This window comes from Streptomyces diacarni (assembly GCF_003323715.1).
Taxonomy (GTDB): domain Bacteria; phylum Actinomycetota; class Actinomycetes; order Streptomycetales; family Streptomycetaceae; genus Streptomyces; species Streptomyces diacarni.
The window spans coordinates 1-57,671 of record NZ_QOIN01000058.1 but is presented as its reverse complement, the minus strand read 5'-3'; the positions used below and the strand labels follow the sequence as shown (position 1 = coordinate 57,671).

The 57,671-nt window shown below is 71.7% G+C and carries 43 protein-coding genes and 2 pseudogenes (1 of these 45 running past the window's edge); 25 read left to right on the top strand and 20 right to left on the bottom strand.

The annotated features are described in order from the left end of the window. From DTL70_RS28420 to DTL70_RS28410, 3 genes are all read right to left on the bottom strand, one after another. Window positions 1–789, bottom strand: the 5' portion of a protein-coding gene (locus DTL70_RS28420; protein WP_114024880.1) for a molybdopterin oxidoreductase family protein. It extends 1,581 nt beyond the left edge of the window; the window shows 789 of its 2,370 coding nt (coding positions 1–789); the start codon lies at window positions 787–789; its stop codon lies beyond the left edge, outside the window. 135 nt (window positions 790–924) lie between these two features. Further along, window positions 925–1,992: a tellurite resistance/C4-dicarboxylate transporter family protein gene (locus tag DTL70_RS28415; protein ID WP_114024879.1), complete on the bottom strand. Its 1,068-nt coding sequence runs from the start codon at window positions 1,990–1,992 to the stop codon at window positions 925–927. 411 nt (window positions 1,993–2,403) lie between these two features. Then, the gene (locus DTL70_RS28410) at window positions 2,404–3,525 is read right to left on the bottom strand and encodes an FAD-dependent oxidoreductase (protein WP_114024878.1); all 1,122 of its coding nucleotides are present in this window, start codon (window positions 3,523–3,525) and stop codon (window positions 2,404–2,406) included. A 54-nt stretch (window positions 3,526–3,579) separates the two neighbouring features. Between DTL70_RS28410 and DTL70_RS28405 the strand changes: the two genes are divergently transcribed. Next, window positions 3,580–4,272 carry a TetR/AcrR family transcriptional regulator C-terminal domain-containing protein gene (locus DTL70_RS28405; RefSeq protein WP_114024877.1) on the top strand — a complete coding sequence of 231 codons (693 nt, stop codon included), beginning with the start codon at window positions 3,580–3,582 and terminating at the stop codon, window positions 4,270–4,272. A 168-nt stretch (window positions 4,273–4,440) separates the two neighbouring features. Then, a pseudogene (locus tag DTL70_RS34515) lies at window positions 4,441–4,952 on the top strand (GNAT family N-acetyltransferase). Between the two features lie 104 nt (window positions 4,953–5,056). On the opposite strand, the gene DTL70_RS34845 reads toward DTL70_RS34515, so the two are convergent. Then, window positions 5,057–5,440 carry a GrpB family protein gene (locus tag DTL70_RS34845; RefSeq protein ID WP_114024876.1) on the bottom strand — a complete coding sequence of 128 codons (384 nt, stop codon included), beginning with the start codon at window positions 5,438–5,440 and terminating at the stop codon, window positions 5,057–5,059. Window positions 5,441–5,949: 509 nt separating this feature from the next. Here DTL70_RS34845 and DTL70_RS28390 point away from each other — a divergent pair. Beyond that, complete coding sequence (locus DTL70_RS28390; protein ID WP_114024875.1) at window positions 5,950–6,471, top strand: hypothetical protein; 522 nt, start codon at window positions 5,950–5,952, stop codon at window positions 6,469–6,471. A gap of 100 nt (window positions 6,472–6,571) precedes the next feature. On the opposite strand, the gene DTL70_RS28385 is transcribed toward DTL70_RS28390, so the two are convergent. Then, the gene (locus DTL70_RS28385; protein ID WP_114024874.1) at window positions 6,572–7,984 is read right to left on the bottom strand and encodes an MFS transporter; all 1,413 of its coding nucleotides are present in this window, start codon (window positions 7,982–7,984) and stop codon (window positions 6,572–6,574) included. A 467-nt stretch (window positions 7,985–8,451) separates the two neighbouring features. On the opposite strand from DTL70_RS28385, the gene DTL70_RS28380 reads away from it, so the two are divergent. Together DTL70_RS28380 and kdgD are read left to right on the top strand one after the other, a co-directional pair. Next, window positions 8,452–9,633, top strand: a complete 1,182-nt coding sequence (locus DTL70_RS28380; RefSeq protein WP_114024873.1) for an L-talarate/galactarate dehydratase — start codon at window positions 8,452–8,454, stop codon at window positions 9,631–9,633. Between the two features lie 137 nt (window positions 9,634–9,770). After that, the gene (gene kdgD / locus DTL70_RS28375) at window positions 9,771–10,697 is read left to right on the top strand and encodes a 5-dehydro-4-deoxyglucarate dehydratase (RefSeq protein WP_114024872.1); all 927 of its coding nucleotides are present in this window, start codon (window positions 9,771–9,773) and stop codon (window positions 10,695–10,697) included. 95 nt (window positions 10,698–10,792) lie between these two features. Here kdgD and DTL70_RS28370 read toward each other — a convergent pair whose 3' ends face one another. Further along, window positions 10,793–11,965 (bottom strand): epoxide hydrolase family protein, encoded by a 1,173-nt coding sequence (locus DTL70_RS28370; protein WP_114024871.1) that lies wholly within the window; start codon window positions 11,963–11,965, stop codon window positions 10,793–10,795. A gap of 104 nt (window positions 11,966–12,069) precedes the next feature. Between DTL70_RS28370 and DTL70_RS28365 the strand changes: the two genes are divergently transcribed. Further along, window positions 12,070–12,645: a CGNR zinc finger domain-containing protein gene (locus DTL70_RS28365; RefSeq protein WP_114024870.1), complete on the top strand. Its 576-nt coding sequence runs from the start codon at window positions 12,070–12,072 to the stop codon at window positions 12,643–12,645. 23 nt (window positions 12,646–12,668) lie between these two features. On the opposite strand, the gene DTL70_RS28360 is transcribed toward DTL70_RS28365, so the two are convergent. Continuing rightward, window positions 12,669–14,171, bottom strand: coding sequence for a sulfatase family protein (locus DTL70_RS28360; RefSeq protein ID WP_114024891.1), 1,503 nt, complete (start codon window positions 14,169–14,171; stop codon window positions 12,669–12,671). Between the two features lie 59 nt (window positions 14,172–14,230). Next, on the bottom strand, window positions 14,231–15,472 hold the full coding sequence (locus tag DTL70_RS28355; protein ID WP_181861121.1) for an ROK family transcriptional regulator: 1,242 nt from the start codon (window positions 15,470–15,472) through the stop codon (window positions 14,231–14,233). Between the two features lie 133 nt (window positions 15,473–15,605). Here DTL70_RS28355 and DTL70_RS28350 point away from each other — a divergent pair, with 133 nt between their 5' ends. The 3 genes from DTL70_RS28350 (at window position 15,606) to htpG (ending at window position 21,028) form a co-directional block, all read left to right on the top strand. Continuing rightward, the gene (locus tag DTL70_RS28350; protein ID WP_114024868.1) at window positions 15,606–16,988 is read left to right on the top strand and encodes a sugar porter family MFS transporter; all 1,383 of its coding nucleotides are present in this window, start codon (window positions 15,606–15,608) and stop codon (window positions 16,986–16,988) included. A 262-nt stretch (window positions 16,989–17,250) separates the two neighbouring features. Then, a complete protein-coding gene (locus DTL70_RS28345; protein WP_181861120.1) occupies window positions 17,251–18,837 on the top strand; it encodes an FG-GAP and VCBS repeat-containing protein in 1,587 nt (528 codons plus the stop codon). 175 nt (window positions 18,838–19,012) lie between these two features. Next, window positions 19,013–21,028, top strand: a complete 2,016-nt coding sequence (gene htpG, locus DTL70_RS28340; RefSeq protein ID WP_114024866.1) for a molecular chaperone HtpG — start codon at window positions 19,013–19,015, stop codon at window positions 21,026–21,028. An 89-nt stretch (window positions 21,029–21,117) separates the two neighbouring features. Here the strand turns inward: htpG and DTL70_RS28335 are convergent, their stop codons facing one another. After that, entirely contained in the window at window positions 21,118–21,489 is a 372-nt protein-coding gene (locus tag DTL70_RS28335; protein ID WP_114024865.1) for a hypothetical protein, read from the bottom strand. A gap of 280 nt (window positions 21,490–21,769) precedes the next feature. Here DTL70_RS28335 and DTL70_RS28330 point away from each other — a divergent pair, with 280 nt between their 5' ends. From DTL70_RS28330 to DTL70_RS28315, 4 genes are all read left to right on the top strand, one after another. Continuing rightward, window positions 21,770–32,596, top strand: a complete 10,827-nt coding sequence (locus DTL70_RS28330) for a non-ribosomal peptide synthetase (protein ID WP_114024864.1) — start codon at window positions 21,770–21,772, stop codon at window positions 32,594–32,596. Window positions 32,597–32,670: 74 nt separating this feature from the next. Continuing rightward, window positions 32,671–32,874 (top strand): MbtH family protein, encoded by a 204-nt coding sequence (locus tag DTL70_RS28325; protein WP_114024863.1) that lies wholly within the window; start codon window positions 32,671–32,673, stop codon window positions 32,872–32,874. Between the two features lie 113 nt (window positions 32,875–32,987). Next, window positions 32,988–34,145, top strand: coding sequence for an ATP-binding cassette domain-containing protein (locus DTL70_RS28320; RefSeq protein WP_114024890.1), 1,158 nt, complete (start codon window positions 32,988–32,990; stop codon window positions 34,143–34,145). Then, entirely contained in the window at window positions 34,133–34,963 is an 831-nt protein-coding gene (locus DTL70_RS28315; RefSeq protein WP_114024862.1) for an ABC transporter permease, read from the top strand. The genes DTL70_RS28320 and DTL70_RS28315 overlap by 13 nt, the downstream gene beginning before the upstream one ends. A gap of 57 nt (window positions 34,964–35,020) precedes the next feature. On the opposite strand, the gene DTL70_RS28310 is transcribed toward DTL70_RS28315, so the two are convergent. Both DTL70_RS28310 and DTL70_RS28305 read right to left on the bottom strand, forming a co-directional pair. Beyond that, window positions 35,021–36,343: an MFS transporter gene (locus DTL70_RS28310; protein ID WP_114024861.1), complete on the bottom strand. Its 1,323-nt coding sequence runs from the start codon at window positions 36,341–36,343 to the stop codon at window positions 35,021–35,023. Beyond that, entirely contained in the window at window positions 36,340–38,037 is a 1,698-nt protein-coding gene (locus tag DTL70_RS28305; RefSeq protein ID WP_114024860.1) for an amidohydrolase, read from the bottom strand. Before DTL70_RS28305 ends, DTL70_RS28310 begins: the two co-directional genes overlap by 4 nt. A 225-nt stretch (window positions 38,038–38,262) precedes the next feature. Here DTL70_RS28305 and DTL70_RS28300 point away from each other — a divergent pair, with 225 nt between their 5' ends. Continuing rightward, complete coding sequence (locus DTL70_RS28300; RefSeq protein ID WP_114024859.1) at window positions 38,263–39,168, top strand: Lrp/AsnC family transcriptional regulator; 906 nt, start codon at window positions 38,263–38,265, stop codon at window positions 39,166–39,168. Window positions 39,169–39,258: 90 nt separating this feature from the next. Here DTL70_RS28300 and DTL70_RS28295 read toward each other — a convergent pair whose 3' ends face one another. After that, window positions 39,259–39,816: a TetR/AcrR family transcriptional regulator gene (locus DTL70_RS28295; RefSeq protein ID WP_114024858.1), complete on the bottom strand. Its 558-nt coding sequence runs from the start codon at window positions 39,814–39,816 to the stop codon at window positions 39,259–39,261. A 310-nt stretch (window positions 39,817–40,126) separates the two neighbouring features. Between DTL70_RS28295 and DTL70_RS28290 the strand changes: the two genes are divergently transcribed. Further along, window positions 40,127–41,116 carry an ArsR/SmtB family transcription factor gene (locus DTL70_RS28290; RefSeq protein WP_114024857.1) on the top strand — a complete coding sequence of 330 codons (990 nt, stop codon included), beginning with the start codon at window positions 40,127–40,129 and terminating at the stop codon, window positions 41,114–41,116. 380 nt (window positions 41,117–41,496) lie between these two features. Here DTL70_RS28290 and DTL70_RS28285 read toward each other — a convergent pair whose 3' ends face one another. Beyond that, window positions 41,497–42,657 (bottom strand): YeiH family protein, encoded by a 1,161-nt coding sequence (locus DTL70_RS28285; protein ID WP_245979906.1) that lies wholly within the window; start codon window positions 42,655–42,657, stop codon window positions 41,497–41,499. Between the two features lie 95 nt (window positions 42,658–42,752). Here DTL70_RS28285 and DTL70_RS28280 point away from each other — a divergent pair, with 95 nt between their 5' ends. Then, the gene (locus DTL70_RS28280) at window positions 42,753–43,754 is read left to right on the top strand and encodes a LysR family transcriptional regulator (RefSeq protein WP_425470417.1); all 1,002 of its coding nucleotides are present in this window, start codon (window positions 42,753–42,755) and stop codon (window positions 43,752–43,754) included. A 147-nt stretch (window positions 43,755–43,901) separates the two neighbouring features. Here DTL70_RS28280 and DTL70_RS28275 read toward each other — a convergent pair whose 3' ends face one another. Continuing rightward, entirely contained in the window at window positions 43,902–44,966 is a 1,065-nt protein-coding gene (locus tag DTL70_RS28275; protein ID WP_114024854.1) for an aldo/keto reductase, read from the bottom strand. A 116-nt stretch (window positions 44,967–45,082) separates the two neighbouring features. Here DTL70_RS28275 and DTL70_RS28270 point away from each other — a divergent pair, with 116 nt between their 5' ends. Beyond that, a complete protein-coding gene (locus tag DTL70_RS28270; RefSeq protein WP_114024853.1) occupies window positions 45,083–45,916 on the top strand; it encodes a helix-turn-helix transcriptional regulator in 834 nt (277 codons plus the stop codon). A 265-nt stretch (window positions 45,917–46,181) separates the two neighbouring features. On the opposite strand, the gene DTL70_RS28265 is transcribed toward DTL70_RS28270, so the two are convergent. From DTL70_RS28265 to DTL70_RS28255, 3 genes are all read right to left on the bottom strand, one after another. After that, window positions 46,182–46,883 (bottom strand): peptidoglycan-binding domain-containing protein, encoded by a 702-nt coding sequence (locus DTL70_RS28265; RefSeq protein ID WP_114024852.1) that lies wholly within the window; start codon window positions 46,881–46,883, stop codon window positions 46,182–46,184. A 186-nt stretch (window positions 46,884–47,069) separates the two neighbouring features. Continuing rightward, window positions 47,070–48,068 carry an ArsR/SmtB family transcription factor gene (locus DTL70_RS28260; protein ID WP_114024851.1) on the bottom strand — a complete coding sequence of 333 codons (999 nt, stop codon included), beginning with the start codon at window positions 48,066–48,068 and terminating at the stop codon, window positions 47,070–47,072. Between the two features lie 126 nt (window positions 48,069–48,194). Beyond that, window positions 48,195–49,124 (bottom strand): LysR family transcriptional regulator, encoded by a 930-nt coding sequence (locus tag DTL70_RS28255; protein WP_114024889.1) that lies wholly within the window; start codon window positions 49,122–49,124, stop codon window positions 48,195–48,197. Window positions 49,125–49,213: 89 nt separating this feature from the next. Between DTL70_RS28255 and DTL70_RS28250 the strand changes: the two genes are divergently transcribed. Next, the gene (locus tag DTL70_RS28250) at window positions 49,214–50,134 is read left to right on the top strand and encodes a zinc-binding dehydrogenase (RefSeq protein WP_114024888.1); all 921 of its coding nucleotides are present in this window, start codon (window positions 49,214–49,216) and stop codon (window positions 50,132–50,134) included. 23 nt (window positions 50,135–50,157) lie between these two features. Beyond that, the gene (locus DTL70_RS28245; protein ID WP_114024887.1) at window positions 50,158–51,150 is read left to right on the top strand and encodes an alpha/beta hydrolase family protein; all 993 of its coding nucleotides are present in this window, start codon (window positions 50,158–50,160) and stop codon (window positions 51,148–51,150) included. 65 nt (window positions 51,151–51,215) lie between these two features. Here DTL70_RS28245 and DTL70_RS28240 read toward each other — a convergent pair whose 3' ends face one another. Then, on the bottom strand, window positions 51,216–52,271 hold the full coding sequence (locus tag DTL70_RS28240; protein ID WP_114024886.1) for a serine hydrolase domain-containing protein: 1,056 nt from the start codon (window positions 52,269–52,271) through the stop codon (window positions 51,216–51,218). A gap of 382 nt (window positions 52,272–52,653) precedes the next feature. On the opposite strand from DTL70_RS28240, the gene DTL70_RS28235 reads away from it, so the two are divergent. After that, window positions 52,654–53,313: a TetR/AcrR family transcriptional regulator gene (locus DTL70_RS28235; RefSeq protein ID WP_114024850.1), complete on the top strand. Its 660-nt coding sequence runs from the start codon at window positions 52,654–52,656 to the stop codon at window positions 53,311–53,313. Window positions 53,314–53,452: 139 nt separating this feature from the next. Here the strand turns inward: DTL70_RS28235 and DTL70_RS28230 are convergent, their stop codons facing one another. Beyond that, window positions 53,453–54,295: an oxidoreductase gene (locus tag DTL70_RS28230; RefSeq protein WP_114024849.1), complete on the bottom strand. Its 843-nt coding sequence runs from the start codon at window positions 54,293–54,295 to the stop codon at window positions 53,453–53,455. Between the two features lie 68 nt (window positions 54,296–54,363). Between DTL70_RS28230 and DTL70_RS28225 the strand changes: the two genes are divergently transcribed. From DTL70_RS28225 to DTL70_RS28205, 5 genes are all read left to right on the top strand, one after another. After that, window positions 54,364–55,029, top strand: coding sequence for a helix-turn-helix domain-containing protein (locus tag DTL70_RS28225; protein WP_114024848.1), 666 nt, complete (start codon window positions 54,364–54,366; stop codon window positions 55,027–55,029). 224 nt (window positions 55,030–55,253) lie between these two features. Then, on the top strand, window positions 55,254–55,517 hold the full coding sequence (locus DTL70_RS28220; protein ID WP_114024847.1) for a hypothetical protein: 264 nt from the start codon (window positions 55,254–55,256) through the stop codon (window positions 55,515–55,517). 33 nt (window positions 55,518–55,550) lie between these two features. Next, window positions 55,551–56,054 carry a metallophosphoesterase family protein gene (locus DTL70_RS28215; RefSeq protein WP_114024846.1) on the top strand — a complete coding sequence of 168 codons (504 nt, stop codon included), beginning with the start codon at window positions 55,551–55,553 and terminating at the stop codon, window positions 56,052–56,054. A gap of 182 nt (window positions 56,055–56,236) precedes the next feature. Next, window positions 56,237–57,037 (top strand): helix-turn-helix domain-containing protein, encoded by an 801-nt coding sequence (locus DTL70_RS28210; RefSeq protein ID WP_114024845.1) that lies wholly within the window; start codon window positions 56,237–56,239, stop codon window positions 57,035–57,037. A gap of 16 nt (window positions 57,038–57,053) precedes the next feature. Beyond that, window positions 57,054–57,488: a nuclear transport factor 2 family protein gene (locus DTL70_RS28205; RefSeq protein WP_114024844.1), complete on the top strand. Its 435-nt coding sequence runs from the start codon at window positions 57,054–57,056 to the stop codon at window positions 57,486–57,488. A gap of 85 nt (window positions 57,489–57,573) precedes the next feature. On the opposite strand, the pseudogene DTL70_RS34505 reads toward DTL70_RS28205, so the two are convergent. Beyond that, window positions 57,574–57,671: pseudogene (locus tag DTL70_RS34505) on the bottom strand (IS982 family transposase); the annotation flags it as partial.

Sequence of the window (57,671 nt, the reverse complement as noted above, 5' to 3'; positions counted from 1 at the left end):
AGCGTTCATCACCGCGAGGTTGGTGCCGTTGCGGACAGGCAGGTGCACCGTGGCACGTTCGGCCACCTTGGTGCGCCGCGGGTCCACACACACCAGCCGCGGTGGGTCACCCGCGTCGAGGCGGTCGAGCATGCGGGTCCACAGCACGGTCTGCGTCTCGGCGACGTTGTGCCCGAACAGGAACAGGGCGTCGCAGCTGTCGACGTCGGTGTAGGAACCGGGCTGGCCGTCGGAGCCGAAGGACTCCTGGAAAGCGGAGGCAGCGGTGGCGGTGCACAGGCGGGTGTTGCCGTCCATGTGCGGCGTGCCGATCCCGGCCTTCCCGATGACGCAGAGCGTGTAGTACTCCTCGAGCATCAACTGCCCTGAGGTGTAGAACGCGTGGCTGAGCGGGCCCTTGGTCTCCAGCAGGGACCGGGAGCGCCCCACCACCGCCGCCATGGCCGTTTCCCAGTCGGTCTCCACCAGCCGGCCGCCCTCGCGGATCAGCGGGGTGGTCAGCCGGTCGTACTGCTGGCCCTGCCACCCGTACAGTCCCTTCGGGCCGAGCCGTCCGTGGTTGACGCGGTCCTCGGCCCGTCCCCGCACACCGACCATCCGCCCGTCTCTGACGGCCACTTCGAGCCCGCATCCGTTGGAGCACAGCAGGCAGGCGCCCCGCACCCACTCCTGTACGTCGGCCTCGGCGACTCCGTCGACGAGGTACTGGTCCACTCGCCGGGGCCACGAGGCCCCTGAGGGGAAGGGGGCACGCGGCCCCCAGATGTCCGCGACACGCTCGCCGCTCATGTTCCACCGTCCCTTTCATCTCGCCGCTGCAGAAGGCCATCAACGTTCGTATCGCTGCTGCGGAGGGCCAGCGACGACTGCCCGCCTACCGCGCAGCGCCCCTTCGCAGCGCCTTTCGACGGCTCTGCCCGCACCTCACCGGACCTCGTGTGCCTCGTGCTGTGCGGGGGCAGCGCCTCCCTCCCCGGGGAACAGGAGTGCCCTGCCCATGGCGATGGCCACGGCAGCCCATGCGGCGAAGCCGATCCACACCTCCACGCGGGCGATGTCGACCATGAAGTCCATGCCCGTCACACGGCCGTAACTCGCACTCGCCGCGCCGTACATGCCGAGGGGGAAGACCATGCTCCACAGCGTGGGCTCGTACCCCACCCGCTCCCGCTCGACCAGGTGGCGCCGCACGCCGAACGACAGCAGGAACGGAATCCACCACGTGCCGAAGGCCCGCAGCAGGAACGCCAGCCCGGAGATCACCTGCCGGGTCTGTGCCATGACCGGGAGGGAGGCGGGCAAGGCGAGGAGGCCGGCCGCGGCGAGCACGCTGATGGCCGTGGCGCCCATGTAGACCCAGTAGGTCGGGCTCAGCGCGTGCGGGGTGACCTGGTCGTCGAGGAGGCGGACGGTGACGAGGCCGACCAACATCAGGTACAGCACCACCCCGATCCCCCAGAACGCAACGGCCAGCGGGGCGAAGGCCGCCGTCAGGTCGGGCTCTGCCGCGGCGATGGCGGCTGTCACGCCGGCCAGCGACTGCGTGCCGACCACCCACATGAACCAGCTGCCGTTCGTTCTCGGCAGCACCGGTCCCCGGCGGCGTCCGACCACCATGGCGCCCGGGATCGCGTAGGTGAGCACCAGCCAGACCGGAATACTCGCCGCGGCGAGAGCTGCGGTGGCCGGCAGGTGACCGTCGAGAGCCAGCCGACTGGCCAGCACATTGGGAGCCGCCACGAGAGAGAAATAGCCGAACGCCCGCCCGGGATCGCGGGAATCCGCCCGCACCCGCCCGGGAAAGGCGACCGCACGCCAGACATAAGCCGCCATGAGCAGAACGAAGGCGAGGGCGGCCACCGCCAGGAGGATGTCGGAGAGCACCTGCCAGTCGAAGGAGGCAAGCCCGGTGGAGACGATGCCGGTCGCCATCACCAAGGCGGCGTAGGCCGGGTGCAGGTCAGCGACTCCCTGGCGGAGGCGGGCCGTCATAGGGCGGCCGCCACCGACTCCGGCGCTCTCACCCCGGGTGTGGTCTCACCACGCGGCGGCCGACGCACTGTGCAGGTGCCGACGACGCGGATCCTCCGGACCTCCGCGACGGCCTGCGTCCTGCATACCCCCACAGTCAATGGTCGGTCTCCCTGCTGGTCGGAGCTGGTCGGAGCGTTGCCACGCGCTCGGTGGCCGGCGCGTGGCGGCAGGCACCACGCGGAGCCGGTTCGCTCCCGCATCACGACGCCCCACAGGCGGGCGTGGGTCGAGCGCCCCCTCTTGTCTACGTGTCCACGGCGTAGATCCCCAGCGCATCCGTTCGTGTCGTCACCCGCCCGGCCCCTCGCCCCGCCGAACGGCCTGCACGTGACGCCGTCGCGGTGACAGCCGTGCGCCTACGGGCGACGGTCAGGACGGCTGGACCTGGTCGAAGAGGGCGAGGGCTTCGGCGGGGTCCGGACCCACCAGGCGCTCCAGACCGGCCGTGGTGAACTGCGCCCACCTGCCGGCGCGCGCCCACATCTTGTCCTCGAAGACACGGACGACCTCGTCCATATCCGCCGGCCCTGCGGTGGCGAGGGACTCGGCGAGTTCGGCGCCTTCCAGCATCGCCAAGTTCGCGCCCGCTCCCAGCGGAGGCATCAGATGGGCGGCGTCGCCCAGCAGCGTCACTCCGGGGACATGCGTCCAGGTGTGGGCCACGGGCAGGACGTGGAGGGGACGGTGGACGAAGGCGGTGCCGTGGCGGAGGAGAGCGAGGGCGGGAGCGGTCCAGCCCTCGAACAGAGCCAGCAGGCGTGAGCGCACGGCCTCGGCGTCGGCCAGGTCCAGGTTCCTGTGCCAGTCCAGTGGCGCGCGGAACTGGGCGTAGACCTTGACGTGGCCGCCGCTGTTGCGCTGGGCGACGAGCGCGCGGTTCACGCCGTACACCGCCAGGGAACCGTGGCCGACCAATCGGGCGAGGTCGGGATGGCGGGTGTCGACGTCGTCCAGGGACGTCTCGACCAGGGTGACGCCCGTGTAGTGCGGTGTCACCGAGGAGACCGCCCGGCGGACCCGGGACCAGGCGCCGTCCGCGCCGACCACGAGATCGAACGTCTCCTGCCGCCCGTCCGCGAAATGAACCAGTACGCCGTCCCGGGCCCCCGGCACCACCTGCGTGACGCCCTGTCCCCACCGGACGTCGAGAGGGCCGAGCAGCAGATCGCGGAGTTGCCCGCGGTCGATCTCCGGATTGGCCGTGTCATCCGGATGGGGCTGCCAGTCGCGCAGTACGGTCCCGTCCGTGTCCAGGATGCGCATGGCCTGCCCCTCGGGACGAGCCAGCGCCCAAAACTCCGCCAGCAGTCCGGCCTTGTCCAGCGCGAGTTGGCCCAGCTCTTCCTGCAGGTCCAGTGTGCCGCCCGGAGGACGCGCGTCCGGGGCGGGATCGCGTTCGAGGACCGCGACGGGGTGGTCGTGACGGTGCAGGACGCGGGCGAGGCTCAGGCCGGCAGGGCCGCTTCCGACCACAGCGATACGGCGTCTCATGCCGATACACCGTATTTTCACGGGGCGATGCAGCGCAACAGTACGGTGTGACCCATGACTGTCTGGGACCGTCCGGAGCCGCCGGCCCGCCCCGTGCCGCTCGACCGGGAGCGGATCGTTGCCGCCGCCGTCGCGCTGGCCGACGAGGGCGGGCTGGAAGCGGTGTCCTTGCGCAAGGTCGCCGCTCGGCTGGGCGCAGGACCGATGCGGCTGTACGGCTACATCTCCACCAAGGAGGAGCTGCTCGACCTCTTGGTGGACGAGGTCCACGCCGAGATCCTCCCCGAGGAGCAGCCCGGTGACTGGCGGGAGGCGCTGCGCGTCCTCGCCCACCGCACCAGACAGGCCGCCCTCCGACACGAATGGCTGGCCGATCTGCTCGGCGGACGCCCGACCCTGGGCCCCAACGGCCTCGCCGTGACCGAGGCGACGCTGGCCGCCCTCGACGGCCTCGCCGGTCTCGACACCGTCATGCGCGCCGCGGAGACCTTCAGCGCCTACATCAACGGCGCGATCAGGCGCGAGATCACGCATGCGCGTGCCGAGCGCGCCACGGGCCTGTCCAAGCGCGACTGGCAGCGCGCCCACGGTCCGCATGTGACGAGGATGCTCGCCACGGGCCGCTTCCCGGCACTGGCCAAGGCCGTGTACGACGGCACGGACGTGGACGCCGAGACGTCCTTCGCGACGGGCCTGGACTGGGTCCTCGACTCCGTGGCGGCCAAACTCACGTGCCCACCGACGTAACGCGCGGCCCCTGCGGGGTGTGAGCGAAATCGGGGTCGGCGCCGTCGGGCCGCGCGGGTTGGCTCGCGCGGCCGCCTGATGGCTTCGGCCTGCCGTCGGGCGCCGCCCACGCCGCGCTTCGTCAGCGTCAGCGAAGCTTCCCGATTGACGCGCGGCACAATGAGTCTCATGCCAGACGTATCCGTTCGCCTCGCAGGTGATGCCGACCGTGCCGTCGTGGAGCGGCTTTGGCTGATGTTCAGCCACGACATGTCGGAGTTCGGCGGTCGGTTGCCCAACGCCGACGGAACCTTCCGCAGCGACCGGCTCCACAGGGCCTTCTCGGCATCCGACTGGGCGCCATATCTCCTCACGCGTGGTGAGAGTCCTGCCGGGTTCGCGTTCGTCCGCGGGGTGAGCGCCCCGACACGCGTGCTGAACAGCTTCTTCGTGGTGCGCGGCGCACGGCGGACAGGCATCGGGCTGCACGCTGTGCAGAAGATCGTGGCCAAGCACCCGGGCTCATGGGAAGTCGCGTTCCAGGAGGCCAACAGCTCCGCTGTGCGCTTCTGGCGGCGCGTCGCCAGGGAGATCGCCGACGACGCGTGGACAGAGGAACGCAGATCGGTACCAGGCCGGCCCGACACGTGCCTCCCGACCTCTGGATCTCCTTCAACACCCTTGCGCTGTCGGGCGGCTGAGCTGGAAGGCGGGGGAAGCCGCCGAGCACACTCGACGGCACCCGCAGGCGCCCGGCCGGGCCGGTGGTGCTCTGGCGGGTGTTGTCACCCCGAGTCCAACAAACTCACTGCTTCTCCCACACGGGCACCGGGGGCAGACCGAGTTGCGCGCGAGCACGGTCGGTGAGCTCCTGCACCAGCGCCGTCTTGGCTCGCGCGTACACAGCCGGTGGCGTACCAGCGTCGACGATCGCCCGCTTGAGGTTCGCGTACCGGGCCGCGTCCTCGGGGTGGGCGCGTAGTTGGTCCCGGAGGATGCGCTGATTGCGGGTGGGCCAACTCTCCAGGGTCACCACGTGCAGGATATGGCTGCGTACCTTCTCCCGTGCACGGACGTCCACCAGGGTGCGGCTCCGACTCGGAGTACCGCCGCGGGAGGGCTGCCTCACTGCGCCGGTTCTTCGGGTGCCGGGGACGGTACCGCACTCGTGCCGTGTTCCAGCGGCCATCGGTGGAGGGTCCCTGCGCGGGGGTCGGTGTTTCGGGCGCGGGAGAGCAACACGTACTCGGCACCGTCCTCGACGAAGCCCAGGGCACGCGACCGAGAGCCAAGCCGGGCGCCGACCGGTCGTCCCACCGTCCTGGGCGGCACCGCCGGACAGATCGCCGCCGACACCGCGCGCTTCGAGCAGTCCGGTGCCGCCGGAGTCGACCTCCTCGCCTACCGGGCCGGCGACATCGGCCCACTCGAACTCGTCGCCGCCGCCCGAACAACCGGAACGGGCCGACTGGTCGTGGCGGGAAGTATCGAACCCCAAGGGACGCTCGCGGCACGACAGACACCCGGCCAGGCGCTGCTTGCCGGGGAGGCAGCGGGTAGGTGGCTCCTCCTTGTGGGAATCCCCTCTCCGGCGGGAAGAAGGAAGAAGGCGGGGCCCGGGTTCCGTCGGGTGCTGGTACGGCTGTCGTCCGTTCGCAGCCGTCGCACTCCGCTTCCTTGCGCTCCACAGGGGGAACCATGCGTATCACGACCGTCCTCGCCTTACTCGTCGCCCTGCTCGGGGGTACGTTCATCGCCTCGTATGCCGCCGCTGCGACTGCCGTACGCGGCCCCGCGCACGCGTCCGACGCCACGGGAGGTCCCACCGGAGCGGGCGCTCTCGCTCCGGCCCGTACCTTCGCCGTCTCGGGGACGTCCGGGGCTTCGAGCGGCAGTGTGGGCAGCATGAGCAGCGCGGGCGGCCGCTACGTGACGAGCGGGATGAACGGCGTGAGCGGTACGAGTGGGATGGCCACCACGACCAGCGTGGGCGGTATGAACGGCATGGGCGGTACGAGCAGCGCGAGCAGTACGACTGGTGCTGCTGGCGGGGGCTCCCCCAGCGGCTCGGGAGGCGCACGCGGCTGGTCCGCCGGCTCATGGATCGCCTCTGCCGTGGTTGCCGGCATCGCGCTGCTGTTTCTTACCGGTCCCCGACTCGTCGCCCTGCTGGTGAGCGTCCTGCGGCTCACGAAGCGCGCGCGGCGCACCAGGCGGTGATCCCCTCGTCGGGGTCGTGTGCGCCGCGGTGGAAATGACGAGACCTTCGAACCAGATGGCTCGAAGGCACGTCAGGTGGAGCACGTGATCGGCTGCCGGCTTATGCGGTGGCGTGTCCGTGCTCGGGCAGCTCGACGCGCTTGATCTCGCGGACGATGACGAGGTAGCTGACCACGGCCATGGCCGCGCAGGCGCTGACGAAGGCCAGGGCCAGGTCGAAGGAGCCGGTGGCGTCGAGGAGCCAGCCGATGACGAGCGGCGTGACGATACCGGCGACGGCACCGAAGGTGTTGAAGACACCGCCGGCGAGGCCGGCGATCTGCTTGGGTGCGACGTCGGACATGACGGCCCAGCCGAGGGCGCCCATCCCTTTGCCGAAGAAGGACAGCGACATGATCAGCACGACCAGCCAGGAGGCGGTCACGTAGTTGCAGATGATGATGCTGGTCGACAGCAGCAGGCCGGTGACGATGGGTATCTTGCGGGCGGCGGTCAGGCTGATGCCCCGCCGGGCCAGGCGGTCGGAGAGCCAGCCGCCCAGGACGCCGCCGATGAACCCGCACAGGGCCGGCAACGAGGAGACGAACCCGGCTTCGAGGATGCTCATGCCGCGCTCCTGCACCAGGTACACGGGGAACCAGGTCAGGAAGAACCAGGTGATGGTGTTGATGAAGTACTGGCCGATGAAGACACCGAGTGTGATGCGGTTCTTCAGCAGCGTCCCGATGTGCCGCAGATTCTGCTTGCCAGCCGCGGCTTCCCTGGCCCCCTCGGCCCCCTTGGCCTGCGCCTCCCCCTCGGTGGTGGGGGCGTCCAGGTCGACCAGTGCGCCGCCGGAGGAGATGTGGTCGAGTTCGCTCTTCTGGATGCGGGGGTGGCTGCGGGGGGCGTAGATGACCTTCGTCCACACCAGGGCGAGGAGCACACCGAGGCCGCCGATGACGGTGAAGACGTGCTCCCATCCCATGGCGGTGACGAGCCATCCCATCAGCGGGGCGAAGGCGACGGTGGCGAAGTACTGGGCGGAGTTGAACAGGGCGGAGGCGAAGCCCCGCTCCTTGGTGGGGAACCAGGCGGCGACGATGCGCGAGTTGCCGGGGAACGAGGGTGCTTCGGCGAAGCCGACGGCGAAGCGGAGGAGGAACAGCAGGACGACCGCGGCTCCGGTGAAGAAGCCGATGGCGCCTTGCAGCATGGTGAAGACCGACCAGACGAAGATGGCCAGGCCGTAGACCTTCTTCGACCCGAACCGGTCCAGCAACCAGCCGCCGGGTATCTGGGCGATGAGGTAGGACCAGGAGAAGGCGGAGAAGAGGACGCCCAGCTCGCCGGAGCTGATGTGCAGGTCCTCCTGCATGGAGTCGCCGGCGATGGAGAGGGTGGAGCGGTCCGCGTAGTTGATCGTGGTGACGACGAAGAGCATGGCCAGGATCAGGTGTCTGACGCGACCTGTCCTGGCGGTTGCGGTGGCAACGGCGGTCGTCGGCTCGTCCTGCCGGTCGACAGCGGGCATGATCGGATCTCCTAGACCTAGGTGATGCGGCTGCGCTGCCGCGTGTGGTCCGAGCCACAGAACCGGTGGCTGAGTTGACCGTAGGGACCCGCACGATGCACGTCCATGTCCAATTTTGTTGGTTGCAATACAGTGCTTGAATGACGCCTTCGTGACGCGCGTATGCCGGGCACATGTCGGGTGGGGCTGTCTCGGGCCCGATCGCGCACGCCACACGGGTGCGGCACGATGCTCTTCCTGAATGGGCGCATCCAAAACTTATGTTGGACGTAAATCGTGACCGCGCCTAGCGTCGAACCCGTCGCACAGAGCGCACCACGGCCGCTCACCGTTCCAGCGGTGGTGGGAGAGCCACAGGAGTACACGCCCACCGTGCCTCATCCCGCACCGCGCTGCCACGATCCGCACCGGCCCGCACGATTCCCCATCCCCGACGATTCCGCACCCGCCGACCCCAGGGACACGAAGTGGTGACCACGACGCACACGACCTCTCATGCCGCGCGTACCGAGAGCGAGGCGACACTCGATCGGATCGCCTGGCTGCGTCTGTCCTCGGTGACGCTGCCGCTGGCGACTCCGATCAGCGACGCGAAGGTCTTCACCGGCCGGCAGAAGCCGATGACCGAGGTGGCCTTCCTGTTCGTGGAGCTGGCCACCGAGCGGGGACACGAAGGCATAGGGTTCAGCTACTCCAAGCGGGCCGGTGGGCCAGGCCAGTTCGCCCACGCCAAGGAGATCGCCGAGACACTGATCGGCGAGGACCCCAGCGACATCGGGAAGATCTGGACCAAGCTCGTGTGGGCCGGCGCCTCCGTGGGACGCAGCGGTCTGGCCACCCAGGCCATCGCGGCCTTCGACGTCGCCCTGTGGGACCTCAAGTCCAAGCGGGCCGGTCTGCCGTTGGCCAAACTGCTGGGCGCCCACCGTGACTCGGTGCGCTGCTACAACACCTCCGGTGGCTTCCTGCACACCCCGACCGAGCAGGTACTGGACAACGCCGAGTCCGCCCTGGCCAGCGGAATCGGCGGAATCAAGCTCAAGGTCGGCCACCCGGACGGGAAGTACGACCTCGCCCGCCTGACCGCGGTGCGCGAGCACATCGGTGACGAGGTGCCGCTGATGGTCGACGCCAACCAGCAGTGGGACCGGCCCACCGCCCAGCGCATGGGCCGTGCCATGGAGGAGTACGGCCTCGTGTGGATCGAGGAGCCCCTCGACGCCTACGACGCCACGGGCCACGCCGCCCTGGCCGCCTCTCTCGACACCCCGGTCGCCACCGGCGAGATGCTCGCCAGCGTCGCCGAGCACGTCGAGCTCATCCGCCACGACGCCGCCGACGTCCTCCAGCCCGACGCGCCCCGCATCGGCGGCATCACGCAGTTCCTCAAGCTGGCAACCCTGGCCGAACACCACCAGTTGCAGCTCGCGCCCCACTTCGCCATGGAGATCCACCTCCATCTCGCCGCCGCCTACCCCATCGAGCCCTGGGTGGAGCACTTCGACTGGCTGGAGCCGCTGTTCAACGAGCATCTGGAGATCCGCGACGGCCGGATGCACGTCTCCTCCCGACCCGGCCTCGGCTTCACCCTCAGCGAGCAGGCCCGCGCCTGGACGATCGCCACCCACGAGGCCGGCACACGTCCCTGACGTGCCGCTGCCGGCACAACCGCCCTCTCGCGCAACCGCCGATGTGAGCAACCACCGAGTCGCCTAGCCGCCGACTCGCACCACCGCCTCTCGCCCAACGGACCCGCGCACTCGTCAACCACAGGAGAAGCAGTTCCATGACGTCCTTCACCCCGGCAGAACTCGGCCGCCGTATCGGCTCAGGGCTGCTGTCCTTCCCCGTGACCCACTTCAAGGACGACCTGTCCTTCGACGAGGACACCTACCGCCGGAACATCGTCCGTCTCGGCCGGTACGACGTCGGCGGACTCTTCGCCGCAGGCGGCACCGGCGAGTTCTTCTCCCTCACGCCCAAGGAGGTCGAACGGGTCGTCACCGCCGCCACCGACAGCGCCCCCGACGGCACCCCGATCCTGGCCCCGGCCGGATATGGGACCGCCACCGCGGTCGAGTTCGCGACTGCCGCCGAACGCTGCGGCGCCGACGGCGTCCTCCTCTTTCCTCCCTACCTGACCGAAGCCGGCCAGGAAGGGCTGGCCCAGCACGTCGAGGCGGTGTGCCGCGCCACGTCCCTGGGTGTCGTCATCTACAGCCGCGCCAACGCGGTGTACTCGGCGCAGACCGTCGCCCGTCTCGCCGACAGCTGCCCCAATCTGATCGGTTACAAGGACGGTGTCGGCGACATCGACACCGTGACCCGCATCCACGCCCGCCTCGGCGAGCGCCTCACCTACATCGGCGGGCTGCCGACCGCGGAAACGTACGCACTGCCGTACCTTCAGCTGGGTGTGACGACCTACTCCTCGGCCATCTTCAACTTCCTGCCCGAGTTCGCCCTCGACTTCCACACCGCCGTACGCGAGCTGCGCCAGGCCGACGTGACCCGCATGCTGTCCGACTTCGTCCTGCCCTACACCGAGATCCGCAATCGCCAGGCCGGTTACGCGGTCAGCATCGTCAAGGCCGGCATGACCGCCACCGGACACACCGCGGGCCCGGTCCGGCCCCCGCTCACCGACCTCACCCCGCAGGAGTACGACGAGCTGACGGCCCTGATCGACAAGCTCCCCGGCACCACGGTTTGACCTGCCCCTGTGCCACACGGAAGTGGCGGGCACGGGTGACCGGCGCTCTGTGCTGTGCGGCCCGCCACTGACTGAGCGCCGCGCCCGGCCCGCGTTCACCGGCGAGCGGCCAGCACCGCCGCGAGGCCCTCTCGCAGGTCCTCGACGAAGTACCCGGGGACCTCGAGCGAGGGGAAGTGGCCTCCGGCTTCCGGTGACCTCCACCGGACGATCCGCCGGTACCGCTCCTGTGCCCAGGCGCGCGGAGACTTCTCGACGTCGCGGGGATACATGGTGATTGCCGACGGGACGTCGACCCGCAGTCCGGGGTCGAGCGAGTTGTGGCTCTCGTAGTAGATACGGGCCGCCGATGCTCCGGTCCGCGTCAGCCAGTACAGGGTGACGTCGTCGAGGACCCTGTCCCTGGATATCGTCTCGAACGGACTGTCCTCGGTATCCGACCACTCGGCGAACTTGTCGAGGATCCAGGCAAGGAGCCCGACAGGTGAGTCGACCAGCGAGTAGCCGATGGTCTGCGGCCGGGTCGCCTGCTGCTTCGCGTACGCCGCGCGGTGGCGCCAGAAATGGCGGGTCTGCTCGGTCCACTCGCGCTCGGCCGGCGTCAGCCCGTCCGTTGTCACACCGGGTGGTGCCTCCGCGAATGTCGTGTGGATGCCGAGGACGTGCGCCGGGAACCTGCCGCCGAGAACCGTGGTGATGTTGCCTCCCCAGTCGCCGCCATGGGCCACGAACTCGCCGTAGCCGAGCCTTCCCATCAGTTCCACCCATGCGCCCGCGATCTTCTCGGTCCCCCACCCGGTGGTGGTCGGCTTGTCGCTGTAACCGAAGCCTGGAAGCGAGGGCGCCACGACGTGGAACGCCGGCGCTTCGGCGTCTTTCGGATCTGCCAGCTCGTCCACCACGTCGATGAACTCGGCAACGCTGCCTGGCCAGCCGTGGGTGAGGATCAGCGGAGTGGCGTCCGCGCGCGGGGATCGGCGGTGCAGGAAGTGGATGCCCAGATCATCGATGGTCGTGCGGAACTGGCCGATCTCGTTGAGGCGCTCTTCAAACAGCCGCCAGTCGTACTCGGTTCGCCAGTAGTGCACGACATCGACGAGGTCGGCGAGAGGAACGCCCTGTCCCCAACGAGGGGGGCCGGGCGCGGCGCCGTGGACCGTCTCGGTCTCCGGCAGCCGCGCCGCGGCCAAGCGTGCGCGCAGGTCGTCGAGGTCGGCGTCGGTCGCGTGGGCTTCGAACGCTCGCACGTCGCCGGTGGGACGGGGCATGGGGGCCTCCTGGCCGTCGCGGAACCGGCCGCGATCCATCGCGAACCGGCTAAGACGGTTCTAGCAGTTTGCCGCGCCATGCCGCAACCATCTAAGGTGGTTCCATGCGTGATGGGTTTCCCGACTTCCGCCTCGGCAACGTGCTGGCTACCAGCTTCACGGGGACTCTGTCGGAGCGTCATGGCAACGCCGTGGAGCGCATCCCCACGCCGCAACGACTCATCGACTGGCTGGTGGTGTACGGCCTCGCCGTTGACAACTGCACCCCTGCCCAGCTCGACCTCGCCGTGGAGTTGAGGGAGTCGGTGCACGCCGCCGCGACGGCGGCCGCGCTCCAGGACGCGCTCCCCGTGCCCGCCCTCCAGGTGATCAATGACCGCAGCGCTCAGGGTCGGGCCGCAGCGATCCTGACGGCGGAGGGCGGTCGGCGCTGGCGGCTCAGCTCCGCTTCCCGCGTGGAAGACGCCCTCAGTGTGATCGCCACCGACGCGATCGACATCATCGCGGGCGAACGGGACGGGAAATTGGCCTTGTGTGCCTCACCGACCTGCCGGGCCGCCTTCTTCGACACCAGCCAGAGCCGCACCCGCCGATGGTGCGACATGAACACGTGCGGGAATCGCCAGAAGAAGGCGCGCTTCCAGGCCAACCAGCGCCGGAGCGCCGGGACAACGGGGTGATCACAGCCCTCTGGCGAACCGGCTCATCGGGGCTCGCCCGCCGACCGCGGCGGGTCGGCGTCCTCCTTCTCGAAGGAGGACAAAGTGGTGTCGTAGTCGGTCGGGACGTCGTACATGGGCGTCATCCAGTGGAAGAAGTTGTCGCCCCGCTCGCGCAGCAGGTGATACAGGCGGTGGGTCAACTCCCGGCGCACGCCGCGTAGTTCCGGGTGCTCGTAGCGGTTGAGGAGCTCGTCCGGATCGGTTTGGAGATCGTAGAGCTCGTTGTGCGACTCGGGGTTGACGACGAGCTTGTAGCGCCGCGTGCGCAGCATACGTTGCGGGTACGGGAAGTGGTGGCCGTGGTATTCGGCCAGGTGGTGCTCGTCCCATTCGGGATGCTCGCCGCGCGCCAGCGGCAGGAGGCTCCGGCTGTCGACGGCCGGGGCGGGATCGCTGCCGGCGAGCTCCAGGATCGTCGCCGTGAAGTCGGTCAGCGAGACGAACTCGTCGCGCACCTGTCCCGTCGGCCCGCCCGGCACCCGCAGCAGCCCAGGGATGCGGTAGATGTCCTCGTACATGGCCGGGCCCTTGTCGTGCAGCCGGTGGGCGCCGGTGAACTCGCCGTGGTCAGCGGTGAAGCACACCGCTGTGCGCTCATCCAGGCCCAGCTCCCGTACGCAGTCGAGGATGCGGCCGATCTGCTCGTCGATGAGAGTGACGTAGCCCCAGTAGACGGCGATCAGTTTGCGGCTTTCCTCGATCGGCATGGTGTCGAACGCCCACAGCTTGCTGTAGTTGCTCTGGACGGGCGGCTTGCCCGCGAACGTCTCCCCCACCGATGCCGGCAGGTCGACCAGGCCGGGGTCGTACAGGTCGAAATACGCGTCGGGGAGGATGTACGGCAGGTGGGGGCCGAAGAAGTGGGTGGCGAGGAAGAAGGGGGCGCCGTCGCCGCCTTGCTCGGCCTCGGCGAACCGGTGGAGCATCTCGATGGTGCGGCTGGCCAGGTAGTACTCGAAGGTCGCTTCGACGGGCTGGTGGAGCCGGGCCGCGAGGAGGTTCCCGGGGCTCCCGTTGGGAGTGGTGCCGCGCATCCGGTCGCTGATGGCGTAGCCGGGAAGGCCGTGTTCTTCGAGATGGGCGAGGTAGTCGGGATGGTCGACGGGGTTGTGCCAGCCCGCCAGGTCAGGGCCTTCGAAGCCGTAGTCGGCCGCGGTACGCCGGACGCCGCCGTGCCACTTGCCCATCAGGCCCAGGTGGTAGCCCTGACTCCGTAGTTGCCCTGCGAAGGTGAACTGGTCGTCCGCGAGGTCTTCCAGGTACCCCACGTTGCGCTCGTAGTTGGCCAGGAGTTTGTGCCGGAAGGGCGCGGCTCCGGTGAGCAGGCTGGCCCGGGCGGGCGTGCAGATGGCCGTGGGGGTGTAGCAGCTGTCGAAGCGGGTGCCTTCCGCGGCGAGGCGGTCCAGGTTCGGCGTACGCACGTGCGGGTTGCCGTAGGCGCCGAGGGTGTCGACCCGGTGCTGGTCGGTCATGAGGAAGAGCATGTTGGTGCGCACGGCGGTGCCTTTCCGGTCGTTCGAGTGCGGTCGGGCCGGGACCGGGATCACGACGCGGCGACGGCCGAGGCCCCGTCCGCCACGCCCGGGGCCGCTGCGCCCCGTGTCGGATACCCGGCGAGCAGGGGCGACTCGTGGAAGACGAGGGCGAGCGCACCGAGGGCCCCTGCCCGGTCGGCCAGGGCTGCGGGGACGAAGCGCACACCGCGGCTGACCCGCGCGGCCGTGTAGCGGCGGAAGGCGGCCTCGGCCGGGTCGAGGAAGAGAGGGCCCAGTTCCGCGATCTCACCGCCCAGGACGACGCGCTGCGGGTTCGCCGTGCTGCACGCGGCCGCGAGGGCCCGGCCAACGGCGCACGCGGCGCGTTCGAGGGCCGCGCACGCGCGCTCCTCGCCGGCGGCGAGCGCCTCGGTGAACCGGCTCCAGCTGCGCCGGCCCGCGGCCCGCAGCAGCGCGGGCACGGACGCGGCCTGCTCCAGGCAGCCGTGCCCTCCGCACCAGCAGCGGGCGCCCTCGGGGTCAACGCTGATGTGGCCGATCTCGCCCGCCGCGCCTTGAGCTCCCCTGAACAGCCGTCCCTGCGCGACGAGCCCACCGCCGACGCCGTACGACAACGTCACGTGCAGGGCGTCACCCGCGCCCCGCGCCGCGCCCCAGATGGCCTCGCCGAGTGCGGCCAGGCGCGTGTTGTTGTCGGCGAGCACGGGGACGTCGAGGGATGCGGCAACCCGGTCCGCGACGGACTGCCGGTGCCGGGGCACTCCGGGCGCGTCGCCGAGCGGCCCCGTGCCCCCACCGGTCGTCTCCCCGGGGCCCGGCGTACCGATGCCGACACCGCTGAGTCCCGCGAGGTCGATGCCCTCACGCTCGGCGAGGTCACGGAGCAGGGCGAGCGCGCAGTCGGCCTGTTCGCGGGCGCTGCCGCGGTTCGGCCGGTGGACACCGCCGGACGCGGTGACCTCGTGCGCCGCGTTGGCGATCGCGACCCTGAGACGTTCGCGGCCCATCTCGATGCCGACAGCCTGCGCCGAGCTCGGGTTGAGCGTGAGCCGGTGCACGGGTCGACCACGGCCCGCGCGAGCACCGTCCAGGGGGGCGGATTCCTCCAGCAGCACGTTGTCGGCGAGGAGCCGGCCCACGATGCCGGACAGGGTGGTGCGGGAGAGTCCGGTGGCCGTGGCCACGTCGGCCCTGCTGCTGGGGCCCTTGCGGCGGAGGACCTCCAGTACGCGCTCCATGTTTCCGTAGCGCAGCTGGCGCAGCACGGTGGGGTTCTTGTCCACTGCCATGGCGCCCATGCTGCCCAGGCCCGCTATTTTCGTCAACACTTCGACACAAGCCTGTGAACTGGGCACCGACGTCTTGATTTTCGACGAAGACTTGACGCTAATAAGGCGCAGCCGTCAAGCAAGGGAGCCCGTCATGCCTGCCGCCGTCCCGGCCACGACGCACACCGCACCCGACGCACGCGCCCGGTCCCGCCGCACCTTCCTGCTGTATCTGTGCGGGGCGTTCGGCGGACTGCTGTCCGGATACGACATGGGCATCGTCGCCGGGGCCCAGCTGTTCCTCACCCGCGATCTCGGGCTGAGCTCCTGGATGCAGGGGGCTTTCGTCAGTTCGCTGATGGTCGGCGCCATCGCCGGCTGCTTCGGCGCAGGACCGGCCACCGACCGGCTGGGACGCCGCCCGGTGATGCTGGCGACCGCGGTCCTCTTCGGCGCGGGCGCGCTGGGCATGGCCCTGGCCACCGACCCGTGGACACTCATCGCTTTCCGGGTCGCGACCGGAGTCGGTGTCGGCGCCGCCTCCGCCGTGATCCCCAGCTATCTCTCCGAGTTGGCTCCGACGCGGATCCGCGGCCGGGTGTCCACGCTCAACCAGATGATGATCGCGATAGGCATCTTCGTCTCGTACCTGACCTCGTACGCGCTGTCGGGCGCGGGCGCGTGGCGGTGGATGCTCGGCCTCGCCGTCGTGCCCGCGGTGGTGCTCTTCGCCGGGATGTGGCCCCAGCCGGAGACGCCGCGCTGGCTCGTGACGAAGGGCAGGGCGGACGAGGCCCGGTCCGTGTTGCTGAGGCTGCACGAGCCCGCCGAGGCCGAGGCCGCGCTCCGCGACATCCACGCCGCCGCACACACGGAACGCCACTCGCGCAACCGCGTACGGGAACTGTTCGCGACCCGCCAGGTGCGCCGCGGTCTCGGCATCGCGGTCGCCATGGCCGTCATCCAACAGGTCATCGGCTCCAACACCATCGTGTTCTACGCGCCGACGATCCTCAAGGCGGCCGGGTTCGGGGACTCGGCCGCGCTGCTCAACAGCGTCGGACTCGGAGCCCTGTCGATCTGCACCACCTTCGTCACCGGGCGTCTTGTCGACCGCGTCGGCCGCAAGCCCCTGCTCCTCACCGGGCTCGTTCTGATGGTGATCAGCATGGGCACCCTGTGCGCCGTCTTCTCCCTCGGCCTGCTCGACCAGACCGCCGGCAAGGCGGCCGCCGTCGCCAGCCTCGCGGTGTTCAAGGTAGCCTACTCACTGAGCTGGGCACCGCTGCTGTGGGTGATGCTGCCCGAACTCTTTCCGCTCCGGGTCCGCAGCACGGGTGTCAGTGTCGGCTCCGGCACCAACTGGGCCGCGAACTTCGCCGTCTCACTGGTCTTCCCCACCCTCCTGGTGGCAGGCGCGGGTGCGGCCTTCGCCCTCTTCGGCGGCATCTGCGTCCTGGCTTTCGCGTTCACGGCCGTCTTCATCCGGGAGACCGCAGGCCGCTCCCTCGAGGCCCTGGAGCGGGCGGCGAGCTGACACCGGCCTGGTTCCGGGCCGCTCGGCTTGCTCCGGTTCCGGACCGCTCGGCTTGCTCCGGGAGGGGACAAGGCCCTGGCGGTCTTCTCCTCGCCGCCACGCCGCCCGTGCCGGGTGCCGTCCGCGTCCGCGAAGGCGAAGTGGCGCGCGTGCAACCGCAAGGGGGCCAACAGAAGTCAGAGACGGGAGAAGGAATGGAACATGCGGGGCATCGGACGCTGAGCTGCCCCGTGACAACCGCCAACGCGCTTCTGGAGAACTTGTGACCGAGCGGATCGGCCTCCGTCAGCGTTCCTCCCGTCGGCGGAACGGCCGTATCGCCGTTGCTGCCGCAGCGACCGTGGTCGTCGCCGCCGCCGTGCCGCTGGCCTGGGACGGCGTCACCGGTTCGGCGAGCGATCCGGCCGCAGGGCACCGTCACACCGGCCCCGCGAAGACCGCGCCGCAAGCCGACTTCGACAACGACGGGAACGCCGACCTGGTGGCACTCAGCGACTTCGCGGACCACCTGGCCGTGAACTACGGCTCCGACGACGCGGGCAGGACCGGGCGGCGCCAGTTGATCGGCCAGGAGGCCACCGGCACCCCGTCCAAGAGGGGCGACGGTGTCGGCTTCGGCGAGCATGCCGTGACACGTGACCTGGACGGCGACGGCTACACCGATCTGGTCGCGGACGTCGATACCTACGGCGCTCCCAAGAAGGACGGTGCGCACAGCGGTGCCCTCGTCCTCTGGGGCTCCGACGACGGGCTCGAGGCCGACAGTGGCACCTATCTCGACGATGTGCCCGACAACTTCAGCGTGGACCAGCCCGGCAAGCACACCCTCGTCGGCGGCGACTTCGACGGCGACGGCCACGCCGACCTCGTCGTGCAGGTCGGCGACGGCAAGGGTCTGCTGAAGGGGCCGTTCACCCGCGACGGGCGAGCGGCCTCAACCGCCGAGGTGCCCCGGCAGCCGCTGCCCGAGGGAGCGTCGCTGTCCGACACGGTGGCCGGAGACCTGAACGGCGACGGCATCGACGACCTCGTGAGCACCCACGAGTACGAGGACAACGCCGCGGGCGGCGGAAAGAAGTCCGCCTACCTCGCGGGCAGCGGGGACGGCTTCGAGAAGCCCGACACATCAGCCCTCCCCGGCCTGGCCCCCGGCGCCGCTGTCGGTGACGTCGACAAGGACGGTCACGCCGACCTGGTGGCGCGCAGGCACCCCGAGGGGGCCGCAGCGGACAGTAGCGTCGACGGTCCCGTGGAGGTGTTCTACGGGTCCGCCGAGGGGCCCGAGCCGGATGACGCGCGGCACACCGAGATCGACCAGGACACCGAAGGGGTGCCGGGCAGGAAGGCCGACGAGGAACAGTTCGGAGGCGCACTCGACGCCGGCGACTGGAACGGCGACGGCTACGCCGATGTCGCCGTCGGTACCCCCGACCAGTCCCGTCCCGAGAAGAAGGACGGGCCGTCGGCGGGCGCCGTGACCCTGCTCAAGGGCGGACCGAAGGGCCTGACCGGCCGCGGGGCGCAGCTGGTCGCCCGGCCCACGGCCGGCACGCAGGATGCCGGGGACCGCGAGACCGCGGGCGCGCAGGGCGCCGAGGACGCCCCGGCTCCCGAGGACGGCGACCGGTTCGGGGGCGCCGTACGCCTGCTCGACGCGGACGGCGACGGCAACAGCGACCTGGCAGCCGGCGCCCCCGGGCAGGGCGGCTCAGGGACGGCGTGGGTGCTGCCGAGCACCGGCGGGGAACCGACCGGCCGCGGCGGCTACTTCGTCGTGCCGGAGGACTACGGCTCCATCCCACGGCACGAAGCGCAGGACGGCGACTTCGCGAACGGCTTCGCGCGGTAGCCCCCTGCCGTGTGGACGGCCACGAGCACCTGGCCGAGGCCCGCCTCCGGGCACTTCCGTTCGGGGCTCCCGCAGCACCTCGAAAGGCCCGAGGCGGCGCCCGGCCCGCCCGCTCGCATACAGTTTTGTGAAGTCAATTCCGTCAACGGATGGCCTGAGAAGGAATCAACGGATCATGTCGAGCGAGACCACCGAGACCACCGAGACGTTCGAGTTCCAGGTGGAGGCCCGTCGGCTTCTGCAGATGATGGTGCACTCCATCTACTCGAACAAGGACGTGTTCCTGCGGGAACTCGTCTCCAACTCCTCCGACGCACTGGACAAACTGCGTCTGGAGGCGCTCCGCGACGACTCCCTCGACGCGGACATCTCCGACCTCCACATCGACATCGAGGCCGACAAGGAGACCCGTACGCTCACCGTGCGGGACAACGGCATCGGCATGTCCCGCGACGAGGTCGTGGAGCTCATCGGAACCATCGCGAACTCGGGCACGGCCCAGTTCCTGGAGAAACTCTCCGACGCACAGCAGGCCAAGGACGCCGGCGAGAGCGGTGACTCCCCCGCGGCGGAGGAGCTGATCGGGCAGTTCGGCATCGGCTTCTACTCCGGCTTCATGGTCGCCGACGAGGTGACACTGCTGACCCGTCGTGCGGGCGAGAAGCAGGGCACCCGCTGGAAGTCGGCGGGCGAGGGCAGCTACACGATCGAGACCGTCGAGGACGTCCCGCAGGGCACCGCCGTCACGCTGCACCTCAAGCCGGTGGACACCGAGGACAGGCTCTACGACTACACCTCGCCCTGGAAGATCAGGGAGATCGTCAAGCGGTACTCGGACTTCATCACCTGGCCCATCAGGATGGCCGCCGAGCAGGGGGACGTACCGGCCGCTGAGGGAGCGGACGACGAGAACGGCGAGAGCGGGCCCAGCGGCGAGGAAAAGGCCGGTGAGGCCGCCGCGCCCGAGCCGGAGACGCTGAACTCCCAGAAGGCGCTGTGGGCCCGCCCGCGCAGCGAGGTCTCCGAGGAGGAGTACCACGAGCTGTACAAGCACCTCAGCCACGACTGGAACGACCCGCTGGAGACGATCCGCCTGGCGGCCGAGGGCACCTTCGAGTACCAGGCACTGCTGTTCATCCCCTCGCAGGCGCCGCACGACCTGTTCCAGCAGGGTGCGAAGCGGGGCGTGCATCTGTACGTGAAGCGCGTGTTCATCATGGACGACTGCGAGGCGCTGCTGCCGCCCTACCTGCGGTTCGTCAAGGGCGTCGTCGACGCACAGGACCTCTCGCTCAACGTGTCGCGCGAGATCCTCCAGCAGGATCGCCAGATCCAGCTCATGCACAGGCGTCTGGCGAAGAAGGTGCTCTCCACGGTCAAGGAGATGCGGACCAAGGCACCGGACCGGTACACCACGTTCTGGCGGGAGTTCGGCAGCGTCCTCAAGGAAGGCCTGCTGAGCGACTTCGAGAACCGCGAGACCCTTCTGGAGGTCGCCTCCTTCGCCTCCACTCACGACAAGGACGAGCCGACCACGCTGGCGCAGTACGTGGAGCGGATGAAGGAGGGCCAGGAGCACATCTACTACATCACGGGAGACTCGCGCTCGGCCGTCGAGAACTCGCCGCACATGGAGGCGTTCAGGGCCCAGGGGATCGAGGTGCTGCTGCTGACCGACCCGGTCGACGAGGTGTGGGTCGAGGCCGTCCCCGACTTCGACGGCAAGCAGCTTCGCTCCGTCTCCAAGGGTGAGGTCGATCTCGGCACCGAGGAGGAGAAGCAGGAGCGGGAGAACGAACGCGAGGAGCGGCAGCGGGAGTTCGCCGACCTGCTGTCGTGGATGACCGAACGGCTGAGCGAGGACGTCAAGGAGGTCCGGCTCTCCGCGCGGCTGACCGACTCGCCGGCCTGCGTCGTCTCGGACACGCACGATGTGACGCCCGCACTGGAGCGGATGTACCGGGCGATGGGGCAGGAGGTTCCGCACAGCAAGCGGATTCTGGAGCTCAACCCCCAGCACGCGCTGGTCAAGGGGATCAACCGGGCCTACGGCGAGCGGGCGGACCACACGGAGCTGGGCGAGACCGCCGACCTGCTGCACGGCATGGCGCTGCTGGCCGAGGGCGGTGAGCTGGAGGACCCGTCGGGCTTCGTGAAGGTGCTCGCCGACCGCCTGGAGCGCACCTTGTGAGCAAGCGGGTGGCTGTGTTCTCGCGGACGATGCAGACCGAGCGGGAACAAACGGGAACACAGCCACCCGGCGCGCGGTGGGGTCGCGGTTCAGCCGCCGGCGTCGCAGGTCGCGAGCAGGCACAGGTTGCCGCCCTGCACCTGGCTGATGCCGCCTTCGGCGGGAGCGCCCGCGCCGAGAGAACACTGTGACAGCAGGCAGAGGTTGAATCCCTGGATGCCCCGGTAGCCCTGGCCGCGCGACTGGGTGCGCATCTCGTCCGGTGCCACGGAGCCGGTCGACCGCTCGTTCGTCTGACGGGTGACGTGTGCCTCCTGGGTGGTGTGCGCCTGTGGTGAACTGTGGGCAGGCCCGGAGAGGTGCGAGGCGGCGGTGGCGGCGGGCGTGACGGCCAGTGCGCCGGCCGTCACGGCGACCGTGACGGCTATGCGGCGGGACCAGAAGATGCGGGCGCTGGGCATGGTGCTCCTTGTGCGGTTTCTCGACGGATCTGAGGTACGCCGTGTGGTTCGGAGCCCGCGCGGGCGCGGATGGGCCGCTGTCCGCTATCCCATGGAAAGGGTGGCTTACTTTCGAGTAACTGATATGCCGTCGGCTGTCCGTCTAACGCACGAGTAACTCCGTATGTCATGAGTCACAGGCCAATCCGCGGCCTCCACCGTCCCGAATAGCAAGTGACGGAAGGGTGTGCGTCAGGTCGAAGCCGTGACGCATCTATGTGCGAGACGAGGAGCGGCGCCGATGTCAGACCTGCCAGGAACGCCACGCGCGAAGGGGGCTGACGTCGAGTCGGACGCGGCGGCGGTGCGGTTGCCGCTGACCTCAGCGCAGGAGGCTCTGTGGTTCGCACACCAACTCGACCCGCACAGCTGCGTCTACAACATCGCCGAGTACGTGGACATCCGGGGAGCACTCGACCCCGAGCTGCTCAGGCAGGCCGTCGCGCACGTCACCCGCGAGGTCGACGCCATGCGGGTCACGTTCCCCGTCACGGGAGCGGAGACCGAGGCGACCGGCTGCCAGGTCGTGCACGAGGACGTCCGTATCGCCGTTCCCCTCACGGATCTGACGGACCCCGCTCCCTCCACGGACCCCGCCGCGTGCGCGAGTCGGTCGGCCCCGCCCGCCGCGTCCGACGACGGGCCCGGCTACCGCGCCGCCCTGGCCCGGATGCGCGAGGACCTGGCAGCTCCGGTGGACCCGGCGCGCGGCCCGCTGATCGGCATGGCGCTCTACCGGCTCGCGCCGCGGCGGCACCTGCTCTACCTGCGCGTGCACCACCTCGCGCTGGACGGCTTCGGGGCCGCGCTCCTGCTGGACCGCATCGCGGAGGTCTACAGCACGCTCGCCGACGCGGACGCCGACGGGCCCGACGTACGCCCCCTCCCGCTGGCCGCTCTCCTGGAGGACGGCGCCACCTACCGCGCGTCCGACGGGTACGCCTCCGACGAGGCCTACTGGCGGGACCTGCTCGCCGACGCGCCCGCGCCCGTCCGGCTGCCGGGCCACCCGGAGACAGTCGCACCCGCCGCCGAGGTGCGGTGCCACAGCACCGTGCTGCCCGCCGACCGGTGGGACCGGCTCCGTGGCCTCGCACGGGAGGCGGGGCTCGCCTGGCCCGCGCTGTTCGCCGCCGCGACGGCCATCTACGTGCACCGGCTGAGCGGAGCGCCGGATCTGTTGCTGGGGCTGCCGGTGAGCGGCCGCCGGGGCCGCACGGCTCGACGGACGCCCGGCATGATGTCCCAGGTTCTGCCCCTGCGGGTGCGGGTGGGCCCCGCCGAGGAGACCGGCGAGGTCGTGCGCCGGGTCGCGGAGGGCATGCGGCACGCGCTCCGGCACCAGCGCTACCCGGCCGAGGCCCTGCGCAGTCACCGCGGACTGCGCCCGGGCGAGCCGCTGACCGGGCCCGCGGTGAACGTACTGGCCTTCGACGGAGGCCTCACGTTCGGCTCGGCGTCGGGCAGTGTGCACAACCTGTCCATCGGCCCGGTGGAGGACCTGACGGTCGCCGTGCACGCGCCCTCCTCCGGCGACGAGGCGCGGATCGACGTGCTGGCGAACGCGGCCGTGTACGGGGACGAAGAGACCGCCGCGCATCTCGGACGGCTGCTCGCCCTGCTGGAGGAACTGGCCGCGGACCTCGGCCGGCCCGTCGGCTCACTGACGACGATCGGAGCGGATGAGCGGCGCCAGGCACTGGCGCTCGGCAGGGGCCCCGACGCGCGAGGCACCGGCACTCGCGGTCACGGGGACACCCGTGCCGCGCCGGATGTACGCAGCACCGGCCCCTCCCCCGCCGCCGGGTCGGCCGAAGAGGTCGCCGCCTCGGCACCTGGCGCCGGGCTACGCACCGTCCCGGAGGAGTTGACCGAGCGGGCTGGCGAGCGGCCCGGCGATCTGGCGGTCACCGACGGCTCGCGGCAGCTCGTCTTCGCCGAACTCGACGCCGCCGTCGAGGCGCTGGCGGCCCGGATGTGCGCGGCGGGGGCCGCACGGGGCGAGCGGGTCGCGGTGGCGCTGCCCCGTTCGGTGGACCTGGTGGTCACGGTGCTGGCGGTGCTGCGCTCCGGTGCGGTGTACGTGCCGATCGACCTCTCCTCTCCCGCGGGGCGCGTCGGCCACCTGCTCACCGACGCGGCACCCGCGGTGCTGGTCTGCGAACCGGACGGCCCCGTCGCCGGCCTCGCCCCGGCCGGAACCAGGGTGCTGAGCACGCGGGACACGGCAGCTGCCGCGCCCCCCGCACGGACTGACACGCCGGACGCGGACAGCGCGATGCCCGCCCCGAGCGATCCGGCCTACCTCATCTACACCTCCGGCTCGACGGGGCGGCCCAAGGGTGTGCTGGTCGAGCACCGTTCGCTGAGCAACCTGCTGGACCACCACCGCCGCGAGTCACACGCCCATGCCGCTCGCGCGGTGGGGAGGCGGCTGCGCGTCGCGCTGACCGCGGCCACCTCCTTCGACGCCTCGTGGGACCCGGTGCTGTGGATGCTCGCGGGCCACGAACTGCACGTCGTCGACGACATGACGCGCCGCGACCCCGAAGAGCTGGTGGGCTTCTTGCGTGAGCGCCGCATCGACGTCATCGAGACCACCCCCAGCTTCCTGTGGCAGCTCCTGGCCGCCGGGCTCCTGCCGGACGACGCAGCCGGCGGGGGCGGTGAGCGGGACGGGGCGGAGGTCTACCGTCCGGTCGTCGTCGCGCTCGGCGGTGAACCCGTCAACGAGGAGCTGTGGCAGCGGCTCTCGGCCGCGCCCGGTGTCCTGGTCTACAACTTCTACGGCCCCACGGAGACCACCGTGGACGCGGTCACCACCCAGGTGCACGGCGACCTCGCGGTGATCGGACGGCCCGCGGCCGGTATCCGCGCCTACGTCCTGGACAGCGCCATGCACCTGCTGCCGCGCGGCGCGGTGGGAGAGCTGTACCTGGCAGGCGAGGGCGTCGCCCTCGGTTACGCCGGGCGGACGGGGCTGACCGCCGCCCGTTTCCTGGCCGATCCGTTCGTGGGGCACGGGGCACGCATGTACCGGACGGGGGACCTGGTCCGGTGGCGCGAGGACGGGTCGCTGGAGTTCTTCGGACGCAGCGACGCGCAGATCAAGATTCGCGGTATGCGGGTGGAGACCGGTGAGATCGAGTCGGCCCTCGTCGCGCTGCCCGGCGTCGCCTCCGCGGCCGTCGTGCTGCGGCGTACCGAGGGCGACGGGGAGGTGCTGGCCGCCTATCTCGTGCCGGTGCGTGAGGGCGAGGGCATACCCGGCGACGGCGACCCGCTCGCGCTGCGCGAGTCGCTGGCCGAGACGCTCCCCGCCCACATGGTCCCGACCGCGTACACGACCGTCGAGCGGCTGCCGCTGACGCCGAACGGAAAGCTCGACCCCTCCGCGCTCCCGGCCCCCCGCCACCTCGTCTCCCGCTCCCGTGCGGCGCCGCGTACGGACGACGAGCGTCTGGTCTGCTCGCTCATGGCTCAGCTGCTCGGTGTGGGCGAGACGGGGCGGGACGACGACTTCTTCGCGCTGGGCGGCCACTCGCTGCTCGCGCCCCGGCTGCTGTCCCACATCCGCGACGCCACGGGGGTGCGGCTGCCGGTGCGGGCGCTGTTCGAGGCGCCGACGCCGGCCGGGCTCGCCGCCGTGCTGGCCGCCGCACGGGACACCTCGCCTCCCGGCCGCACCCCGACCGCACGCGTCAGGCCCGACCGACTGCCGCTCTCCCCCGCGCAGCACCGCCTCTGGCTGCTGGAACGCATGGGCGAAGGCGGGGCGCGCTACCACATCCCTCTAGCGGTGCGGCTGACCGGCCGCCTCGACGTACCGGCTCTCCAGTCCGCCTACACGGACCTGCTCGCCCGCCACGAAAGCCTGCGCACGCTCTACCCCGAGGCACCGGGGACGGCGGAGGCGCCCGAGTCCGATGAGGTCCCCGGCGCGCCCGCCTGCGAGCCGGGCCCCTACCAGCTGATCCTGCCGGTCGAGGAGTGCGGCACCTTGCGGGTGACGGACCCCGCCCGGCACGCCGCGAGCCCGCCCGTGGATTTCCGGCTGGACGAACAGCCTCCGGTGGACGCCGAGTTGGTCACCGCCCATCCGGACAGCGGCGTCGGATCGGACTTCGCGTCCCAGACAGGCACCGCGGACGGCGAGGCCCCGACCCACCTCCTGCTGCTGACGCTGCACCACATCGTGGCCGACGGCTGGTCCATGGGCCCCCTGCTGCGCGACCTGTCACGGGCGTACGCGGCCCGCTGCCGGGGGCGGGCGCCCGCGTGGGAGCCGCTGCCCGTCCAGTACGCCGACTACGCGCTGCGCCGACGTGCCGAACTCGGCGTCAAGGACGACCCGGACTCCCTCACCGCGCGCCAGCTCGGCTACTGGCGGGACACGCTGGCGTCACTGCCCCAGGAGGTGACCCTCCCACTCGACCGGCCGCGCCCGGCTCGGAGCAAGGGGCCGGCCGGCAGCGTCCCCCTGCGCCTCGACCAGGACACCCACCAGCGGGTCGCTGCCCTCGCGCAGCAGACCGGCACCAGCACGTTCATGGTCCTGCACGCCGCCGTGGCCGGGCTGCTGACCCGGCTCGGCGCGGGAGAGGACGTCGTCCTGGGCACACCGGTCGCGGGCCGCGCCGACGAGGACCTCGCCGAGGTGGTCGGCTTCTTCGTCGACACGCTCGTCCTGCGCACCGACACCGGGGGCGACCCCGCCTTCCGTGAGCTGCTGCGCCGGGTGCGCGCCCGGGACCTGGCGGCCTACGCGCACCAGGACGTGCCGTTCGAACAGCTCGTGGAGGAGTTGAAGCCGCCGCGCTCGCTCTCCCGGCACCCGCTGTTCCAGGTGATGCTGGCGCTCAACAACACCCCGCAGCCCCGCCTGGACCTTCCGGGCCTGCGCGCCGTCCGCGAGGACGGAGAGCGGCGGCGGAGCGCCAAGTTCGACCTCACCTGGGACCTGACGGAGGAACACGGCCTGCACGGTGCCCCCGCCGGGCTGACCGGCGAGATCGAATTCAGCCGCGACCTGTTCGACCAGGCCAGCGTCGAGCGTTTCGCCCGGCACTTCACCCGTCTCCTGGCGGCGGCGCTGCGCGATCCCGACCTGCCGCTCAGCGCGCTGGAGATGCTCAGCGACGAGGAACGCGACGCCGCACTCGACCGGCCGGCGCCCGCCGGGCCGATGTCCGGGGAACACGCGCCGCCGCAGAGCGTCTGCGACATCCTCACGACGCAGGCCATCGTCACCCCGGCGCGCAGCGCCGTCGTCGACGCCGAGTCCTCGGTGACCTTCGGCGATGTGGTGCTCCGCGCCGACGCGGTGGCCGCCCGGCTGGCCGCCGCGGGGGTGGGCCGCGGCGACCGGGTCGCCGTGGCGCTGCCGCGCACGGCCCGGCAGGTGGCCGCGCTCTTCGGCGTGCTGCGTGCGGGCGGCGTCTACGTGCCGCTCGACCCGCTCCACCCGGCCGAGCGCAATGCGCGGATCCTCGGCACGGCCCGCCCCGCCGTGCTGCTCACCGAGCGGTCGTGCGCCGCGGATCTGCCCGCTTCCCCCATCCCCGCCCTCTTCCTCGACGAGACGCCCGAGATCGACGGCGGCGCGCCGCTGCCTCCCCTGGAGGGTCCGCGCGAATCGGACCCGGCGTACGTCCTGCACACCTCCGGTTCGACGGGGCGGCCCAAGGGTGTCGTCGTCGAACACCGGGCGCTCGTCAACCTGCTGCGGCACCACGCCAACCACCTGATATCGCCCGCCGAGCGGGCCAACAACGACCGGCCGCTGCGGGTGGCGCTCACCGCTGCCGCGACGTTCGACGCCTCCTGGGACCCGCTGCTGTGGATGGTGGCCGGACACGAACTGCACTTGGTCGACGACGCCACGCGGCGGGACCCCGAAGCGCTCGTGGCCTTCTTGCACCGCCACCGCGTCGACGTCATCGAGACCACCCCCAGCTTCCTCGAACAGCTGCGCGCAGGCGGGCTGTTCGCCCCCGGCCGCCCCTGGCCCCGCGTCGTGGCGCTGGGCGGCGAGGCCGTCAACGAGACGCTGTGGAACGAGCTGGCCGCCCTCGACGGAGTACGCGTCTGGAACCTGTACGGGCCGACCGAGACCACCGTGGACAGCGTCATGACGCCGGTCACCGCAGGACCAGGGCCGCACATCGGCACCGCGATCACCGGGATGAGCGCGCGGGTGCTGGACGCGGCGCTGCGGCCCGCGGCACCCGGTGTGACCGGTGAGCTGTATCTCGCAGGCGCCGGGCTGGCCCGCGGCTACGACGACGCCACCGGCTCCACCGCGCGCCGCTTCCTCGCCGACCCCTACGGCCCCGCGGGCACCCGCATGTACCGCACCGGAGACCTGGTACGCCGGCAGGCCGACGGCACGTTGCGGTTCGTCGGCCGCTCCGACGGACAGGTCAAGGTCCGCGGCTTCCGCGTGGAGACCGGCGAGGTCGAGGCCGCTCTCGCCGCCCATCCGGACGTCGACCACGCGGCCGTGACCGTGCGCGAGACCGGCACAGGCGCCGGTGGCCGGCTGCTGGCCTGGGTCGTGGCGCACCACGGCCGGCCCCCGTCCGAGGCCGGACTGCGCGACTTCGCCGCCGCGCGGCTGCCCGCCTACATGGTCCCGGCAGCCGTCGCGCTCGTCCCGCACATCCCGCTGACCACGCACGGCAAGGCCGACTTCGCCTCGCTGCCCGACCCGCGGCCCGGCGCGGCAGCGGGCGGCGCGGCGCCCCGCACCCCGCAGGAGGAACTCCTGTGCGCGCTCTTCGCCGAATCCCTGGGCGCCCAGGCGGTGGGCCGCGACGACGACTTCTTCGCGCTGGGCGGCCACTCGCTGCTGGCCACTCACCTGGTCAACCGCATCCGCACCGCCTTCGGCCGCGAGCTGCCGGTCCGCGCGCTGTTCGAGGCGCCCACTCCGCGGGAGCTGGCCCCGCGCCTGGAGACCGGCGGAACGGGGCGTCCCGCGCTGCGCGCCGTCTCCGGCCGCCTGGCCCGTGTGACTCTCTCCTTCGCCCAGCGGCGGCTGTGGTTCCTCAACCGGATGCGGCCGAAGGACGCCTCGTACAACATCCCCCTGGCCGTACGCCTCCGGGGCCGCCTCGACACCGGTGCTCTGCAGGCGGCGCTGTGCGATGTCGTCTCCCGCCACGAGACGCTGCGCACGGTCTTCGCCGAGCCACCGCGGGAGGCCGGCCAACCGCGTCAGCAGGTGCTCGCGCCCGGCGACGCCCGACCGCGGCTGACCGCGCTCCGCTGCCGTCCCGAGCAGGCACCCGGCCTGCTGCGGGCCGCCGCGGAACGCGGCTTCGACCTGGAACGTGAGCTGCCGCTCCGCGCTCACCTGCTGGAGCTTTCGTCCCAGGAGCACGTCCTGCTCCTCACGCTCCACCACATCGCCGCCGACGGCTGGTCCATGGGCCCGCTCGCGCAAGACCTGGCGGCCGCCTACGCGGCACGCTGCGCGGGACGCGCGCCGGACTGGGCACCGCTGCCCGTGCAGTACGGCGACTACGCGGTGTGGCAGGAGAGCCTGCTCGGCGACCCGCACGACCCGGACAGCGTGCACGCCCGCCAGCTCGCCCACTGGCGAAGCGCCCTCGCCGGTGCCCCCGCCGAACTGCCACTGCCGACCGACCGGCCGCGCCCCGAGGTCTCCTCCGGGCGCGGAGGCACCGTGCCGGTCCCGCTGGCCGAAGGGGACCTGGCCCGGCTGGCGGAGCTGGCCAAGGCGGAGGGGGCCAGCACCTTCATGGCGCTGCACGCCGTGCTGGCCGCTGTGCTGGACCGGCTGGGCGCCGGCGAGGACATCGTGGTCGGCACCCCGGTGGCGGGGCGCACCGACGAGGCGCTCAATGCGCTGGTGGGCTTCTTCGTCAACACCCTGGTGCTGCGGGTGGGCACCGGCGGCGATCCGAGCCTGCGCGCGCTCATCGCCCGCACCAGGCAGGCCGACCTGTCCGCCTACGCGCACCAGGACCTGCCGTTCGAGTCGCTGGTGGAGAGCCTCGCGCCGCCGCGTTCGCTCTCTAGGCACCCGCTCTTCCAGGTGATGCTCTCCCTCAACAACGCGGGCCGCCCCGAGCTCGACCTGCCCGGCCTGCACGCGGCCGTGGAGGGCGTGGAGGTCGGCGGCGCCAAGTTCGACCTGTCCTTCAGCTTCTCCGAGCAGGACGCGGCGGGCGGCCTCAGCGGCCTGCTCGAGTACAACCGCGACGTGTTCGCGGCCGGCACGGCCCAGCGGATCGCCGACTGGTTCGGCGCGCTGCTGCGGCAGGCGGTGGACCGTCCCGACGCGCCGCTTTCGGCACACGACCCGATGGACGCGGCGGAGCGCGAAACGCTGCTGGCCCTGGGCGACGGCGGCAGCGGCGTGGATCCCCACGCGACGGTCGTGGACGCCTTCCGCGCGGCGGCCGACTCGGCGCGCAGCAGCGACCTCGCCGTGCGGTCGGCGGAAGCCTCACTCTCGTTCGCCGAGTTGCGCGACAGCGCGGACCGGCTGGCGCGCCTGCTGCGCGCTCATGGCGTCACCTGCGGCGCGACGGTCGCGGTGCTGCTGCCGCGCTCTGCCGGTTCCCTCGTCGCGCTGCTCGGCGTGCTCACCGCCGGCGGCGTGTACGCGCCGGTCGACGAGACGCTGCCGCGCGAGCGGATCGCCGCGGTCGTCAAGGACGCGCGGCCCGCCGTCGTGCTGGTCACCGAGGAGACCGAGGACCGGCTGCCGGCAGGGGACCTGCGGACTCTCCGACTCGACGATCCGCAGACCGCCGCCGCGCTCGCCGCGCTCCCCTGCGGCCCGCCCCCGGGCGCCCGTCCGGCGGCGCACGATGCCGCGTACGTCATCCACACCTCGGGTTCGACGGGCCGGCCCAAGGGCGTCGTCGTCGAACACGGCTCGCTGGCCCGGCTGCTGGAGCACCACACCAGCCACTTGTTCGCGCCCGCGCGGGAGGCCGCCGGGGGGCGCCGGATGCGGGTCGCGCTGACCGCCTCGCTCTCCTTCGACGCCTCCTGGGACCCGGTCTTGTGGATGCTCGGCGGGAACGAACTGGTCGTCGTCGACCACGACACCCGACGCGACCCCGAGGCGCTGGTCCGCCTGGTGCGCGAGCGCCACATCGACCTGCTGGAGACCACGCCCACGCACGCCGCGGCGCTGCTGGACGCCGGGCTGTGCGCCCCGGCGAAGCCCGCAGGGCGAGGCCGTCCGCCGCTGCTGCTCGCCCTCGGCGGCGAGCCGGTGCCCACCTCGCTGTGGCGGCGGATCCGGGAGGTGCCCGGCCTGCGCGCGTGGAACCTGTACGGGCCGACCGAGGCCACCGTCGACACACTGGTCGCCTCGCTCGACGCGTCCCCGCACCCGGTGCTCGGCGCGCCGGTCACCGGCACCCGCGCCCACGTGCTGGACCGCTTCCTGCGCCCGTCCCCGCTCGGCGCGGTGGGCGAGTTGTACCTCGCAGGCGACGGCGTCGCGCGCGGCTACCTCGGGCGCCCCGGTGCCACCGCGGTGCGCTTCCTGCCCGACCCGTTCGGGCCGCCCGGCAGCCGCATGTACCGCACGGGTGACCTCGTGCGCCGCACCGCCGACGGCCGGCTGGACTTCCACGGCCGTACCGACGGACAGGTGAAGGTGCGCGGGTTCCGTGTCGAGCTCGGGGAGATCGCAGCGGTGCTGGAGGAGCACCCGGACGTCGCCCGGGCCGCCGTCACCCTGCGTGCTGCGGGCGATGGTGTGCTGGGCGGCGCGGAGCACCTTGTCGCCTACCTCGTACCCGCAGCGGAACAGCTGTCCGCCGCCGGCCCGGCGCAGGCGGTCACGGCAGCCGACGGACCGGACCGCGCGGAGCTGCGCGCCGCGGTGGCGCGGGCGCTGCCCGACTACATGGTCCCGTCCGCTTTCGTCGCGCTGCCCCGGCTGCCGCTGACCACCAGCGGCAAGCTGGACCACGCCGCGCTGCCGGCGCCCGGCGCCGAGCACCTCGTCCGACGCGCCGGGCGGGCGGCCCGCAACCCGCGCGAGGACGTGCTGTGCGCGCTCTTCGGCGAAGTGCTGGGCGTCGAACGTCCCTGGGCCGACGACGACTTCTTCGCGCTGGGCGGGCATTCGCTGCTCGCCGCCCGGCTCATCGCCCGCGTCAAACAGGCGACCGGCGCGGACCTCGGGATCCGCACCCTCTTCGAGGCGCCCACCCCGGCCGCTCTCGCGGCGGCCCTCGACACCTGCGATGACGCCGACGGCACGCCGGCGCACGCGGGCGGGGAACTGGCCACGCTGCTCCCGCTGCGGGCACGCGGCGACCTGCCGCCGCTGTTCTGCGTCCATCCGGCCGGCGGACTCGCCTGGTCCTACGCGGGGCTGCTCCAGCACCTGGACGACAGCCGTCCGCTGTACGGGCTGCAGACCCCGAACCTGGCCGGTGACCAGCCGTTCCCGAGCAGCATCGAGGACATGGCGGCGTGCTACGTGCGCGAGGTGCGTGCGGTCCAGCCGCACGGCCCCTACCACCTGCTGGGCTGGTCGTTCGGCGGCAACGTCGTGCAGGAGGTCGCGGTACAGCTCCAGGAGGCGGGCGAGGATGTCGCACTGCTCGCGGTGCTCGACGCCTACCCCTCGCCGCCCGCCGACGGTCTGGAGGAGGCCGACCACGACACCGTCTTCCGCGCCCTGCTGACCAACCTCGGTCTCGACCTGAGCGCCTGGGATGAGACCGAAGCACTCGACGCCCGCGACGTGCGGGACTCGCTGCGCGACGCCGGGAGCCCGCTGGGCGGTCTGGAGCCGGAGACGATCCAGGCCATGGTCGGCAATTTCGCGGCGCAGGCCCGGCTGATGCGGCCCTACACGCCGCGCGTCTTCCACGGCGAGGTCCTCTTCTTCCGCGCCACCGAGGAGGACCCGGCGGGCGGCCTCACGCCCGGGATGTGGGCCCCGTACGTCGACGGGCCGGTGCGGCTTTTCGACGTGCCGTGCGCGCACGCCCAGATGATGCGGCCCGACTCCAGGGCGCTGATCGGCAACGTCCTCGCCGAGGAACTGCGCCAAGAGCCCTGACCTTCTGCCCCCGTCCCGGCACGTGCACCATCGCCGTGCCACCAACCACCCATTTCCCCAAGGAGAGCACCGACGTGACCAACCCCTTCGACAACCCCGACATCCAGCACCGCGTCCTGGTCAACGACGAGGGACAGCACTCGCTGTGGCCTTCGTTCGCGGAGATCCCGGCCGGCTGGCGCGCCGTCCACGGCCCGGCCGGCCAGGAGGACTGCGTCCAGTACGTCGACGCGCACTGGACCGACCTGACGCCGCTGAGCGCGCTGGCCTCACGGTGAGTCCCGCACAGCCGCGCACGCGCCCGGCGGCGCACCTCGGCCCCGCCAGGGCGCCGCTGCCCGAGCCCGCGCCGCGGCCGCCCCGCGCCGGACCGCACCCGCTGGTCCCGCCCGTGGCGGCCGCGTCGGGCGGCGGCGAGGCGATCAGCGCCGAGGGGCTGACCCGCAGGTTCGGCGACAAGGTCGCGCTGGCCGGTGTCGACCTCCGGGTACCCGCGGGAAGCGTGCTGGGGCTGCTCGGCCCCAACGGCGCGGGCAAGACCACCACGGTGCGGATCCTGACCACGCTGCTGCGCCCGGACGGCGGCCGCGCGCGGGTCGCCGGGTACGACGTGGTCGGCGAGCCGTCCGCGGTGCGGGCGCGCATCGGCCTGTCAGGCCAGTACGCGGCCGTCGACGAGCGGCTCACCGCGCGGGAGAACCTCTATCTCGTCGCCCGGCTGTACGGCATGGGCCGCCGGACGGCCCGCGCGCACACGGCCGGCCTGCTGGAGCGCTTCGCCCTCGGCGAGGCCGCCGACCGGCCCAGCGGCGGCTTCTCCGGCGGCATGCGCCGTCGCCTGGACCTGGCAGGCGCGCTCGCCGCACGCCCCGAGGTGGTCTTCCTCGACGAGCCCACCACAGGCCTGGACCCACGCGGGCGCAACGACACCTGGGAGGCCGTGCAGGAACTGGTCGCCCAGGGCACGACCGTGCTGCTGACGACCCAGTACCTGGAGGAGGCCGACGCCCTGGCCGACACCATCTCCGTCATCGACCATGGCAGGGTCATCGCCCGTGGCACCGCGCCCGAGCTGAAGGCGGCCGTGGGTGGCGAGCGCATCACCCTCACGGTGACCGACCCGGCCGCCCGCGGGCGCGCCTGCGAGGCTCTTGCCGCGCTCGGACCGCACCGCCCCGCACTCGACCCGCGCACCGGGAGCGTGACCGTGGCGACCGAACACGGGACCGACGCGCTGCGCACGGCGCTGGAGAGCCTGGCGGCCGAGCGGGTCGACGTCCGCGATGTCGCCCTCGCCCCGCCCACCCTGGACGACGTGTTCCTCACCCTCACCGGCGGCGCCTCGGGTGCTTCGCCCGGGGCGGGGAGCACCCCGGGCGCCGCGGCACCCGCTGCCCCGGCGCCCGGAGCCGGGCCGTCCGCAGCCGGGCCGTCCGCAGCCCGACCATCCGGTTCCGGGCCGTCGGAAGGCGGCAGGCGCAGGGTGTTCTCACGCCGGCGCGGGACCGAACGAGCACGGAAGGGAGGCGCACACGCATGGCGGCCCTGAGCCCCGCTGCAGCGCCCGCGGCGGGTCCGGCCAGAACCGTCCGCGACGGCATGATCATCGCCTGGCGCAACCTGCTCAATCTGCGGCGTACCCCTGGTTCCGTCATCGCCGCGCTGATCCAGCCGCTGATGTTCGTCCTGCTGCTCGCCTACGTCTTCGGCGGCAGCCTGGGCGGCGACGGCTACCGCTCCTTCCTGATGGGCGGCATCTTCGCCCAGGCCGTCACCTTCAACGCCTCGTTCACCGCCATCGGGCTCGCCAGTGACATGGACAAGGGCATGGTCGACCGCTTCCGTGCCCTGCCGATGCCGCGCGGCTCGGTCATCCTCGGCCGCACGCTCTCCGACCTGGCCATGAGCGCCGTGACCCTCACGGTGACCTCGCTGTGCGGGCTGCTGGTGGGGTGGCGCGTCGAGGGCACCGCGCTCGACGCGGTACGGGGCTATCTCCTGGTGCTCGTCTTCGCCTTCGCCATGTCGTGGGTCGGTGCGACGGTCGGCCTGGTGGCCCGCAGCGTGGAGGTCGCCCAGAGCGCGGGCCTGGTCTGGCTGTTCCCGATCACCTTCGTCTCGTCGGCGTTCGTCTCGGTCACCTCGATGCCGGGACCGCTGCGCGTGGTGGCCGAGTGGAACCCTGTCTCGGCGACGGCGACGGCCGCCCGGTCCCTCTTCGGCAACGACGCTCCCGCGGCGGTCGCCCCGCCGCAGAGCTGGCCGGTCGAACACGCCACGGGGTACGCCCTGTTGTGCGCGTTGGGGGTGATCGCGGTGTTCATGCCGATCGCCGTGGGCCGCTACCGCCGCATCGCCCGCGGCTGAGGGCCGACGGCTGGATCATGGCGTGGAGGGCCCACGGCTGGAGGGAGCCCGCCTCTCTCAGGACGCCGTGGAGGCGGGTGCCGTCGGCGTACCGCTGTCCGCGGGGGTGGCGTCGTCGGTGTGCTGCGGTGCCTTGAGCAGGCACGCGATGCTCAGCGCGCACATGGCGACGAGCAGCACGATGACCGGGACGATGCTGTCGGTCGCCTGGAACATCAGCGTCGAGACCACGGGTGACAGGCCGCCGAACAGCGCCCCCGCCACCTGGTAGGTCACCGAGATGCTGGTGTAACGCGCCTGGGGGCGGAACATCTGGGCCAGCACGGCGGCCACGGGGCCGTACGTCGCCGCCATGAACAGCCGCATCGCCGCGAAGACCAGGAAGATCAGCACGGTCGAGCCGGAGGAGACCACCAGGAACTGCGGCGTGGCCAGCACGGCCACCGCGGCCAGGCCCCAGATGACGACGCGGACGCGCCCGAGCTTGTCGCCCAGCCACGCGACGCCCAGCGTGGCGACGAGTTCGACGACGGCCGCGACGCTGAGCGCGTTGAGCACCACCGTCTCCGAGAGCCCCACGCTGGGGTCGGTGGCGTACGCGGTGATGAACGTGGTCACCAGGTAGTAGCCGCCCACCGCGATCGGCAGCGTGCCGATGCCCAGCAGGATGGGTTTCCAGTTCGTCTTCAGCGCGTACGTCAGGGGCAGGCCCTCGTCCGGTTCGGGCTCGGCCTCGAAGACCGGCGACTCCTCGACCTTGAGCCGGATGAGGACGCCGATGACGATGAGCACCGCGGACAGCAGGAACGGCACGCGCCACGCCCACTCCTTGAGCGCGTCGCCGCCGAACGTGGACAGCAGGCTGAACAGGCCGGTGGACAGGAGGGCCCCGGCGGGGTTGCCGAGCTGGGCGAAGCCGCCGTAGAAGGTCTTCTTCTCCTCCGGCGCGTGCTCGACGGCCATCAGCACGGCACCGCCCCATTCGCCGCCGACCGCGATGCCCTGCACGAAGCGGAGCAGGACGAGCAGGATCGGGGCGAGCACGCCGACGCCGGAGTACGTGGGCAGCAGGCCGACCAGGAACGTCGCGGCGCCCATCATGGTCAGGGTGATCACGAGCGCGCTGCGCCGGCCGAACCGGTCGCCGATGTGGCCGAAGACGACGCCGCCGAGCGGCCGCGCGAAGAATCCGACCGCGTACGTGGCGAAGGCGGCGGCGATGCCGGTGAGCCGGTCGGTCCCCTCGGGGAAGAAGACGCTGCCGAAGACGAGGGACGCGGCGGTGGCGTAGACGTAGAAGTCGTACCACTCGATGGTGGTTCCGACGAACGCGGCGATACCCGCCTTGCGCGCCTTGCGGGATTGAGCGTGGTGCGTCACGACTGCCCCTCGGTCGACGTGGCTGTGGTGGAGTGCTGGAGCGCGCCGTCGACCCACGTCTGGAGGACGTCGATCGCGGCGATGGACGCGGGGTCGACGGTGAGCGGGTCGGCACCCAAGACGGTGAAGTCGGCCAGCTTGCCCGGGGTGATGCTGCCGATCTCGTGCTCGCGGCCCAGGGTGCGCGCCCCGCCGAGCGTGTGCGCGGCGAGCGCGTCGGCGGCGGGGATCCGCAGGGAGGCCTCGCCCAGCCGGTGCCCGCGCCGGGTGACGCGGGTGACGGCCGCCTGCACCGCCTCCAGCGGCTTCGGTTCGGCGACCGGCGCGTCGGAGCTGAGCGTGACAGGCACCCCGGCCTCCAGGAACTCCCCGAGCGGGTTGAACCGCTCCCCGGGGGTGCCGATGGCCTCGGTGACGCCTTCGCCCCAGTTGTAGTAGTGCTGGGTCTGGTTGACCGGGTGGACGCCCAACCGGCGCATGCGCGCGATCTGTGCGGGCGTCGGCAGCCCGCAGTGCTCGATCCGGTGCCGGGTGTCGGGGCGGGAGTGGCGCTCCTGCGCTGCCTCGACGGCGTCGAGCACCATCTCTATCGCGTCCGGCGACTGGGCGTGGGTGGCCGTCTGCAGCCCCACCGCGTGCGCCCTGGCGATGAGCTCGCGGTAGGCCTCCGGCTCGTGGTAGAGCTGCCCGGTGCGGCAGGGGTCACCGACATAGCCGTCGGGGAAGTAGGCCGTCCAGCCGCCGAGGGTGCCGTCCGCGTAGAACTTGATCCCCGCGAAGGAGAGCCGGGCGTTGCCGAACGCACCGTGCATGCCGGCCTCGATCACCTGGTCCAGCAGGTGGCTGAGCAGATACATGCCGACGCGGGTGCGCAGCTCGCCGGCGTCGGCCAGCCGCAGGTAGGTGTCGAACTCGCGGCGGGTCACCTGGCAGTCGCCGATGGTCGTCACGCCGCCGGCGAGGAACCGCTCTTGCGCGGCGCGCAGTTGCCGCAGGTGCTCAGCGGGCTCGTCCCCGAGGTGGAAGTTCGGACCGTGACGGCCGATCTTGACGCCGCCGACGCCGGTGAGGATGTTGCAGGCGGCGTCGGAGACCTCGCCGGTCAGCTCCCCCTCGGCGTCGCGGAAGAACGTGCCGCCCTCCGGATCCGGGGTGTCCCGGGTGACACCGTGCCGCGCCAGGGTGGTGCTGTTGACGACGCCGCCGTGGCCGCTGGCGTTCATCAGGTACACGTCGCGGTCCGTGCTGACCTGGTCGAGCTCCGCCCTGGTGGGGTGCCGGCGCTCGGTGAGGTTGCGGTGCTCGTAGCCGTAGCCGCGCACCGGCCGTCCGGGCGGCAGGGTGTCGGCCGCCGCGCGCAGCAGGGCGACGATGGCGGGGATGTCGGCCGCCTTGTCGGGCCCGCAGTCGACCCAGCTCATCATCTGGCCGTACATCAGGGGGTGGGCGTGCGGGTCGACGAAGCCCGGCACCACGACGGCGCCGCCGAGGTCCACCTCCTCGGCCGTGCGGCCGAGCCGTGCCGCCGCGGCCCGGCATGCGCGAACAGTGCCGACGGCGCCGAACCGGTTACCGTGCACGAGGAACGCCTCGGCGTCGTCGGTGTCCGGGTCGACGGTACGCAGGGTGGCGCCGGTGAACAGGGTGGTGGTCGCGTCCAGGACTGACGTCTCCTGGTGGCGCAGTGCGCGCATGTGATTCCTCGTGCCGGGTGTCGGGGGCGTGTGCGATGGTCGGCACCGTAGGACCGTCCATCCTCCTCAGCAATGCCATGTGCGCTGCTCCGCGCATGCGTCGCCGCGTTTTTGTCACTCTCGAACACTGATCTGCTGCTGATCAGCTCCCCGTACCCGCGTCAACCGTAGACTTGTTCCCGCACGAGCACGGAATCACTTCGTAAAGATTGGGTCTCGGCACTCATGAGTGAGGATCTGGACGCACGCCTCATCGCCGCGCTCCAGCAGGACGGCAGGGCGAGCTACAGCGAGCTGGCCACCCGGGTGGGTGCGCCGAGGACGGCCGTCTCGGCGCGGGTACAGGCGCTGCTCGACTCGGGTGCCGTGGGGATCGCAGCCGTGGCGCATCCCCAGCTCCTCGGGCTCACCTCGCTCGCCCACGTCTCCGTCGCCGTCTCGGGGCCCGCCGACGACGTGGTCGGCGCGCTGTGCGCGACGGACGCGTCGGTCTTCGTCTCCGCGGTCAGCGGCGCCTACGACCTCGTCGCGGAGCTGCGCGTCCCCAGCGACCGCGAACTGTACGACGCGCTCGCCCATCTCCGCGCCCAGCCCCGGGTGCGGGCGGTCAACACGCTCTTGTACACCGACGTCGTCACGTCGGTCTTCATGCCGCAGGGACCGATCCGCGGCGACGTGCACGTCAACGACACCGATCTGCGCCTCATCGAACTGCTGGAGCACGACGGCCGCATGTCGTTCGTCGAACTGGCCCGCCGCGTCGGCATGTCACCGAGCGCCGTCCGCGCCCGGGTCAGCCGGCTCGTCGACAACCGAGCCCTGCACGTCGCCGCCGTGGTGCGGCGCGGCACAGGCAGCGGCAGGCCGGCTCTGGGCGCGGGGCTGAACCTCGGCGGGGACGACGAGCGCGTCACCGCGTTCCTCGCCGCGCTGCCCGGAGTGGAGTTCGTCGCCCGCACCGTCGGCCGCTACGACCTGGTGCTCACCCTCGGCTCCGACTCGACCACGCGCCTGCACCACGTCACGGAGCAGATCAAGGCACTCGACGAGGTCCGCGGGCTGACCACGTGGGCGCACCTGGAGGTGTTCAAGGAGCACTACTCCCGGGGCATCGCGCGGACAACGACGTAAATCGACGTAAGGGGACACGGAGTGCGCGGGCGCGTCTTTCCGCTGCTCTCCGGCCCGCTGCTGCGCACCGCCCGCGGAAGCCGGGCGCTGTCAGCGCGCTGCTGCGAGCACGGCTTGCGCTGCCTGACGGGCGTGCCGTGCGGCCTCCGTGTTCCCTGTGAAGGTCGCGATGGCCATGGCCCCGTCGAACAGCACAGCCAGTTGTTTCCCGACCTCGTCGGGGTCCACGACGTCCGTCTGTTTCGCCAAATCCGTGAACAGCTCCAGCAGCTGCTGCTTGTGATGCTGAACCACCTCCACCACCTCGGGCGCCGCGCCCCCCACCTCGCCGAAAGCACCCGCGAAGACGCACCCGTGGAAGCCCGGCCGACGGAACCAGTCGTCGAGGAAGTCGAAGATCGCGAGCACGTTGTCGCCCGGATCGGCGTACCGGCCCGCGTAGGCGTGGAGAGCCCCACGGGCGGTGCGATCCCGCTGCTTCAGACAGGCTGTCAGCAGCTCGTCCTTGGAGCGGAACATGCGGTAGAGCTGCCGCAGTGGCACGCCGGAGACCTCCCGGACACGCTCCATCGTCACCGCACGGACTCCATGTTCGAAGAACAACTCATCGGCAACGTCGACCACGTATGAGAAGCTGTCTTCTCGCATGGCTTGTTTTCTCCTCCCGGAAAAAGGTCGGTCCCCTCTAACCTAAGTGAGAATCGCGATTCTCGCAGGGGGGAATCACATGGCCGCGCCGACCACTCCACGAGACGCCTCGTGGCAACTTCCGCACTGAAACACCGGGTTGCTCACCACCGCGCCGCACCCGGGCCCGCTCCGACCCGACCTGGGCCCCCGTGCGAAGCCGGTGTCGCGCGCTGCCTGCTCCGGCGCACGCGGAGCGCCGGAATCCGCCGCACGCCGGCGGACACACGCGCCACAAGCCGGGGGGCTGTGGCGGATACGAGGGGGAGATGTGCTGCGCATACACGTGGACGAGACAGCCCTGACCCGAGTGACCATCGGGTCCGATCCCTTGTGGGAGACCGTCTTGGCCGGGCACCAACTGACACCTCGCGGCCCGAAGACGTTCACCGCCTGGCGGCAGCGTGCGGGCCGGCTGGCGAGTCGTGCGGACGCCCTGTCATCCGCCCTACAGCTGCTGCACGCGCTCGCACCGCCCCGGACGGGCTACTTCCCCGACTTCCTGACACCACAAGAGGGGCAACGCGGCCTGGAGGCCGGGCTCGAGGCGCTGTGCGCCACACCGCGAGCGCGGCTGCGCCCAGAGCTGGTCAAGGCCTTCGACGGGCGCAGGGCACCGATGTGGGTACGGGAACTCGCCGAAGGCCGCAGCGGCCGTGTCCGGCAGGTGGCACAGGCGGTGCACACAGTGCACCGCACACTGGTCGCCCCCGACTGGGCAGGTACCGACAAGCTGGTGGAGGCCGACCGCGCGGTACGCTCGCGGGCTCTTCGGGACGGCGGCGTCCACGGGCTGCTGTCTTCGCTGCGGCCGCACCTGCGCTGGCAGGCACCGGTACTGGAGATGGACTATCCGGAGTCCCGCGATCTCCATCTGAACGGGCGAGGACTGTGCCTCATCCCCTCCCGGTTCTGCTGGGGCAAGCCCGTCGCGCTGGAAGATCCGTCACTGCCGCAGGTCGTGGTCTACCCCGTGGACCACTCCCCCTTGTTCGCCACGGAGGACCCCCGCGCTCTCGGGGCACTGGTAGGCCGTACGCGAGCCCGGGTCCTGGCCGCCGTCGAGACGGCCTCGACGTGCAGCGACCTCTCCCGCCGCCTCGGTATCGCCCCGTCGTCGGTGAGTGAACACGTCTCCGTGCTCCGCGCGGCGGGGCTCGTGGTCAGCGTGCGCCACGACAACCGCGTCATCCACACCCTCACACCCCTCGGCCGCGGCCTCGGACGAGGCGAGCTGCTCCAGCCCGCGGTGGAGCGATGACGCGGTGCACTGTCGTCCGCCGGGCCGCCCCGTGGCCCTGTTGAGGGCGGATGCTGTCACCGCGTGGTCTCGCGTCGTCGTCCCCGCGCACCGACGGCACGCGGGGACGACGACGCGTCTCAGCTACTCTCCTCCGCCACCGTCGGAGTCGTCTCCTCCGGAGGAGCCTCCGTCGTCGCCGGACCCTGACCGTCTTTTCCGACTGTCTTCTGTCATGTCGACAGCCTTCCTCCGCGGGCGCTCGTGTACGCGCGCGCCCGCGGAGCTTCCGAGAAGGAGACGCGTGGCTCCCCTTGCGGAGCGCACCAGCATGACCGGCTGGTAGGCGCGCCCGCCGTGTGCCGTTCGACCATGGTGCACCGCCTCGGACCGACCGCCGTTCAGAAGTGGCCGAGCAGGTACTGCAGGAGCAGGCTGGTCGCGGACACCACCAGCCACAGCAAGCCGCCCAGCAGCAGCGGGGCAGGGCCGGCGCGCCGCAGTTTGGCCGGTTCGGTGGACAGCCCGATGGCGGAGAGCGCGACGGTGATGAGGAAGACGGCGAGTGTGCTGAGCGGCTCGTGCGCCGACTGGGGCACGAGTCCTGCCGTGTTGATCGCGGCGAGGGCGATGAAGCCGACCAGGAACCAGGGGATGAGACGGCCGACGCGGATCCGGCGGGGCTCGGTCCCGTCGGCCTCGGCCGAGTCCGCTGTGGCAGCCGCGCGGCGGCGGACCAGCGCGGCCAGTCCCAGGCAGATGGGGATGATGAGCAGGGTGCGGGCAAGCTTCACGACGACGGCGTAGTCAGCGGCGGGACCGCCGTAGGTGGTGGCGGCGGCGACCACGGACGACATGTCGTTGACCGCGGTACCGGCGAAGAGCCCGAAGGCGTGCTGGCTCATGTCCAGCAGGTGACCGAGGAACGGGAAGGTCAAGACCGCGGCGACGTTGAAGACGAAGATGGTGGAGACCGCGTAGGCCACCTCCGCCTCCAACGCGCCGATGACGGGGGTCACCGCCGCGATGGCCGAGGCGCCGCAGATCCCGGTGCCGACCCCGATCAGAGTGCGCAGGTCACGGACGATGCCCAGGCGCCGCCCGAGCCAGTACGCCGCGGCCAGGCAGGCCGCGAGGGTCACCAGCATCACCGGCAGCGACCCCACCCCCACCTTCAGGATCTGTCCCAGCGACAGCTGTGCGCCCAGCACCACGACCGCGGTCTGCAGCACACCGCGTCCGGCGAACGCGATGCCCGGCCGCAGCACGGTCTTCGGCCGGACCACGACCGCCACCAACACACCCAGCACGATCCCGCTCACCGGGCCGCCGACCACCGGCATCAGCCTGCCCAGCACGGTGGCCACGGCCGCGATGGCGACGGCGAGGGCGAGGCCGGGGAGGCGGGAGAGGAGCGCGGCGCCCATGCCCCCGGCCCGGGCGGGTCCCGTCTCCTGTGCCGGGGCGGGCGCGCCCGCGTCCTCGGCAGCGGTCGCCGAGCCGGACGGGGTCGTCCTCGGAGAGCCGTGGGCGGGAGGTGAGACGTCGCTGTCATCAGTCATGATCCACACTCTCCGGGCCGATGAGGACCGGCTGTAGCCCCCGATCGCACAGCAGCTCATAGCGCAACACTATGAGTCAGTCATACGCTGGTGCTGTGACAGCCGACTCGGCGGAGCCCCCCGCCACCCCGACGCCCGGCACCGCGCCGGCGCCCTCCCGCACGCCCGATCTGGAGTCGCTGCGGCTGCTCGTCCTCGTCGCCGACCTGGGCAGTCTCGGTCGGGCCGCCGAGCGGCTCCGGATCGCGCAGCCGTCGGCCAGCCGCCGCCTGTCCACCCTGGAACGGGCGCTCGGCCTGGTGCTGGTCGACCGCACCCGCCGGGGCTCGCGGCTCACGGCCTCGGGCCAGATCGTCGCGGGCCACGCCCGGCGTGTCCTGGACGAGGTGGAGGCTCTGCTCACCAGTTCCGACGCGCTGCGCAACCGGCGGGAGGCCGAGCTGCGGGTGGCGGCGAGCCTGACGATCGCCGAATACCTGCTGCCCGCCTGGATCAGCGAGCTGCGGAGCCGCAGACCCGAGCTGTACATAGGGCTCCAGGTCACCAACAGCGAGCACGTCCCCGGCCTGGTCGAGTCGGGCGAGGCGGATGTCGGCTTCGTCGAGGGCCCGCACCTGTCGCAGGTGATGTCGACGCGGCAGGTCGCCGAGGACCGGCTGGTCGTCGTGGTCGATCCCGGCCATCCGTGGGCCCGCCGCCGGCAGCCGCCGGACGCGCAGGAGCTGTCCACCACGCCGCTGGTGCTGCGTGAACGCGGGTCCGGCACCCGCCAGACGCTGGATCGGGCGCTGCACCTGGCCGGGTGCGGCCGCGCCCGCGCGCTGCTGGAGCTGGGTTCCACGGCCGCCGTCCGGGGCGCGGTGATCGCCGGCACGGGGCCCTCGGTGCTGAGTGAGCTCGCCGTGCGCGGAGACGTCGCCGAGGGGCGCCTGGTCGGCATAGACGTGGCGGGGGTGGACCTCACACGTGCGCTGCGTGCGGTCTGGCCGATGGGACGGCGGCTGGTGGGGCCTGCGGCCGAGCTGGTGGCGGTGGCCCGGGGGGACGACCGCGCGAGGCGCGGGCGTACGCCGCGGAAGGGCGGCGCCGTACGGTGATCGGCCGTCGTAGGGGGTACGGCCCGGGCAGCGAGGCAGTCGGCAGCCAGCGGGGTGCTCCCGGCGCGGCGAACGCGGCGAACGCGGCGAGCAGGTCGAGGGCGCCCCGAGGGCGGCGGCGGTGCCGCCCTCGGGTTCGGCCGGGGGTCATTGGCGGGCTTCGATCTTCAGGTCACCGCGGGTCTCCGCGCGCATCCTGTCGCTGGCGAGCATGTCGTGCGGGAAACCGAGCCGGATCGCGCCGGCCTCGTCGAGGCGGGCGAGTTGGCGGGCGGTGAAGTCGACCTCCAGGGCGCCCAGGTTGTCCTCCAGCTGCGCGGGGGTGCGAGCGCCGATGATCGGTGCCGTCACCCCCGGATTGCGCAGGGTCCAGGCCAGCCCGACCTGGGCGGGTGTGCGGCCCAGCTCCGTAGCGACCTCCTTCACCACCTCGGCGATCTCGAGGGCGCGTGCGGTGACCGCGCCCACGCCGAGGTTGAACCTCTTGCGGGTACCGTCGTCGGTGCCGGTGGGCGTCGCGGTCAGGTCGGCACGGCTGTACTTGCCGGTGAGCACCCCGCCTGCCAGGGGCGAGTACGGGATCACTCCCAGACCCATCTCGCGCGCCATGGGGATCAGGTCGCGTTCCCCGGCGCGCTCGATCAGGTTGTACTCGATCTCCAGCGCGACCAGCGGGGACCAGCCGCGCAGGTCGGCGATCGCCTGCATGCGCGACACCTGCCAGGCGGGGGCGTTGGAGATCGCCACGTACAGCACCTTGCCCTGCCGCACCAGATCGTCCATGCCGCGCAGAATCTCCTCGACCGGTGTCGTGAAGTCCCACACGTGCAGGTAGAGCAGATCGAGGTAGTCGGTGTTCAGCTGTCGCAGACTGGCTTCCACCGAAGCGAACAGGCTCTTGCGGTGAGGACCCCCGGAGTTCGGGTCGCCGGGGCGACGCAGCGTCGTGTACTTCGTCGCCAGCACCAGGCTCTCGCGCCTGTCGCGGGCGAACCGGCCCAGCAGGCGCTCGGAGGTGCCGTTGGTGTAGGTGCCGGCGGTGTCGATGAAGTTGCCGCCGCGCTCGACGTAGAGGTCGAACAGCTTGCGGGCCTCGTCCTGCTCGGCGCCCCAGCCCCACTCGGTGCCGAAGGTCGCCGCACCCAGCGCGAGCGGTGAGACCCGCAGGCCCGAGCGGCCCAGCAGCCGGTAGGTGTCGAGGGTGTGAGACATCGTCTCCTCCTGTGCTCGTGGTCCGTGTCGCACACGAGCCTGTGGCCGGGGAGAGCAGGGGGTAAGGGAGGGAGGTTCCTGGGAACACCGCTCCTACCCTGACTGTTGGCACCTGCATGACGACCCTGACCGAGGAGGCGACGCGGGAGCTGGCCGCGTTCTTGCGTACTCGACGCGAACGCGCGGATCCGCGAGACTTCGGGCTGCCGTCGCGTCGGCAGTCCCGGCGGACCCCGGGGCTGCGCCGGGAAGAGGTCGCCGAACTGGCCGGGGTCAGCATCGACTACGTCGTGCGGCTGGAACAGGCCCGCGGGCTGCGGCCCTCGGCGGACGTGGTGGAGGCGCTGGCCCGGGCGCTGCGCCTGGCCCCCGACGAACGCGCCTACCTCTTCGACCTCGCCCGGCAACGGCCCCGCGAGGACGGCGGGCCCGCCACCACGGCGGCGCCGCAGCTGGCACGGCTGGTCGACGACCTGTCGCCGCTGCCGGCCATGCTGATGAACCACCGCTTCGACATCCTGGCCTGGAACGGCGCGATGGCGAAGCTGCTGATCGACTTCGCCACCCTGAAGCCGCCGCAGCGCAACGCGATGTGGCTGTGTCTGCTGCATCCACGGGTACGTGAGTTCTATCTCGACCGGGAACGCGTCCTGCGCGAGGGGGTCGCCCACCTGCGCGCCGCGTGGGCCGCGCACGCGGAGGACACGGTGCTGACCGACCTCATCGCCGAGTTCATGGCCCACGACGCGGAGTTCGCACGGCTGTGGGCCGAGCGGGACGTGAAGGTCAACGGCCGTGGGAGCAAGGCGATGCTCCACCCTGACGTCGGTCCGCTCGCGGTGCACTTCGAAGTGCTCACACCGCTCGAGGATCGCGACCAGCGGTTGATGCTCTGCCGTGCCGCGGACGAGGAGACCCAGGCAGCGCTGGACCGGCTGTACGCGGGGTGACGCCGAACCGGCCGCCCGACGCGTGAGGTATCCGGCCCGCTGTCGGCGACCTTGCGGACGACGGTGCGCAGGACTGCGCCCATGCCCTTGCCCGCCGGGCTGCGGACCGATCGCCGCCCGGGGGCCTCCGCTGGGCTGACCGCGCGCCGGCTGCCCCGGCGCGCTCCCGGGCACGAGGCCGGTCCGCTCAACCGCCGCGGCAACCCTCTGCGCCCACTCCCTGCGGGAGGAGGGAGTGGGCGCAGAGGGTTCGGGGATGTCCCCGTCAGGGGATCGGCGGAACCGTGGGGCCCTCCTGCGCGAGCAGGTCACGCGCGAACTGCTCCCACTGCGCGTAGCGGTCGGGGTACGCCGAGACCTGGACCGCCTGGCAGACGTCACCGGGCGGCATGGTCTCCCAGCCCTCGATCTGGATCAGCCCGGGGTTGGTACCGAAGTCGGCCACTCCGTAGAACGACTTCGACGAGGTGGGTACGTCGGTGATCTGCTCTGGTGTGCCCCAGCCGGTGCTGGGGCGCTGCTGGAAGATGCCGAGGGAGTCGTGGTCGACGGGCGTGAGGTAGTTGACGAACTTCGACTCCTGCATGGCCGTCATCAAAGCGATGACCTGGCCCTGTTCCGGGATACCCGCTCCCTTGCCGACGCCGATGACCGTGCGCGCGTTGGCCAGCTCCTCGGGGCCGAGGTCGGCGGCGGTTTTGAAGGTCTGGTGCAGCTCGGCGTCGGAGGCCTGACCGAGCGCCTTGGCGGTGGCTCTGTCGACCGAGCCGGTACGGGGCAGCCCGTGCCGCTCCTGGAACTTCTTCAGGCCCACGCCGCTTTCTTGGGCGGACGCCTCCGCGGCGGATCCCGAGGTCGAGGTGTGGGGGGCGGACGACGCCTGGGCCGTACCCGGCACGGCGAGCAGCGCGCCCGCGGCGACGAGAGAGGCGGCCAGGACGGCGGGGCGGGTGAGATGGGTGCTCAACGCCGGCTCCTTGAGAGGTGGTCGCCGCGTCCCCGCCCCTTACCCGGTTCTCGGCACAGATCTCATGTGCGGACAACCGGTACGGGGCGTGCTGCCGGGACACGACGTGGTGGGGGGTCAGGTGTGCGGCAGCCCGAACAGAGTCGTGGCGAGGATATGACGACCGCAACGGCTGAAAGCCCAGGCTTACGCCGCTCCCCCGCCGCACTCACCGCTGCGCAGCAGGGCACGGCCCTCCGCGGTCGCGACATGGAGGGACCGCCCCGCCCTGCGGGCCGTCGTGACCAGGCCCGCCGTACGCAACACCTTCACGTGCTGGCTCACTGCCGGGTGCGTGACCCCCAGCAGCCGGGCCAGCTCCACCGTGGAAGCGCCGGTGCGAGCCGCGCTCAGAACGGCGGCTCGGGTGTGCCCCATGAGCTGCCCGAGGGCCGCGTCCGTGTCCGGGCGACGGGACGGCTGCGCACACGACCAGTCCCGCTCGTGGTCGATCGGGTACACCAGGACCGGCGGCAGCGCGCCGTCCGTGAGCGTGACGGGGGTGGGCCAGCAGAAGAACGAGGGCTGGAGGAGGAGACCCCGGCCGTTCAGCCACAGGTCGTGCTCGACGGGATAGTCGGCCTCCAGGACAGGCGGGCGCCAGCGGAACCGGGGCCCGAGCCCTGCCAGCAGCCCGTCGACGGCGCCGTCGAGGAGGCCGTGCACCCGCAGGACGCGGTCGGCGTCGATGTGTGCGCGCACGCGCTGCCAGAAGGGGGCCATCACCTGCCGGTGGTACGCACCCAGTACCTGCCCCAACCGCTGGAGGGCGGCGCCGTCGCCGTCGGCCAGCGCGGTCGTCCACCCGGGGAGCCGCCGGGTGGCCGCCACTCTCGTCAGGTCGGCGCGCAGGCGCGGACGTGGTGTGCGCACGAGGGCGTCCACGGCTGCCTGGAGTGACTCTCGGTCGCCGTAGGTGGGGGTGAGGAAGTCCGGCGAACAACCCTGTGGCGGCAGGAGCGGCGTCAGCAGGCGGCAGCTCTCCGGCAGCCGGGGCCGCGCCCAGCGGCGCCACTCGCCGAACTCCCGCCTGCCGTCCGCACGTTGGAGCGTCTGCACGCTGTTGCTGATCTCCCACAGATAGTCGGGCCCTGTAGCGACCCGCACCCGCGCCAGATCCTCGGACGTGAAGTACACCCGCAGCATGGCCCACCTTCTCCCCGTGTCCGTCCTACGGCGCCGTGCCCGAGCCTGGGCGCCGCAGAGGCACAGGCGACCGCCGCGGGGCCACAGCTGTCAAGAGCTTGAGGGGAGCCCGGAGCCGGAACGCTCTCACTCCGGCGCCGGGGGCGGCTCGGGGAGCCAGTCGCGGGCCGGGTCGTACTCCAGCCATCGGCTTCGTCCCGCTTCGGCGGCGCAGACGCTGGCGAGAGCGTGCAGGCCCGGGTGCGGGTTGCCGGTGCGCCACAGCAGCGACCAGGCGTACAGCGGCGTGGGGCCGACCAGCGGGACGGAGCGCAGCCCGGGGACTTCGGGAAGGGGCACGTCGGCGGGCAGCAGCGAGAAGCGCCGCGGGTCGCCGGCCACCTCGCGGAGGAAGTGGGTGAGGCCCAGGTTGACGCCGGCGCCCCTGTCGGGGATGTCGAACCGGTCGGCGAACTGACGGAGGAAGTCGAGCCGGTCCAGAGCACCGGGCGCCCACAGCACGCTGCCGCGCAACTGCTCGGGCCGCAGCTCCGGTTCGGCCGCGCGGGGATGGTCCGTGCTCACCACGGCGTCCACGGGTTCGAGTCGGACCAGGCGGTGCGACAGCCCGGCACGCAGCGGTGGGTGGACTCGGCCGAAGGCCGCGTCGATGTCGCCGTGCAGCAGCGCCGCCGTCACCGACGGCAGGTCGCGCCCGTGCCCCGGCACCAGCTCTCCGGCCCGCCCGGCGACCCGGGCCAGCGTCCGCATCGGCGCGTAGAGATGGCCCCACACGTCCACGCGCAGCGGACGGGCCTTGCCGAGTGCCGCTTCGACGGCGGCGTCGGCCGCGGCCAGCGCCTGCCGCGCCGGTGGGAGAAAGTGCCGGCCGGTTCCGGTGAGGCGTACGCCGTTGCCGGCACGCTGGAACAGCTCGGCGCCGAGCAGCGACTCCAGCCGCGCGATCCTCTTGGAAAGCGCCTGCTGGGAGAGGGAGAGCGTCCGGGCCGCCCGTCCGAAGTGCAGTTCCTCGGCGGCGCAGACGAAGGCACGCAGCTGCGCCATGTCGAGATCCACGGCTGTCACCATAGATGACAACCAACGGTTGTCAGGTGCGCTCGTTCGCTGTTGGCTCGCGGAGCGGGTGCGGCAGTTGCATGGTCGTCATGCGAAGACTGATTCCCACGGGAGACGCCGCGCGCCCGGTCGCGTTCGCCGAGGTCCCCCCGCCCGTGCCGGAGCCCGGCGAAGCCATGATCAAGGTCGAGGCGTTCGCCCCGAACAGGGGCGAGACGTTCCTCCTCGAACACCCGCGTCCCGGGCTGCTGCCAGGCAAGGACGTGGCGGGGCTCGTCGTGCAGGCCGCAGCCGACGGCTCGGGGCCCGCAGCCGGCACCCGCGTGGTCGGACATCCGGCCCAGGGCGGGTGGGCCGCGTACGCGACCGTGCCCACGCACTCGCTCGCGGTACTCCCCCACGGCGTCGACAGCGCACGGGCGGCGGCGCTGCCGCTGGCCGGGATCACCGCGCTTCGGCTGCTGCGCGCGGCCGGTTCCCTGGCCGGCGCGCGGGTGCTGCTGACCGGCGCCTCGGGTGGCGTCGGCCACTACGTCACGGAGTTGGCCGCGGGGGCCGGAGCCCGGCTGACCGCGGTGACGGCCACGCCGGCGCGCGGCGCACGACTCGCGGAACTGGGCGCGCATCTCGTGCACGACGTCGCCGCCGCCCAGGGGCCCTTCGACGTCGTACTGGAGTCGACAGGCGGCCCGCACCTGCCGACCGCCCTCGCCAAGGTACGGCCAGGCGGCCTGCTCGTCTGGTTCGGACAGGCCTGCCGGGCCCCGGTCGCCCTCGACTTCTTCGAACTCCTCAACGGCCCCGAGCGCGTCACCATCCAGCACTTCCACTACGCGGGCGACCCCTACGCCTCCGACCTCGCGGCACTCGTGCACCTGGTGGAAGGGGACCGGCTGCACCCGGAGATCGGCCGGACAGCCGACTGGGCGGAGACGGCCGACACCCTGGTCGACCTGCGCGAACGCCGGATACGCGGAAAGGCCGTACTGCTGACAGGAGAAGAACGATGAACGCCGTGAGCGCCGTGAGCGCCGTGAGCGCCCCCGAGTTCGCCGCCGCTCAGTGGACGCGCGCCACCGGCGCGGGCGTCGACCCCCACGAATACCGTCGCGTCACCGGCGGCCTCCCCTCCGTCGCCGACTGGGGACCGGCGTTCCTGCGCACCGGGCACGCCTACCTCCAGCGCGCGCAGGAGGCGGGCTCGCCGGTCTCCGCGGGTACACATCTGCTGATGGCGGCCAGATGGTTCCACCTCGCCACGCTCGCGCCGTACGCGGAAGCCGACCGTGCGGCCGCCGAGGCCGACCGGGCCCTGAGCCGGGCACTCACCGTGCTCGAACCCGGAGCACGGCGCGTGACAGGCGAGGGGTTCACCGGCTGGCTGCGCGGCTCCTCCGACGCACCCGGAACCGTGGTCGTCGTTCCCGGTCTCGACTCGGCCAAGGAGGAGTTCCTCGGTCTGGCGTCCGCGCTGATGGCGAGAGGGCTGGCGGTGTTCGCGATGGACGGCCCCGGGCAGGGCGCCCTCGCTGCCAAGACAGCGCTGCGGGCGGACTACGAGCGGATCGTGGGCCGAGTCGTCGACGCGCTCGGCAGCGCACGCGTCGGGCTCGTCGGTCTCAGCCTGGGCGGCTACTTCGCAGCGCGGGCGGCCGCGCTGGAGCCGCGCGTGGCGGCGGTCGCCACCGTCAGCGGCCCCTTCCGCCTCGACTGGGAGAATCTGCCCCCGCCGGTCAAGGACCTCATGTCACGGCGCACCGGCGGGTTCGGCGCGGCCCGGGAGTTCGCCCGCCAGGTGGACCTCACCGCCCTGGCCCCGCGCATCACGGGCCCGCTGCTGGTGGTGGACGGAGGCCAGGACGTCATCCCCGGCGTGACGAACGGCGAACCGCTGTCCCGGCTCGCGCCGCACGGCACCTATGTGAGAGTCCCACACGGCGATCACCTGCTCGGCAACGCGCGGTCCGACTGGTTGCCGCTGCTCACCGACCACCTCGCACGAGCTCTGGTCGCACCGCGGGCATGACCAGCCGCCGAGCCCGGCCCCGCCGACCGGAGGGGTGGCTCCCCCGGTCGGCCGCATCAGCCGTATCAGCCGTGCATCGCCACATGGTGGAGAGCGGCGAGCGCGTCGTCGAGCGGGTGGGGCCGCGGCCTGCCCGAGGAGTCGAGCCTGTTCCACCTCTGCGAGTTCACCGCGAGGGCCAGCTGCCGCTTCCCGTCGGCACGGGTCATGGCCAGCGCTCCACCACCCCAGACAGTGCCGCCGTGCCCCCAGAAGGTGCCCTTCCCCGCTGTCTCAGCCGGATGCAGGCCGAGGCCGTAATCGATCGTCTTTCCCTCCTGCGAGACGACCGGGACCGTGCGGCGCATCTGTTCCAGCGACGACGGACTGACGATCTCTCCGGACATCAGCAGGCCGAAGAAGCGGTTGAGGTCGGTGACGGTCGATATCAGCGAAGCGGCCGGTCCCACCCACGACATGTCGAAGACGCTGTAGTCACGCGGCGGGTCGATCATGCCGAACCACGCCTCGTAGAGCCGCGAGTGCGGTCCGCGCACGTGAGGGCCGGCGGGGAATCCGGTATCCGGGAGCCCCGCGCGCTCGATCACGTTCCGCGTGATGCACCGCTCCGCCGTGGTGCCGGTTGCCTGCTCCAGGAGCGCGCAGAGAAGCAGGTAGTTGGTGTTGGAATACACGCCCGGTGTGCTGCCGGGGGCGCCGACGGCAGGCGCGGTGACGCCCTTCTCGATCAGGTCGGTGGCGCGGAAACGCGTGAACCGGTGGTCGTCCAGGCTGCTGGGGCCGGTGTCCGCGAGAGCGGGGAACGCCTTGAGGGAGGGGTACGCGTGGGGGAGGTACTCGGCGAGGCCGCTGGTGTGGTTGAGCACCATCCGTACGGTGATCGCCTCGCCCCGCGCTCCGGGGACCAGCCGCGGAAGGTACCGGCCGATCGGCGCGTCGAGACCGATCCGACCGCTCTCCACCTGCTGGAGGACCGCGGCGGCTGTGAAGGTCTTGGTGATGCTGCCGACGCGGTGCCGCATGTCGGCGGTGACAGGGCGGCCTGTGGCGACGTCGGCCACCCCGGCGGCGCCGCGCCACACCCGGTCGCCGTCGCGCACCTCGGCGAACAGGCCCGGCATACCGGCGCGGTGGACGTCGTGGAGGGCTTCGTCGAGGGCGGTGGCGAGGGCTTCGTCAAGGTTGGTGGCGAGGGTCTTGCCGGGCTCGGCGGGATCCGGTGCTTTCCTCACAGTGTGCGTCCTTTCGTCGTCCCCGAGGTGGGCTCCGCGGGTCACCTCGCCCCGGGGCACAGGGCGGGGCTCGGGGGCACAGGGCGCGCACGGCACGCGGGGCCGCCTGTCGCCGACCCCCTGGGCCCACTCATGTCCTCATTATGCACGCGGTGCGTGCAGCCCCAAGTGCACAGGTTAGGCTGAACCCGTCGATGAGACGCGGGGACGAGACCCGGCGATACGACGCGGCGATAAGACGCGGCGACTGAGACTCTGCGAAGGGAGCGGGATGGCAGGCAGAAGGCGCTGGTCGACCGAGGAGATTCTGGACGCGGCCACGGAGTTGCTGCGCACGAGCGACGCCGAGTCGTTCAGCGTGCGCAAGCTCGCCGCGACGCTCGGGACCGACTCCTCAAGCCTCTACCGGCATTTCCGCAGCAAGACCGAACTGCTGCGAGCGGTCGCCGACCGCATCCTCGCGACCGCCATGGACGACTATCGCCCCGAAGGCGACTGGAAGCAGCGCATCACAGCGCTGGCCCTCCGTGTGAGAGAGGCCTTCGACCGCCACCCGCAACTCGCCGCGGTCTGGGGGCGCTACGCGTCGGGCGGTATCGGCTCACGGCTGGTCATGGAAGAGGTACTGGGGGCCCTGCGGGCGTCGGGACTGCCGGACGAGGAGATCCCCGCGCGCTACCACCGGATCGCCGTCCTGATCGCCGCGTTGATCGCCTCCGAGGCCGAGGCCGGCGCCCTCACACCCGAGGAACACGAACAGGGCATGGAGCACTTCCGCGTCGCGGTACTGGGCGCCGACCCCGCACGCTTCCCGACCCTGGCACACTTCGCCCGCGACATCCGCCCCCTCGGGGCAGACCGCCACGCCGCGTTCGAGGAGATCCTGGCCGCCCACCTCGCCCACCTCGAGAGCGCGATACTTCCCGGCTAGGGTCTGCCCCCTTGACCGGGTGCTCGGTCTTGTGGCCTCTGGCTGCCTTCTTCAGCCGGTTCAGTCCGGTATCGGTCGGGATATCGGGCAGGCGGCGGCAACGGGCCTGGCAGGCGAGCCGACTTCCCCAGCTGTCCCGTTAACCTCGCAGGTCAGACAGGTCCTCGTCACTGAGGCTGAGGCGGCTCGCGGCGAGGTTCTCCTCCAGGTGGTCGAGTGAACCGGTGCCCGGAATCGCCAGCATCGACGGCGAGGTCGCCAGCAGCGAGGCGAGGTGCACCTGCGTGGCGGTCGCGCCCAGGCGCACCGCGACCTTGTCCAGCCGTTCGGACTCCAGTGGACTGACGCCACCGCCGAGCGGGAAGTACGGCACGTACGCGATACCCGCTTCCTCGCATGCCGTCAGCAGCCCCAAGTCACCGGTGTGGCGGTTCTGCACCGCCGCGACAGGCGCGATCTTCCGGGCCTCGGCGAACTGGACGGCATCGACGTTACTGACGCCCAGGTGCTGGATCAGCCCCTCCGCGCGGAGCTCGGCCAGTACCGCGAAGCGTTCGGCAACCGACTCGCCCCCTGGCCCGGTCGTCCCGCCCACCCGCAGATAGACCAGGTCGAGCCGGTCCAGCCCAAGTGAGCGCAGCTCCGCCTCGACCAGGCCGCGCAGCTGACCAGGCGTGGCCTGCCCACTCGGTACACCCTCCGGCGTGGGCAGCGGCCCGATCTTCGTCGCGATCACCAGGTCGTCACGGTACGGGGACAGCGCTCTACGGATCAGCTCATTGGCCCGCACGGCACCCCTGCGGTAGAAGCCGGCCGTATCGATGTGGTTCACGCCCAGTTCCACGGAGCGCCTGAGCACCGCGATGCCGTTCTCAGGGTCTCGTGGCGGGCCTTCGAGGGTGTTCGCCGCCAGACGCATCGCGCCGAAGCCGAGCCGGTTGATGGTCAGGTCTCCACCAAGGGAGAAGGTCTTGATCGTCATATGGCTCATGATGTCCGCCGCCACGACGCCCATCGAGCGCGTGGCAGCTTGCTGCCAGACTGGGCGGGATGCGGAACCAACAGGTTTTCTCAGTGCGCGGGGACGCGGAGTTGATCGAGCGTGCCGGTCACCTCTTCGAGTCCGCACAGGCCGAGTTCCTGTGCGCCGCCCGGGACCTCAAGACGTTCTCGCAGCCGGAGGCCAGGGCCGCGATCCGGAACCGGATGCGTGCCAGGGATTCCTCGGCCTTCACCGTTCGAAAGCTGCTCAGCCCGGTCGCGCTCGCCGACGAGGAGGCCCGCGCACACCTGCGGCTGGTGCAGAGCAAGGGCGCTCTCGTCCGGATCAGCGGCTCCCAACTGCCGCACGAGACCATCCTCATCGACCAGCAGGTGATGATCCTCGCCGGCCGGCAGACACCCATCGGCCGGGAGTACACCGTCACGACGTCGCAGACCCTGGTCGACGGCGTCCACTCCCTGTTCCGGGCGATCTGGGACGCCGCCGCCGGTCTCGACACCTATCTGCGCAGCGACATCCCCCACCTCGATGCCGACAGCCGCATGATCCTCAAAGCCCTCGGCTCGGGACTCACCGACGCATCGGCGGCCAAACGGCTTGGCGTCTCGCTACGCACGTATCGGCGGCGCGTGGCCGAGCTGATGGTCAGGCTCGAGGCCGACTCCCGCTTCCAGGCCGGGCTCCGGGCGGGCGAGTTGAAGCTGTCCCGCTGAGGCCGTACTGATCGCGCCCTCTCAGCGGTCTTCACACCCGGGTACCACGGACCACGCGGCCAACCGTCGTCAGCCCTCGGGAACCTTCCGGAGCCGACTACCGAGAAGCCGTCTGAGAGCCTCGGGTTGCGTGAATCTCCTCGTCGCGGTGGAATCACTGCGCTGGTCGGCCTCTGACCTGGTGCGCAGGCAGGCGTCGTGCAGGGAGCTGAGGAAAGGTGTATATGCTCGATCCGCACTGGGTGTTCGTCAGCGCGGTGCTCGGCCTGTCGGGGAGCGTCCGGTATGCCTTCTCGACGATGAGGGGGACGGCGCGGCCGAACGTGGTGACGTGGTCGCTGTGGGCTGCCGCACCACTGATCGGGTTCTTCGCGCAGCTCGATGGGGCGTTCGCGGCCTATGTGCTGGCCCTGTGTGCCGTGCTTGTCAGCATCGTGTCCGCGCGGCGTCGGGCGCCGCCTCACGCCAGGGCCGTGTCGCGGGCGTAACCGGCAGCGTTCGACGTCCGTTACGGTCACAGGGTGCGACTCCTGCTCATGTCCGACACCCACCTGCCCAAGCGGGCCAAGCGGCTGCCCGAGCAGCTGCTGGCCGAGATCCCGCGCGCCGACGTCGTCCTGCACGCGGGCGACTGGGTGGACACGGCCACCCTCGACCTGCTGGAGTCGCGAGCGCGGCAGCTGATCGGTGTGTACGGCAACAACGACGGCCCCGAGCTGCGGGCCCGGCTGCCGGAGGTGGCGTACGCGCGTCTGGAGGGCCTGCGCTTCGGCGTCGTCCACGAGACCGGTGGGGCGCGGGGGCGGGAGCGCCGCTGTGCCGCCCGCTTCCCCGACCTGGACGTCCTGGTCTTCGGACACAGCCACATCCCGTGGGACACCACGACACAGGACGGACGGCTGCGTCTGCTCAACCCCGGCTCGCCGACGGACCGGCGGCGCCAGCCGTACTGCACGTACCTGACCGCCGAGGTGAAGGCCGGACACCTGGCCGCCGTGGAGTTGCACGAGCTGCCGCGCCGATGAGGCGAGCCGCCTCGCTGCCGCGTCCGCGAGGCTTCCTTCCCAGCGGCGGCATCAGTGCGGTGATGTGTCCCTCTGGTCGTCGCGCCTCTTCCGTAAGTCGTCGTGTCTCCTTGGGCAGTCCGTCGCGCCCCTTACGTGAGAGGTAATGGCGCGGGGTCAAGGAGCCGCTTAACGTCTCCCCCATGGCAACCGCAGCACCTCCACGGGTCGGCCCACTGCTACGTGAGTGGCGTCGGCGACGGCGACTGAGTCAGCTTGAGCTGTCCCTGCGCGCACAGACCTCGGCACGGCACCTCAGCTTCGTCGAGACCGGCCGCTCCCGGCCCAGCAGCGCCATGGTGCTGCGCCTGGCCGAGGAGCTGGACGTGCCGCTGCGCATGCGCAACCAACTCCTGCTGGCCGCCGGTTACGCGCCGGCGTACACGGAGAGTCCGCTGGACGCGCCACGTATGACAGCCGTGCGCAGGGCCGTGCGGCAGGTGTTGGAAGGCCACGAGCCGTACCCGGCGACCGTCGTCGACCGGGCCTGGAACATCGTGGACAGCAACGCGAGCCTTGCCCTGTTCACCGACAAGGTGGCGCCCGAGCTGCTGGAGCGACCGGCCAACGCGCTGCGCGTCTCGCTGCACCCCGAAGGGCTGGCTCCGCACATCGCCAACCTCGGTCAGTGGCGGGCCCACCTGCTGGGCCGGCTGCGCCGCCAGATCGCCACCGGCCTCGACGGGGCCCTGCGTGCGTTGCACGACGAACTGGTGGCCTACCCCTGTTCCGAGCCGGAGCCCGACGTCGCCTTCCCCGGTCCCGCGGACATCTTCGTGCCGCTGCGGCTCCGCCACGGCAGTGACGAACTGGCCTTCTTCAGCACCGTCGCCACGTTCGGCACCCCGCTGGAGGTCACGACTGCCGAGCTGGCCATCGAATCGTTCTTCCCGGCGGACGCCGCGACGGCGACGGCGCTCCGTCACCCGACCCCTGCTCAGTGAACGGAACCCCGTGACCATGACCGAAGACACCCGCGCCCTCGTGCGCGAGCTCCTGCGACGCATCGGCGAGGGCGACCCGGAGCTCGTCGCCGAGCTGTACGCCGAGCACGTCGACTGGAAGCTCAGCTGGCCGGAGTCCCAGCACGGCAGTCGAATCCCTCCGTGGATCCGCCCACGCGCCACCCGGGCCGATGTCGCCGACCACTTCCGCTCGCTGGCCGAGGAGCACATACCCGAGCAGGCCGACACCCGGATCGAACGCATCCTGGTCGACGGAGACGACGCTGTCGTGCTGGGTGAGATCCGCCAGACCGCCCGCGGCACCGGCCGCTCCTACCGCGCCCGGTTCGCCCTGCACCTGACCGCGGCGAATGGCCTGATCGCCCGTCACCACGTCTACGAGGACAGCCTGGCCGTCCTCGACGCCTTCGACGTACGGGTGGGAACATGACACAGACCCGGCCCGCCGAGCTCACCGCCGCCATGCCCTACGCCTCCCGGCTCGGCCTCGCCCTAGATGAGTGAGTCCGATGTTTTTAGTGGTCGTAGGCGGTCAGTGATCGTTTGACGTCGGCGCCGGTGGTCCAGTTGCGCCAGAGTGCGGCTGCGAGGGCGAGGAGTCGTTGGCCGACGC

Coding starts and splice junctions, on each gene's coding strand:
- DTL70_RS28415 (WP_114024879.1), bottom strand. CDS start 1,992: ATGACGGCCCGCCTCCGCCAGGGAGTCGCTGACCTGCACCCGGCCTAC.
- DTL70_RS28410 (WP_114024878.1), bottom strand. CDS start 3,525: ATGAGACGCCGTATCGCTGTGGTCGGAAGCGGCCCTGCCGGCCTGAGC.
- DTL70_RS28405 (WP_114024877.1), top strand. CDS start 3,580: ATGACTGTCTGGGACCGTCCGGAGCCGCCGGCCCGCCCCGTGCCGCTC.
- DTL70_RS34845 (WP_114024876.1), bottom strand. CDS start 5,440: ATGGCCGCTGGAACACGGCACGAGTGCGGTACCGTCCCCGGCACCCGA.
- DTL70_RS28390 (WP_114024875.1), top strand. CDS start 5,950: ATGCGTATCACGACCGTCCTCGCCTTACTCGTCGCCCTGCTCGGGGGT.
- DTL70_RS28385 (WP_114024874.1), bottom strand. CDS start 7,984: ATGCCCGCTGTCGACCGGCAGGACGAGCCGACGACCGCCGTTGCCACC.
- kdgD (WP_114024872.1), top strand. CDS start 9,771: ATGACGTCCTTCACCCCGGCAGAACTCGGCCGCCGTATCGGCTCAGGG.
- DTL70_RS28370 (WP_114024871.1), bottom strand. CDS start 11,965: ATGCCCCGTCCCACCGGCGACGTGCGAGCGTTCGAAGCCCACGCGACC.
- DTL70_RS28365 (WP_114024870.1), top strand. CDS start 12,070: ATGCGTGATGGGTTTCCCGACTTCCGCCTCGGCAACGTGCTGGCTACC.
- DTL70_RS28360 (WP_114024891.1), bottom strand. CDS start 14,171: ATGCTCTTCCTCATGACCGACCAGCACCGGGTCGACACCCTCGGCGCC.
- DTL70_RS28355 (WP_181861121.1), bottom strand. CDS start 15,472: ATGGCAGTGGACAAGAACCCCACCGTGCTGCGCCAGCTGCGCTACGGA.
- DTL70_RS28350 (WP_114024868.1), top strand. CDS start 15,606: ATGCCTGCCGCCGTCCCGGCCACGACGCACACCGCACCCGACGCACGC.
- htpG (WP_114024866.1), top strand. CDS start 19,013: ATGTCGAGCGAGACCACCGAGACCACCGAGACGTTCGAGTTCCAGGTG.
- DTL70_RS28335 (WP_114024865.1), bottom strand. CDS start 21,489: ATGCCCAGCGCCCGCATCTTCTGGTCCCGCCGCATAGCCGTCACGGTC.
- DTL70_RS28330 (WP_114024864.1), top strand. CDS start 21,770: ATGTCAGACCTGCCAGGAACGCCACGCGCGAAGGGGGCTGACGTCGAG.
- DTL70_RS28315 (WP_114024862.1), top strand. CDS start 34,133: ATGGCGGCCCTGAGCCCCGCTGCAGCGCCCGCGGCGGGTCCGGCCAGA.
- DTL70_RS28305 (WP_114024860.1), bottom strand. CDS start 38,037: ATGCGCGCACTGCGCCACCAGGAGACGTCAGTCCTGGACGCGACCACC.
- DTL70_RS28300 (WP_114024859.1), top strand. CDS start 38,263: ATGAGTGAGGATCTGGACGCACGCCTCATCGCCGCGCTCCAGCAGGAC.
- DTL70_RS28295 (WP_114024858.1), bottom strand. CDS start 39,816: ATGCGAGAAGACAGCTTCTCATACGTGGTCGACGTTGCCGATGAGTTG.
- DTL70_RS28285 (WP_245979906.1), bottom strand. CDS start 42,657: ATGACTGATGACAGCGACGTCTCACCTCCCGCCCACGGCTCTCCGAGG.
- DTL70_RS28275 (WP_114024854.1), bottom strand. CDS start 44,966: ATGTCTCACACCCTCGACACCTACCGGCTGCTGGGCCGCTCGGGCCTG.
- DTL70_RS28270 (WP_114024853.1), top strand. CDS start 45,083: ATGACGACCCTGACCGAGGAGGCGACGCGGGAGCTGGCCGCGTTCTTG.
- DTL70_RS28260 (WP_114024851.1), bottom strand. CDS start 48,068: ATGCTGCGGGTGTACTTCACGTCCGAGGATCTGGCGCGGGTGCGGGTC.
- DTL70_RS28250 (WP_114024888.1), top strand. CDS start 49,214: ATGCGAAGACTGATTCCCACGGGAGACGCCGCGCGCCCGGTCGCGTTC.
- DTL70_RS28240 (WP_114024886.1), bottom strand. CDS start 52,271: ATGCCGGGCCTGTTCGCCGAGGTGCGCGACGGCGACCGGGTGTGGCGC.
- DTL70_RS28235 (WP_114024850.1), top strand. CDS start 52,654: ATGGCAGGCAGAAGGCGCTGGTCGACCGAGGAGATTCTGGACGCGGCC.
- DTL70_RS28230 (WP_114024849.1), bottom strand. CDS start 54,295: ATGACGATCAAGACCTTCTCCCTTGGTGGAGACCTGACCATCAACCGG.
- DTL70_RS28225 (WP_114024848.1), top strand. CDS start 54,364: ATGCGGAACCAACAGGTTTTCTCAGTGCGCGGGGACGCGGAGTTGATC.
- DTL70_RS28220 (WP_114024847.1), top strand. CDS start 55,254: ATGCTCGATCCGCACTGGGTGTTCGTCAGCGCGGTGCTCGGCCTGTCG.
- DTL70_RS28210 (WP_114024845.1), top strand. CDS start 56,237: ATGGCAACCGCAGCACCTCCACGGGTCGGCCCACTGCTACGTGAGTGG.
- DTL70_RS28205 (WP_114024844.1), top strand. CDS start 57,054: ATGACCGAAGACACCCGCGCCCTCGTGCGCGAGCTCCTGCGACGCATC.